Source organism: Azospirillum sp. Sh1, assembly GCF_008365135.1.
Lineage (GTDB): Bacteria > Pseudomonadota > Alphaproteobacteria > Azospirillales > Azospirillaceae > Azospirillum > Azospirillum oryzae.
Window position 1 is genome coordinate 1 of record NZ_VTTK01000045.1, and the last position, 52,222, is coordinate 52,222.

Genomic DNA, 52,222 nt, shown 5'->3' on the forward strand with positions numbered 1-52,222 from the left:
AGCGCAATTCGTCACGCCCGACCCGTCTATCGCTTCCCTCTCATGTTAGCGCCTATGGGAGGGTTGGGGAGGGGGCATCAGGCAACCACCCTCCACCGAATCTTAACCCCCACCGCGCTACACTCCGCGTTGCCCCCGCCCGGCCTGCAGGAGGCCGACCATGGTCACGCACCGCACTCTCTATGGCGCGCCAAAGCCTCCCGACCCACTGCGCGAAGCGCTGGTGCCGCACCATGCCCCACAGCCGGAGCCCGCGCACCCGACCCGCCTGCTGATCGTCGTCGTCATCGCCCTGCTGACCCTGGCGGGGCTGGCCTATGGCGGCGGCATCGCGGTGGACCGCATCCTCGAACAGCGGCGGATCGAGGCGCGGATGGGGCCGAAACCGCATCTGGCGCAGCTGCCGGCGATGGAGGTGCCGCTGGGCGGGTCGCGGGCGGTGGAGATGCAGGTCTCGCTGGTGCTGGCGCCGAAGGTGACCGCCGACCGCGTGCTGCGTTACCAGGACCGCATCGCCGACCGCCTGTTCCAGACCATCGGCCAAACCGACAGCGAAATCCTGACCGGCCCCGGTTCGGCAACCTTCCTGAAGGCGCGCATCAGGGACGCCGTCAACCGCGAGGCGGGGACCGGGCTGATCCGCGACATCTACATCGAACGCATGGTCGTCAAGTGACGCACGCGGGGCTCGTTCGGCGATCCCCCTTGTCTTGTGCGGCGCAATAGCATATGTAGGGCGTCTTGATCGCTGGAGGCTCGCGCGTCTCTTGAGCGAGACGCGCTGTGATTGCGCAACGGCAGCTCCTTCGGGGGCAAACGTCCCAGGGTTCTAGGGACGCTCTGGCCGCTGCATCGGATAGACGCCTCTCCCTCTATCGACCTCCTCCCGGCGAGTCCGCCGGTATGTCCCACGCCCGCCATCGGGGCGCGCGGGGCCGTGCCGTGTTGCTTTGAGAAGGTTGTTACGACTTGACGTTTTCCGAACTCGGCCTGCACCCGCTCGTCCTGAAGGCCCTCGAGGCGTTCGAATACACCGTTCCCACCCCGGTCCAGCTCGCGGCCATTCCGCCGGCTCTCCAGGGCCGCGACATCCTCGCCACCGCCGAGACCGGCACCGGCAAGACCGCCGCCTTCATGCTGCCGGCGCTGACCCGCACCGCCGAGCTGCCGCTGAACGGCGCCGCCACCCCGCGCGTGCTGGTTCTGGCCCCGACCCGCGAGCTGGCCAAGCAGGTCACCGACGCCGCCCGCAAATACGCGAAGTTCATGAAGCTGAACATCGTGGACGTGGTCGGCGGCATGCCCTACCGCGAGCAGCTGCGCCTGCTGTCGCGCCCGGTCGACGTTCTCGTCGCCACCCCGGGCCGCCTGCTGGACCATGTCGCCCGCCGCCGCATCGCGCTGGACGAGGTCGAGGTGCTGATCCTCGACGAGGCCGACCGCATGCTGGACATGGGGTTCCTCGACGATGTCGAGACCATCGCCAAGTGCTGCCCGCCGACGCGCCAGACCCTGCTGTTCACGGCCACGCTGGACCGCCGCATGGCGCAGCTGGCCGGCAACCTGCTGCGCAACCCGGAGCGCGTGGCAGTCGAGAGCCAGGCGACCGCGATCAACGTGGAACAGCGTCTGCACCATGCCGACGATCTGGACCACAAGCGCCGCCTGCTGCAGCATTTCGCCGCCCAGGAAGAAGTCGGCAAGGCGATCATCTTCGCCGCCACCAAGCGTGATGCCGACACGCTGGCCGAGGAGCTGAGCGCCGCCGGCCATGCCGCCGCCGCCCTGCACGGCGACATGGACCAGACCAAGCGCAACCGCACGCTCCAGCGTCTGCGCACCGGTCAGGTCCGCCTGCTGGTCGCCACCGACGTCGCCGCCCGCGGCATCGACGTGCGCGACATCACCCACGTCATCAACTTCGACCTGCCGCGCTCGGCGGAGGACTATGTCCACCGCATCGGCCGCACCGGCCGCGCCGGCGCCTCGGGCGTTGCGATCTCCTTCGCCGCCCGCGCCGACCGCGAGACGCTGGTCCGCATCGAGCGCTACACGAAGGCGACGCTCGAGGTGCATGTGGTGCCCGGCCTTGAGCCGACGCGCCCCTTCACCACCGGTGGCGCCGGCCGTCCGCCGGCCCGCAACGGCCGTCCGGGTGGCGGCGCCGGCAAGCCGTGGCACCGCAACGGCGAGTCCAAGGGTCCGCGCGGCCCGCGTCCGGACTATGCCCGCAACGACAACCACCGCGGCGACGCCCGTCCGGACCATGGCCATGCCCGTCGTGAAGCCCACGGCAACGGCAAGCCGGCGGCCCGTGCGAAGAGCTGGTAAGTCCTGTTCTTGAAGTGACCGAGGGGGCGTCGCCGGCTGGCGGCGCCCCTTTCGTTTATCCGCCCCGCTTCCACACCGTCGTTTCGATGTAGCGGCTTGCCAGGAACCGGTAGGTCTGCTTCTGCAACGCCTCCACCTTCGGCGAGCGTTCCATCGTGACCTCGTCCCAGCCCTGCAACAGCTCCTCCCATTCCAGCAGCTTGGCGCGCAGGTCGTCGCGGATCTTGCGGATGAACTGGATGGTGGGGTGGAAGTTGCGCAGCGCGCCGACGATGTCGCCGGTCTGGGCGTCGGCCTGATCGAAGATCATGTCGTATTCGCGCAGCGGCTTGCGGATCAGCCCCTGCATGCGGTTCAACTCGCTGCAGAAGGTCCGGTCGGTGCGATAGATGGTGACCAGCTTCGCCATCGCCTGATCGATGCGGCGGATGTGCCTGAAGCGGTCGCGCAGCGCCTCGATGTAGGACAGTTCCTGCGCCAGATCGTCGATGCGGTCGGTCAGATACTGTTCGGCGTTGTTGGTCAGCTTCAGCCGCTCGGCGATCTTGGCGAAGGCGGCCTTCATCTTCTCGTGTGTCTGCGGATCATCCAACAGCTGTTCCAGCTGCGACTGGTCGGAAACGATGATCTCGTTTCCGGTGAAGGAGGAGACGATCTGCATGGTCAGCCGCCCTTTGGCGGTGATGCGGTGCCTGTCCTCCACCGACCAGGAGGCGCGGCCGTCCAGCAGTTCGCCCGGAATTTCCTCGCCCGGCCGGATCTGCTTCACGAAGGCCAGCCCCTGTTCGATGATCTCCAGCAGGCGGGCGTCGTGGGTGCCGTCCTCGATCTGGAAGGACTCCATCAGGGTGGGGAAGGCCAGCGCCGCCTTCAGGTCGCCCAGCAGGATGTTCAGCACCGGCTCCTTGCTGTTCGGCTCCTGGCAGAAGAAGGCGCCGGGCAGGCTGAAGACCTTGTGCTGGAAATCGAAATGCGTGTCCCGCATCGGCTGGACCAGAACATTCTCCTGCGCGGCCTTTTCGGCGACGCCGGAGTCCGGGCCGGAGTCCTTCTCCGGGACGGCTTCCGAGGAAGGGGTGGTCTCGTCGCTGCTGGAGGTATCGGTCATGGGCGGGGAGGGGACTCAAAGGCCGGAGGAGGGGGCTGTCGATTGCTTGCGCAGCCTACAGCAGATCGCGCAGACGGAACCACATCATTGCGAGGACCAGCGCCGGCGTGCGGAATCGCCGCCCGCCGGGGAACGGCGTGTGGGGGATGCGGGCGAACACGTCGAACCGCCCGGCTGTGCCGCTCACCGTCTCCGCCATCAGCCGTCCGGCCATCCCGGCCAGCGCCACGCCATGGCCGGAGTAGCCGTGGGCATACAGCGTCGTCGGCGACAGCCGGCCCAGATGCGGCATGCGGTTCATGGTGATGGCGACCCGCCCGCCCCAGAAATACTCGACACGGGCGTCCTTCAGGTCCGGATAGATCGCCAGCATCTTCAGCCGCATCGCCTGCTTCAGCCCCGGTGCGTCCACCCCCGAATAGCTGACGCCGCCGCCGAACAGCAGCCGGTGGTCGGCGGAGCGGCGGAAGTAGTCCAGCGAGAACTTCATGTCCGACACCGCGATGTTGGTCGGCAGCAGGGCGCGCGCCCGTTCCTCTCCCAGCGGTTCGGTGGCGATCATGTAGGTGGCGACCGGCATGATGGTGCGGTCCAGCGCCGGGGCCAGCCCGCCGAGATAGGCGTTGCCGGCCAGGATCAGGTGTTTCGCCGTCACCCGGCCGCGCTCGGTGCGGACCCAGGGCGCGGCGCCGCTGTCCATGGCGAGGGCGCGGCTGTTCTCGAAGATGCGCACCCCGGCGGCATCGGCGGCGCGGGCGAGGCCCAGCGCGTAGTTCAGCGGATGCAGATGGCCGCTGCCCTCGTCCAGCAACCCGCCGATATAGGCGTCGCTGCCGACATGGGCGCGGATGCCGGCGCGGTCCAGGCGCCGCACCCGGTCATAGCCGTAGCCGTCGCGCATTTCCTGCTCCAGCGCCGCCACGTCCTGCATGTGGCGCGGCTTCAGCGCGGCATAGGCGAAGCCCCAGGTCAGGTCGCAGGCAATGGCGTGGCGCTCCACCCGCTCCGCCAGCTGGGCCTTGGCCTCCTCGCCGAACTCCCACAGGCGGCGGGCATCCTCCTTGCCGATCCAACCCTCGATGGCCGCCATCGGCTTGTTGTAGCCGGTGATGATCTGCCCGCCGTTGCGGCCCGACGCCCCCCAGCCGCAGCGCTCGGCCTCCAGCAGGACGACGTCGAAGCCGCGTTCCGCCAGCTCCAGCGCCGCGGTCAGGCCGGTGTAGCCGCCGCCGACGATGCAGACGTCGCAGGCGACCTCGCCCTCCAGAACGGGATGGTCGACGCGGGGTGCGGCTGAGGCCGCGTACCAGCTGTTCAGGTATGTGGCTTTCGGCATGGCGGCAGTTAAGGCCCAGCCGATGGGGGAGGTCAACGGAAAGGCGGCAGTTTCACCAAAGCATCATGCGGAACCCACTGGCGCGGTCCGCCGGAACGGCGTCATAGTGTCGCTGTCGTTCACAGCACGGAGGGGGCTGCCCATCGCCCGGAGCGGTCCGCCATACCCATGGGTTTTATGGAAGACTTCATCAAGAAGAACCGCATTACCGAAGTCGAATGCCTTGTACCCGACATGTCGGGCATCGCGCGGGGCAAGATCGTCCCCGCCGAGAAGTTCCTCCGCATCCTGCGCGACCGCGGCCTGCGCCTGCCCGAGGCGATCTTCGTCCAGACCGTGACCGGTGAATTCCCCGATGACGAGGACATCACCTCGGACGAGAATTCCGACATCTACATGATCCCGGACGAACGCACGATCCGCTTCGTCCCCTGGTACAACGAGCCGACGGCCCAGGTCATCACCGACTGCGTCTATGCCGACGGCAAGCCGGTCGACGTCTCGCCCCGTCATGTCCTGAAGCGCGTGCTGTCGCTGTACGAGGAGCGCGGCTGGAAGCCGCTGGTGGCGCCGGAACTGGAATTCTTCCTGGTCCAGGTCAACAAGGATCCCGATTATCCGCTGGTGCCGCCGGTCGGGCGCAACGGCCGGATGGAAAGCGGGCGGCAGGCCTTCGGCATCGATGCCGTCAACGAATTCGATCCGATCTTCGAGGCGGTCTATGATTTCTGCGAGAAGCAGGACATCGACATCGACACGCTGACCCACGAGGCCGGCGCCGCCCAGATCGAGATCAACTTCAACCACGGCGACGCCCTGGAACTGGCCGACCAGGCCTTCCTGTTCAAGCGCACGGCGCGCGAGGCGGCGATGCGCCATAACATCTACGCCACCTTCATGGCTAAGCCGATGCAGGGCGAACCGGGAAGCGCCATGCACATCCACCAGTCGGTGGTGGACACCGACAGCGGCCGCAACCTGTTCGCCAACCCCGACGGCACCGACAGCGCCCTGTTCATGTCGCACATCGCCGGGCTGCAGAAATACCTGCCCTATGCGATGCCGCTGCTGGCGCCCAACGTCAACAGCTACCGCCGGCTGGTCCCCAACTCCGACGCGCCGATCAACGTGCATTGGGGCCGCGACAACCGCACCACCGGCCTGCGCGTCCCCGTCTCCCAGCCCGACGCCCGCCGGGTGGAGAACCGGGTGGCCGGCGCCGACGCCAACCCCTATCTCGCCATCGCGGCGTCGCTGGCCTGCGGCTATATCGGCATGATCCAGGGGCTGGAGCCGAACGACCCGATCAAGGGCTCCGCCTACCGCCTCGCCTTCACCCTGCCGCGCCACCAGTCGGAGGCGCTGACCAAGTTCAATGCCTGCAAGCCGCTGAAGGAAATCCTCGGCGAACGCTTCATCGACGCCGTCGCCTGCGTGAAGGAGGCGGAGTACGAGGCCTACAACCGTGTCATCAGCTCGTGGGAACGGGAAAACCTGCTGCTGAACGTCTGAAGCCTTGGGTTGACGAACAAGGGGGCGGCCCGCGGAGACATCCGTCGGCCGCCCCTTTTACGTATTTGGTTCCCTGTTCCTGTGCGGGGGCCGGCAGTCCGGCGCTTGCCCGGCGCTTAGCGGATCGCGTTGGCCGACACCCCGTTCGTGCGCCGGTCCGCCACGGAATTTCGCAAGTTCGGCCAGGAAATCCGGCCGTGTGGCGTTAATCGCCGCCCGTCCTACTCCGACCGGCCCGCAGCCCCACCCCGATCGATCGCCGGCCGTCGTTCCATGCCACGACCGCGCCGACCGGCCGTGTCGGCACAGCCGGAAATTTCAAAGCCGGCGTTAATCCGCCTATGGCCGCCGCAACACGAAATCGAAGACTTTCAAAGCAAAGCCGCAGTGTATTTTCGGCGGTATCAGAGGAGGAGGGAGGAGATGCGGGTGCCGCATGGCGTCTCGGCGTCGCTGCAATTTGTTATCTCCTTTGAAAATAGTCAACACACGTAACCGTTTTTCGCGGAGACGGCGACCCCTGCCGCCGCGCTGTGCCCTCGATTGCCTTCTTGGATAATCCAGGCGAGCGGCCGAACCGGCGCAGGGACACTGTCTCGACACAATCGATGGGCAACCGATGGATGGCCAAGCATGAGCATGCAACCAGCGATCCCGTCCCTTCGGACCGGCCTCCACAGCGTTGGCTGGGTCCAGCGCAGCATCATCCTCGCGTCGTTGTTCATCGTGCTGACGACGGGGCTGCTCGGGCTGGCGCTGCACCGCGGCGGCCATGCCAGCAACCTGACCGACATCCAGAACCTGTTCGTGCTGGAAAACCAGGACCTGATTCCGGTCGACAGCTGGGATCCGATGATCGCGGCGCTCAACTGGCTGCACGAGCGGCCCGGCGAGAACGTCTATGAAGGGGTGTTCTTCCAGCAGCACATCAAGTTCCAGTATCCGGTGACCTCGCTGTTGCCGCTGGAGGCGATGAAGGCGCTGGGAGTGCTGAACCTCGTGGCCTTCGAGCGGGTCAATCTGCTGTTCGTTCTGGCGACCGCGGCCGGCATGGCGATCCTGGTGCTGGAGATGGCCGCCCGTTTGCGCGTGCCGGGTGCCCGTGACGACCGCATGACCCAGGTGCTGCTCGGCGGCTTCGGTTTCGTCGCGACCCTGTGCTTCTACCCGGTGCTGAAGGCCTTTTCGCTGGGGCAGGTGCAGGTCTGGCTGAACGCCGCCTTCGTCTTCGCCTGCATCGCCCTGTTGCGGGACCGGCGCGCCCTGTGCGGCGCCCTGCTCGGCGCATCGACGCTGATGAAGCCGCAGATGTCGCTGTTCCTCGTCTGGGCGGTCCTGCGCGCCGACTGGCGGATGGCGGCGGGCTGGGCGGCCGTTGTGGTGCCGGGCGTGGCGCTGGCGACCCTGTTCTACGGCTTCGCGCCGATGGTCGATTATCTCGACGTGCTGCTGTTCATCGGCCGCCATGGCGAGAGCTATCACGTCAACCAGACCGTCAACGGGCTGGTCAACCGCCTGCTGCACAACGGCAACAACCTCGACTGGTCGGCGGAGGCCTTCGCCCCCTACCATCCGGCGGTCCACATCGCCACGCAGATCTCCGGCCTTGCCTTCGTCGGCCTCGGCCTGCTGTGGCGCCGGCGCGACCGGGGGGCCGAGCGGATCCTGCCCTTCGTCGTTGCCGGCATCTGCTTCACCGTCGGCTCGCCGGTCGCCTGGGTGCATCATTACGGCATCCTGCTGCCGGCCTTCGCGCTGGCCTTCCTGCTTCTGCTGGAGCCCGGCCTGCGGCGTCCGGCAGGGGCGGCGGCGCTGCTGGCCGCGGCCTATTTCCTGGCCGGCAACCTGCTGTTCTGGCCGGTAAACGCGCTGGCCGACACCGCGCTGAACGTCCTGCAATCCTACCTGTTCTTCGCCACCCTGATGCTGCTGGGGCTGACAATCGTGCTGGCCGGCCGGCACGACCGCGCCACTCTGGTCTGGGGCGGGGCGGAAGGCGGCGACCGCGGGGACCGCAATCCGCATGCGGGCGATATTGCGGGTGCTCCCGGCCTGACCGCGACCACCGTCGCACTTCCCCGCGCCGCCGCGGCCGAAACATCGGTCCCGCCGCCCGCCGCGGAGGATCCGCCGCTGTTCGTCGATCTCGACGGCACGCTGCTGAAGACCGACCTTCTCTACGAATCGCTGTTCGGCCTGATCAAGGCCCAGCCCTGGGCGGCGCTGCTCGTGCCGGTCTGGCTGGCCGGCGGCAAGGCGCGGCTGAAGGCGGAACTGGCCCGGCGCGTCGACATCGACCCGGCCGGCCTCGTCTACAACCCCGCCGTCCTGGAACGGCTGGAGGCCGAGCGCAAGCATGGGCGCCGGCTGGTGCTGGCCACCGCCGCCCACCACCGATATGCCGACGCCATCGCCCGTCATCTCGGCCTGTTCGATCAGGTGCTCGCCAGCAACAACGGCGTCAACCTGAAGAGCGAGCGCAAGTACGAGGCGATCCGCGCGCAGGTGCCGTCCGGCGTGTTCGATTACATGGGCAACGACGAGGCCGATTATGCGATCTGGCGCGGCGCCCGCCGCGGCATCGCGGTGGATGCGCCGGCCGCCGTGCTGCGCCATGCCGCCTCCCTCTGCCCGCTGGAGACCATCACGACCCCGCGCCGTCCGCGCCTGCTTTTGATCTTCAAGGCGCTGCGCCTGCACCAGTGGCTGAAGAACCTGCTGGTCTTCGTGCCGCTGCTGGCCGGCCAGAAGCTGGGCGAGGTCGGCCCGACCCTGCAGGCTGCGACCGCCTTCCTCGCCTTCGGGCTGTGCGCGTCGAGCATCTATGTGCTGAACGACCTGCTCGACCTGCCGGCCGATCGGCGCCACCCGCGCAAGCGCCGCCGTCCCTTCGCCGCCGGCGACCTGCCGCTCGACCTCGGCCTGTCGCTGATCCCCGGCCTGCTGCTGGCGAGCCTCGTCCTGTCGCTGGTGGCGCTGCCGCCGCTGTTCCTGGCGGCCCTGGCGACCTACGCCGCGTCGTCGCTGTTCTACAACCTGTTCGCCAAGAACCGGGTGATCTGGGACGTGATGCTGCTGGCCGGGCTCTATTCGCTGCGCGTGCTGGGCGGCGCCACCGCGACGGCCATCGTCCCGTCCTTCTGGCTGCTGGCCTTCTCCATGTTCCTGTTCCTCAGCCTGGCGATGGTGAAGCGCTATTCGGAGATGGACAGCATGATGAAGCTCGGGCTGGAGCAGGCGGAGGGGCGCGGCTATGTGACCGCCGACATGCCGGTCCTGCAATCCATCGGCGTGTCGGCCGGCTTCCTCTCGGTGCTGGTGATGGCGCTCTACATCAACAGCCCGGAGGTGGGGCGCGTCTATGACCAGCCGCAGGCGCTGTGGATCATCTGCCCGCTGCTGCTCTTCTGGATCGGGCGGGTGTGGCTGCAGACCCACCGCGGACTGATGCACGACGATCCGGTGGTGTTCGCCGCCCGCGACAAATGGAGTCTCGCCATCGGAGCGGTCTGCGGCGTCGCCCTCCTCTTCGGCCGGACCTGAGCCGCCGGCCCCATTCTCCTTCCGCCCTTATCCGGGAGTCCCCATGCCCATCGCCGTCGTCGGATTGATCCTGCTGAGCGTCACCCTGTCCGCCATCGCCCAGATCTCGCTGAAGATCGGCATGTCCAGCCCGGCGGTGTCGACCGCCCTGGCGCGGGGGGAGGCCGGGCAGATCGCCCTGTCGGTCGTCGCCACGCCGCATATCCTGACCGGGCTCGCCTGCTATGGGCTGGGCATGGTGGTGTGGCTGGCGGTGCTGGCGAAGGTCGAGGTCACCATGGCCTATCCCTTCGTCGGCCTGGGCTTCCTGGTCACGCTGGCGCTCGGCGTCCTGCTGCTGGGCGAGACCATGAGCCTGACCCGCGTCATCGGCACCCTGCTGGTGGTGCTGGGCGTCGTGCTGACCGCGCAGAGCTGAAGCCCCCCACAAGACCCGCACCCAAGGACCCGCCCTCCACCGGTTGGGAATGACGAAGGCGCCGCGGCAGCAGTCGCGGCGCTTTCTTTTTGCTTTGCACAAATACCGCGGCCACGCGGCTGTCGGCGTCTTGATGAATACCCTGTTATGGCAACAATTCCCGTCACCGAATCTTTCAAATTGAAAATCAAATGTCACGATTCCGGTATTGACCGGAATCGCCTGATGGATATAACTGACAGCATATTCGCGAGCGAAAATACAAGCGTATTCGATTTTTACGACAGGAGGCCCGGGCGCCGGCCGGCAGGCCGTTGCCTGGGAAGAGGGAACTCTTCGCCGGTTGCGACACTCAACGCACGGGATTTTCGCCCCATGCGGTCGCAGCCGGCCTCCCTCCTGCCGCTCTATCGTCGATCATGGGCAAGGCCGCGAACTGACCAATTCTTGAAGATCGGTATTGCCGAGGCCGGAATTGGCCCTCTGGCACCGCCTTGCGCCGAAGCAGGGACGCCGCCCGAATGGTGCGGCGTCCCTTTTTCTTTGCGTCCGGTGTGAATGATCTCCCGCGCACCAGCGCCGGACGGAGCACCGGTCGCATGCGGTGACAAACAATAATCAGTTACAAAAGCATTCTTTCAAAAACAAAATTAAAAATAACATATTAACAATTGACCTCTACCAGAGCGTGGATATAGCTTTCTGAAAACAAGGTACGATATTCACACATTAGTATGAAAATTTGCAGCCACTAGCATTTGTGTTTTCAAATGCCGCTCTTCGGTCTCGCATATATTTGCCGATTTTCAGCTGTCGTCCATTCACTCAGGAATTTCGCCAGTTTCAAACATCGGCATCAAGCTGCGCATGCAAAGCGCATTTCTCCAATCATGTCTTGAAGGAGATCATCGGATGTCCACCGCTCCCATTCGCATGCTCTACGGCGGCGCCATGACCGAGGCGATCGCCAGCGGCGACCTGTCCAAGATGAAGGAGGCCGCCACCGCCGCCGAGCGGCATCTCTCCGAACATGGCGACGTCGGCACGTTGCTCCAGGCACTGAAGATCGAGATCGCGAGAGCCGAAGCGAAAAGCTGATCGGGCACGCAGTCGTTTTTCCAATTTTCCCGCGGAGCAGTCTCCACATGTCCGAAGCACCCATGCGCTCCATCAAGCCTTACGGCGTGGCGATCTCCGACGCCATCGTCAGCGGCGATCTGGCGAAGATGAAGGAGGTGGCCGCCGCCGCCGAGCAGCATCTCGCCGAACACGGCGACGTCGCCGGCGTCCTCAACCTGCTGAAGGTCGAGATCGCCAAGGCCGAAGCCGGTACCTGATCCGGTCGGGCCTGCCCCGCCCCCTGATTCCCGATCGACCGCTTCCCGATCGACCGTTTCCAACATTTCCGCCATTCAAAGTTGAGGAACCGACAGATGACCGACTCGACCCTTGCCCCTTTCCGTCCGATGTACATGGCCACCATGACCGAAGCCATCGCCGGCGGCGATTTGGCGACGATGAAGCAGGTCGCGGCCGAGGCCGAGCAGCATCTCGCCACCTACGGCGACATTCCGGGGCTGCTGCAGCTCCTGAAGGTCGAGATCGCCAAGGCCGAGAGGAACGGCTGATCGGCTTCGGCCGGCGTGCTGCGGCCGGGGTGCGGCGTCCATGCCGCCCGCACCCCGGCGGTGCCGCGCCGCCGATATAGGGAGCCGCCGATATTCAGAGCCAATGCCATTGCGAGGAAGATTCCGGAACCATGGACCAGCCGCTTCCCAGCCCCGACCTTTCGGCCCGCTCCCCGGATCAGCCCCCGGATCAGCTCCCGGATCATCGCCTGGATCAGCCGGCATCCGTTCCGGCGCGCTATTGCGACGAAGACGATTTCCGCAAGCTGGTGCCGGTCCTGGTGGTCTGGGAAACCACGCTCGCCTGCAACCTGAAATGCCAGCATTGCGGATCGCGCGCTGGCCGGCCCCGGCCGGACGAGCTGAGCACCGAGGAGGCGCTGGACCTCGTCGACCGTCTGGCCGCGCTCGGCACCCGCGAGATTTCGCTGATCGGCGGCGAGGCCTATCTGCGAAAGGACTGGGTGGAGATCATCCGGCGCTGCCGCAGCCACGGCATCAGGACCGCCGTGCAGACCGGCGGCCGCAATCTGACCGACCGCCGGCTGGATGAGGCGGTGGAGGCCGGTCTCCAGGCCATCGGCGTCTCGATCGACGGGCTGCCCGACCTGCACGACCGGGTGCGCGGCGTTCCCGGCTCCTACGATCAGGCGATGAGCGCCCTGCGCCGCGCCAAGGAGCGCGGGCTGGCGGTGTCGGTCAACACCCAGATCGGCCCCGAAACCCCCGACCATCTGCCGGAGCTGATGAACCGGATCATCGAGGCCGGGGCCACCCACTGGCAGATCCAGTTCACCGTCGCCATGGGCAACGCCGTCGACAATCCGGACCTGCTGCTGCAGCCGCACCGCCTTCTCGACGTCATGCCGCTGCTGGCCCGCCTCTATCGCGAGGGGCTGGACCGCGGGCTGCTGATGGTGGTCGGCAACAATGTCGGCTATTACGGCCCCTACGAGCATATCTGGCGCGGCCTGGGCGACGACCGGATGCATTGGTCCGGCTGCGCCGCCGGACAGATCGGCATCGGCATCGAAGCGGACGGCACCCTGAAGGGCTGCCCGTCGCTGGCGACCTCCCTCTATGCCGCCGGCAACGTCCGCGAGATGAGCGTGGAGGACATCTGGCGCCATGCCGACCGGATGCAGTTCGGCCGTCTGCGGTCGGTGGACGAGCTGTGGGGCTATTGCCGCACCTGCTATTATGCCGACATCTGCCGCGCCGGCTGTACCTGGACCTCCGAGTCTCTGCTGGGCAAGCGGGGCAACAATCCCTACTGCCATTACCGGGTGCTCGACCTCGCCAGGCATGGCCTGCGCGAGCGGGTGGTGAAGATCAAGGATGCGCCGAACGAGGCCTTCGCCATCGGCGAATTCGCCCTGATCCAGGAGCCGATCCCCGGCGCCGACTCCCCCGGCCTGCCGGAGCGCGACCCGGCAAAGGTGCATCGCCACGCCTATGAACGCTCCCCCGAAGGCGGCGTGGTGCCGCCCAGCCTGACGCTCTGCCGCGGCTGCAACCAGTATATCTGGCCGCACGAGACCGACTGCCCCCATTGCGGTGCCGACGTCGCGGCGGCGGCGGTGCAGCACGAGATCGACAGCGCGCGTCGCCGCGCCCTGATCCGCGAGACCCAGCGCCTGCTGGACGAAGCCCGGGCGCGGAAAGAAACCGCGGCGACCCTCCCCGGATAGCCGGTTGATCGGGCAAGGCTTCGGACAGATGGCCGCCGCCCGGAAAGCGGTTCCCGACCTCGACCCAAACCGTTGACAACATGCCCGGCCGTGGGTGCAATAGCGCCCGCGAGCCGGGTATGCCGTTGGGATGTGGCGGCGCCCGCAACACTCACGAACAGGTCGGGGCAAATCATGAAAAAACTCGCTCTCAGCCTCATCGGCGCGGTCGCGGCGATTGCCATCGCCGGCCCGGCGATGGCCCAGGCCAAGAAGCCGGTCAACATCTACATCTGGAACGATTATCTGGGTGAAACGACCCTCGCCGACTTCACCAAGGCCACGGGCGCTGAGACGAAGGTCGACCTGTACGACAGCCTGGAACTGCTGGAGCAGAAGGTGCTCGTCGGCAAGTCCGGCTATGACGTGATCGTGCCGACCGCGGAGCCCACCCTGTCCCGCCTGATCCAGGCGAAGGTTGTGGGTCCGCTCGACAAGTCGAAGATCCCCAACTACAAGAACCTCGACCCGAAGGTCCTGAAGCTGCTGGAGAACTCCGACCCCGGCAACAAGTACGCCGTGCCCTATCTCGGCGGGACCGTCGGCATCGCCATCATCCCGGAAAAGATCAAGGCCGTCGCCCCCGACGTCGCGCTCGACAGCTGGGACCTGATCTTCAAGCCGGAAGTGGCGAAGAAGGTTGCGGCCTGCGGCATCACCGTGATGGATTCGGCCATCGACGTGATCCCGTCGGTTCTGAACTACCTCGGCCTCGATCCGAACTCCGAGAAGAAGGAGGATCTGGAGAAGGTCGAAAAGACGCTGATGGCGGTCCGTCCCTACATCAAGCGCTTCGTCACCGGCGAGAACATCAACATCCTGGCCGGCGGCGACGCCTGCGTCGTGATGGCCTACAACGGCGACGCCATCCAGGGCGCCGCCCGCGCCGCCGAGGCCAAGAGCGCCAAGGTCGAATACATCACGCCGAAGGAAGGCGTGCAGGTCTGGTGGGACACGCTGGCGATCCCGGCCGACGCGCCGAACAAGGAGGGCGCGTACGAGTTCATCAACTTCGTGCTCGACCCGGCCAACATGGCCAACATCTCCAACAAGGTCAGCTACGCCAACGCGGTGCCGGCCTCGCTGCCGATGGTGGCCGACGACATCAAGTCGAACCCGGGCATCTTCCTGCCGGCCGACAGCAAGCTGAAGCTGTTCTCGCTGAAGCAGATCAAGCAGACCACCGACCGCGCCCGCACCCGTGTGTGGACCAAGGTCAAGACCGGCAAGTAAGCCGATCCCCGCAAGGCGCCGATCTGTGGCGCTGGCCCGCCCCGGCCGATCCCCAGCGATGGGGAGCAGCCGGGGCGTCGTCATGAAAGAGGAACCCGGATGGCCGGTCAGCCGATTCGCAAACCCACCCGTCTGGAACCGTGGCAGGACGCGGGCCAGACGCCGTATGTCCGAATCGAAAAGGTGACGAAGACCTTCGGCGACTTCGTCGCGGTGGACGAGGTCAGCCTGTCGATCTACCGCAACGAGTTCTTCGCCCTGCTCGGCGGGTCGGGCTCCGGCAAGACGACGCTGCTGCGCATGCTGGCGGGGTTCGAGCAGCCGACCGAAGGCAAGATCTTCATCGACGGTGTCGATATGGCCGGCATCCCGCCCTATGAGCGGCCGGTCAACATGATGTTCCAGTCCTACGCCCTGTTCCCGCACATGACGGTGGAGCAGAACGTCGCCTTCGGCCTGAAACAGGACGGGGTGGCGAAGGCGGAGATCCGCGACCGGGTGTCGGAGATGCTGGGGATGGTCCAGCTGTCGGCCTTCGGCAAGCGCCGTCCGCACCAGCTGTCGGGCGGCCAGCGCCAGCGCGTGGCGCTCGCCCGCTCGCTGGTCAAGCGGCCGAAGCTGCTGCTGCTGGACGAACCGCTGGGCGCGCTCGACAAGAAGCTGCGCGAACGCACGCAGTTCGAACTGGTCAACATTCAGGAAAAGCTGGGCGTCACCTTCATCGTCGTCACCCACGACCAGGAAGAGGCGATGACCATGTCCTCGCGCATCGCCGTGATGAACCATGGCGTCATCGCGCAGGTCGGCACGCCCACCGAGATCTACGAATACCCCCACACCCGCTTCGTCGCGGAGTTCATCGGCTCGATCAACATGTTCGACGGCCGCGTGGTTTCGACCGAGGGCGATCAGGTCATCGTCGCGTCGGAGGACGCCGGCTGCGAACTGCTGATCGCCCACGCCACCCCGGCGCCGGCCGGCTCCCCCGTCTCGGTCGCCATCCGGCCGGAGAAGATCGCCCTGTCCAAGGATCCGGTCGCGGACGGAGATGGCCGCAACCGGACCACCGGCATCGTGCGCGAGATCGCCTATCTCGGCGACGTTTCGATCTATCTGGTGCAGCTGCCGACCGGCAAGACGGTGCGGGTCACCGCCCCCAACGTCACCCGCCGCACCGAAATGCCGATCACCTGGGAGGACGAGGTGACCCTGACCTGGCGTCCCTTCGCCGGCGTGGTGCTGACCCAATGAGAACGGTCGTCTCCGTCCTCGTTTCTGGCCTCAGCCGGATCGGGCTGTGGGGCCGCGGCGTGGTCGTCGCGGTTCCTTATCTGTGGCTGATGCTGTTCTTCCTGGTGCCCTTCCTGATCGTCTTCGGCATCAGCTTCTCCGAATCGATCATCGCCCAGCCGCCCTATTCCTCGCTGGTGGAGTGGCTGACCGACGAGGACGCCGGCACCTCCAAGCTGCAGATCCTGCTGAACATCAGCAATTACTTCCGGCTGGGCGGGGACGACCTCTACATCCTCGCCTACCTGAACTCGCTGAAGATCGCGGCGGTCACCACGCTGCTGTGCCTGGCGATCGGCTATCCGATGGCCTACGCCATCGCCAAGGCCGATCCGGCGCGGCGCGGGCCGCTGATGATGCTGGTGATCCTGCCCTTCTGGACCAGCTTCCTGATCCGCATCTATGCCTGGATCGGCATCCTCAAAAGCAACGGCGTCATCAGCAACCTGCTGGAATGGGCGGGCATCACCAGCGGCCCCGTGGAGATCCTCTATTCCGATTGGGCGGTCTATATCGGCATGACCTACTGCTACCTGCCCTTCATGGTGCTGCCGCTCTATTCCACCCTGGAGAAGATGGACCCCAGCCTGCTGGAGGCGGCGGCCGATCTCGGCTCGCGTCCCTTCAAGTCCTTCCTGTCGATCACGCTGCCGCTGTCGCTGCCGGGCATCATCGCCGGGTCGCTGCTGGTCTTCATCCCGGCGGTGGGCGAGTTCGTGACGCCGGAATTGCTGGGCGGTCCCGACACGCTGATGATCGGCCGCGTGCTGTGGAACGAGTTCTTCGCCAACCGCGACTGGCCGGTGGCGTCGGCCGTCGCCATCGCCCTGCTTCTGGTCCTGGTGGTGCCGATCATGATCTTCCAGCATGTGCAGGGCAAACAGGCGGAGGCCGGGCGATGAAACGGTTCGGGTTCCTGTCCTGGGCACTGCTGTTCGGCTATGCCTTCCTCTATGTCCCCATCGCGCTGCTGATCGTCTTCAGTTTCAACGAGTCGCGGCTGGTGACGGTGTGGAGCGGCTTTTCGACCAAATGGTATGGCGAGCTGATCCACAATGACGCGCTGCTTTCCGCCGCCGGCCTGTCCTTCCAGGTGGCGGCGGTGTCGGCAACGCTGGCGGTGCTGCTGGGCACCTGCGCCGGTCTGGCGCTGACCCGTTTCGGCCGGTTCCGCGGCCGGACGCTGTTCGGCGGCATGATCACTGCGCCGCTGGTCATGCCGGAGGTCATCACCGGCCTGTCGCTGCTGCTGCTGTTCGTGGCGATGGAGCAATGGGTGGGCTGGCCCGACGGACGCGGCGTCACCACCATCACCATCGCCCACACCACCTTCACCATGTCCTATGTCGCGGTGGTCATCCAGTCGCGGCTGGCCGGCATGGACGGCAGCCTGGAGGAGGCGGCGATGGATCTTGGCGCCCGCCCGGCCAAGGTCTTCTTCGTCATCACCCTGCCGCTGATCGCCCCGGCGCTGGTAGCCGGCTGGCTGTTGGCCTTCACCCTGTCGCTGGACGACGTGGTGGTGGCGAGCTTCGTCTCTGGTCCCGGATCGACGACGCTGCCGATGGTGATCTTCTCCAGCGTGAAGTTCGGCATCAGCCCGCAGATCAACGCCCTGGCGACCCTGATGGTGCTGGTGGTGGCGACCGGCATCTTCGTCGCCAGCATCGTCATGGCCCGCCAGGAACGCCAGCGCAAACGCGACGAGCAGATGGCGATCCAGAACGGCTGACCGAAGTCTGGAGGCCGGCCGGACGTCATGGTCCGGCCGGTCCGCAGATCATGTCGGCACCCCATCCGGCCGCGCAGAGGAGAATTCTGCCGCCATGGATGGCAATTGCCCGTTTCTTTTGCTATGTTGAAGCCATCTGCAACAGCGAAAGAGGCCGTGCCATGCGCGCGCTCCTGTGGTTCCCCTTGTTGAGGCTTGGATTCTTCAGTCCCGTTTCCAGCGCTTATTCGAACACCCGTACGGTCACCGCCCGCCGCGCCCTGCGCCCGCCGTCCGGCGCCTGATCGGCCGCCGACGGCCTTCATGCCGGCCCCCCTCCCGGCATGCCGACGCGATGTCGCGTCCGTTCAAAAGTTCCTCTGCCATAAGGCCAAGTGCCCGCTGCCGTGGACGCGATTGCCAAACGCGCGCTCCCGTGGTTAGGGTGGACCGGGACGGAAAATGTCCCAGTCTTGCGGTTTTGGGACTCGCGGTTTTTAGTCACACGGCCGCCGCGACGGGCAGGGACTTTTAAAAAAGGGTAGGGGGATCGACGCATGACGACACCGAACGCCCCGATGCCGACAGGCCAAGGCTTCCACATGCCCGGCGAATGGGCTCGCCACAGCGGATGCTGGATGGCGTGGCCGTGCCGGCCGGAAACCTGGCCGGAGGGTGCCTTCGACGCCGCGTGCGACGCCTACGCCGAGGTCGCGCAGGCCATCGCCCGCTTCGAGCCGGTGACGATGGTGTGCGACCCGGCGGATGTGGCGGAAGCCTCGCTCGCCTGCGGCCCCGGTATCCAGATTTTGCCGCTGCCGATCAGCGATTCCTGGATTCGCGACACCGGCCCCAGCTTCGTCGTCGATGGCAAGGGTGGGCTGGCCGGCGTCCATTGGGGCTTCAACGCCTGGGGCGGCAATTACGAGGGTTGCGAGAAGGACCGTGAGGTCGGCCGCCTGATCCTCGACCACCTCAAGCTCCCCTGCTTTTCCGCGCCCCTGGTGATGGAGGGCGGCTCCTTCCACGTGGATGGGGAGGGGACGCTGATCACCACCGAACAGTGCCTGCTCAACCCCAACCGCAATCCCGGCCTGTCGCGGGAGGAGATCGAGCGGCAGCTGAAGGACCATCTCGGCGTCGAAACGGTGATCTGGCTGGGGCAGGGCTATCAGGACGACGAGACCGACGGCCACATCGACGAGATCGCGCTGTTCGTGCGCCCCGGCGTGGTGATGGCGATCACCACCGACGATCCGGGCGATCCCAACTTCAAGATCTTCCAGGACAATCTCGACCGGTTGAAGCGCGCCCGCGACGCGAAGGGCCGCGAACTGGAGGTCATCCCGATCCAGCAGCCGGCCCGCCGCGATGTGAACGGCGTGCGCCTGACCTTGTCCTACACCAACCTCTACATCGCCAACGGCGGCATCGTCATGCCGGCCTTCGAGGATCCGGCCGACGACGAGGCCTTCCGCGTCGTCCGCAAGGCCTTCCCCGACCGCGAGGTGGTGCAGATCGCGGCCTTGGACATCGTGCGCGGCGGCGGCGGCATCCACTGCATCACGCAACAGCAGCCGCTTCCCTGAAACCGGCCCCCTGATCCGGCGGCTCAGGCCGCCATGGCGGGGGACGGCCGCAACGCGCGGCGCGCCAGTTCGAACGGGATCAGCCCGACGGCAACCAGCGCCAGCAGCGCGCAGCCGAACTCGACGGTGACGAGGTCGCTGCCGGTGCGGTCGCGGATCAGGCCGGCCAGCATCTGGATGAGCGTCATCAGGATATAGAAGACGGTCATGAACCAGCCCAGCGACCATGCCGTGTCGCCCGGGGCGGAGTGGCGGGCCGGCAGGGCCAGGATGCCGCCGGCCGGCAGGCCAAGGAACAGGCCGGCGATGATGCAGCTCAACATGGGCGGCGCTCCCAGGCTGAAGGCCGTCCCCGCCGCTGCGGCACCCAGCGATCCGACCGCCACCGGCATCAGCGGCCGGCCGCAACGGTCGGTCAGCAGGCCGCCCAGCGGCATGGTGGCCATGGTCACCCAGACGGTCAGGCTGACGGTGCGCGACGCCTCGGTCACCGATATGCCGGTGGAAGCCAGCAGGGCCGGTGCATAGGTCAGGAAAATCACCTGCCCGACATTGTAGGCGGTCCAGATGATGCCGGCCAGGGTGGGAAGGATGCTCTGCCGCCGGGCGATCAGGCGCAGGCTGGGCATGCTCCGCCGCCCTGTGGCGGTGGGCGTGGCGGTGGCGGTGCCGGGGGGCGAGCGATAGGCCAGCGCCACCAGAACCGCCACCGTCAGGCAGACCATAGTCGTCAGATGGCAGGCCCAGCGCCAGGAGGCCGCCTCCGCGATCGCCGGGAACACCGCCAGCGCGACGGCGAGGCCGAACTGCCAGCTGATGAACACGATGGACAGCGCCGTCGACAGGTCGCGGTCACGGAACCATTCGGCCACCATTGCCGACACCAGCACGCTGAGCACCGCGTTGCCGGCCCCGCCGACCAGACGCCCGGCCAGGGCAGTGCCATAATCGTGACTGACCGAGAACAGCGCGCTGCCGCCGGCCAGCAGAAGCAGGCTGAAGACCGCCAGCCGCCTCAGCCCGAACCGGCTGCTCAGCATGCCCGCCGGCAAGGCCAGCACGATGCCCGGCAGCATGAACAGGCCCATCAACTGGCCCATGGCGGCATAGTCGCTGTCCAGATCCACCCGCGCGAACGGCATCACGGCGCCGAGGATCTGGAACTCCAGCGCCATACAGGTGCGGGCGACGAACAGGATGGCAAGAATGAACCAGCGCATGGTCGTCGCGTCCCCCGTCCCCCGTCCACCGTGATTGCCCGCGTCCCCGTGCCGAAGATGCCACCGAAACGCGCCTTGTCCAGCGCCCTTATCGGATCGGTGTGTTCCCGTGCGGAAATGCCTGCGCCTCCTTCAAGCGCGGCGGCAGGGAACGTGGCGGCACGGCCGGTGTTCCTGTCGGGCATTCTCCCATCCGGAAAGCCCGACGATCATGGCCGAGGACACCGCCCGCCGGCTGCAGGCACGCCCCATCGCGGTGACGAAGGCCGCTCCCCCCGTTTCCACCCAGACCATCCTGCTGATCATCACGCTGATCGTGGTGACGCTGTATCTGGCGGCGGACATCCTGATGCCGATTGCCCTGGCGGTGCTGCTCGGCTTCGTGCTGACGCCAATCGTCAGCCGGCTGGAGCGCTGGCGCCTCGGCCGCGTGCCGTCGGTGCTGGCGGTGGTGGTCCTGCTGCTTCTCGCCATCATCGGCTTCGGCGCGGTGGTGGGCAGCCAGCTCGGCGATCTGGCCGACAATCTGCCGACCTATCAGCGCAACATCCACACCAGGATCGAATCCCTGCGCAGCGCCACCACGTCGACCGGTGACCGCGGTGTCATCAAGCAGGCGGCCGAGGCCTTCCGCGATCTCAAACAGGAGCTGGAGAATGCCACCGGCAGCGCGACGCCGGAGCAGCAGGGCACCACCGCCGCGCCGTCGCCGCAGGGCGGCCCCGCCACCCCGCCGCGCCGCGAACCCGTGCCCGTGCGCATCGACCAGTCCGACACCGGCGTGTTCGACCTCGTGCGCCGGTTTCTCGGTCCGGCGATGACACCCATCGCCACAGCCGGCATGGTGCTGGTCTTCACCATCTTCATGCTGCTGAAGCGGGAGGATCTGCGCGACCGCCTGATCCGTCTGGTCGGGTCCGGCGACCTCAGCCGCACGACGGAGGCGATGAACGACGCCGGCGAACGGGTCAGCCGCTATCTGCTGATGCAGGTGGTGGTAAACGTCACCTACGGCCTGCCGATCGGCGTCGGGCTGTGGCTGCTGGGCGTGCCGAACCCGCTGCTGTGGGGATTGATGGCCACGGTGTTGCGCTTCATTCCCTTCCTGGGGCCGGTGATCGCGTCGGCCTTTCCGATTCTGCTGTCTTTCGCGGTCGACACTGGCTGGACCCTGCCGCTTCTGTGCATTGCCCTGTTCGTGGCGGTGGAGCTGTTCTCCAACAATGTGGTGGAGCCCTGGCTCTACGGCACGGCGACCGGCCTGTCGTCCCTCGCCATCATCGTTGCGGCGGTGGTGTGGACGACGCTGTGGGGGCCGGTCGGGCTGCTGCTGGCGACGCCGCTGACCGTCTGTCTGGTGGTGCTGGGGCGCCATGTGCCGCAGCTGCATTTCCTGGAAGTGATGCTGGGCGACCGCCCTGTCCTGCCGGACGAGGCGAAGGTGTACCAGCGCCTGCTCGCCCGCGATCCCACCGAAGCGACGGAGCTTGCCGAGGAGCGGCTCGCCGCATGCAGCCCGGTCGAACTGGCCGACGGCCTGCTGCTTCCCGTCCTGTCGCTGGCCGAGCAGGACCGCCAGCGCGGCACCCTGAACCCGGAGGGCCGGCAGGCGGTGGCCGAGGGCATGGCGAGCCTGCTGGACGAGTTGAGCGACACTGGGGCCCCGGCCGGCGACGCCCCCCATGTGCTCTGTGTCGGCGTCCGCAACAATCTGGACGAGGCGGCGGCCGGGCTTCTGGCCTATCTGCTGACCGGCCGCGGCATCCAGACCGATGTCGTGCCGTGCGAGAAGGTGTCATCGCGCACCATCGCCAGCCTGGGCACCGCCGGGGTGGATGCGGTGGTGCTGTCCTCCCTCAACCCGTCCGCCCTCGGTCACAGCCGGCGGCTGGTGCGCCGCCTGCGCCTGCATTTCGGTCCGCGCGTGCCGATCCTGCTCTGCCTGTGGAGCGCCCATCCGGAAGCCGAGGTGCCGGAGCGCGCCAGTGCCGAGACCGACGCCAGTCTGGTCGCCACCGGCATGGCCGGCGCCCTGGCGCAACTGGAGGAACTGAACATCGGTATGGTTGCGGTGGCCCCCGCTCCCGAGCCGACGTCTCCGCCGCTTTAGGCCGCCGCGGCCCACCGGTTGCGCCCGGCGCGCTTGGCGATGTACAGCGCATCGTCGGCCGCCTGGATGCAGGTATCGGCCGTCCGCCCCTCGCGGTAGGCGGCGACGCCCAGGCTCAGAGTCACGATGATGGCGTGATCCTGATGCGCGATGCGATGGCGGGCGATGATCTCCCGCAGCTTTTCCGCCACCGCTTCGGCCTGGTCCTGATCGGTGTCGGGCAACAGGATCAGGAACTCCTCGCCGCCCCAGCGGGCGCACAGATCGTGCCCGCGCAGGTTCCGCCGAAGGAGGCCGGCGGTTTCCACCAGAACATGGTCGCCGGCGGCATGGCCGAAGGCGTCGTTCACTTCCTTGAAATGGTCGATGTCCAGCATGATGAGCGCGAAGCCGCCACCGCTGCGGCCGACACGGCACAGCTCCGCCTCCAGCCGTTCGATCATCTGACGGCGGTTGGGCAGATCGGTCAGCGGATCGGTCTGCGAGGCGGCGTGCAGCGCCCGCGCCATCTGGCGGGTGTCGGTCTGCATGCGGTCGCTGATCTTGGCGATCTTGGTCAACTGCCGCATCAGCTTCAAATGGTCGTCGGCGAGCGCGCGGAATTCCCCCATCAGCGGATGGGCGGCGTAATCCGGGTTCTCCGCAAGGCGGGCGAGCCAGTCCTGGATCTTCTGCTCCTGCAGCATCATGCCCACCGTTCCCCGCCGCAAGGCCCAGCGCCTGGGCAAACCCGTCACCTGCGCACCCTCAAGCCCGGTGCCAAGCCCGGTGCCGGCGGATTTGGTGTCGCCGGTCATGACGCCTCCTCTGCCACCGGGACCGTGGTGGTCACACGAATCTCGGCCCGCGATACCGGCAGCCGGACGGTGAAGGCCGATCCCCGCCCCAGCTCGCTCGTCACCGAGATGCCGCCGCCGTGGGTGTCCACGATGCAGCGGGCAAGGTGGAGCCCAAGCCCGGCACCGGTCGTCCCGGCGGCGTTGGACGCGCGGAAATACTTGTCGAACAGCCGCGCCGCGTCGGCCGCATTGACGCCGATTCCCTCGTCCGTGATCCGCACCGTGACCTGCCCCTCGCCGGCCGAGAGGTCGACACGGACCGTCCCCCCGTTCGGCGAATATTTGACAGCGTTCTCCAGCAGGTTCGAAAACACAATGGCCAAAAGGTCGCGGTCGCCGGGGATCGGGAGCGGACGGTCGGCGCCATGCAGTTCGACCCGGTGACCGCAGGCCGAAGCACCCACCTCGCCCGCCAGGGCGGTCAGCATCGCCGCAAGGTCGACGGCCATCGGCCGCGCCGCGGCGGTGCCCAGCCGGTCGTTGGTCAGGCAGCGTTCGATCAGGTGCAGCATCCGCTGGACCGCGTTGCGGATCTTTCCCACCCGCGGCATCGCCGAAACCGGCAGCTTCGGCTCAAGCTCCAGCATCTGCGAGGCGCTGTCGATGATCGCCAGCGGCGTGCGGAATTCGTGGCTGACCATCAGCACGAACTGGCGCTGCTGGAGCGCCATCTCCTTGGTCTCGGTCTGGAGGCGGTCGCTGATCTTGGCGATCTTGCGGAACTGGCGCAAAAGCTTGCCGTGCCGTTCCGCCAGCGCTTGGAATTCCGCCAGCAGCGGGTTGTCGGCATTGGCCGGATCCTCGGCCAGCCGCTGAACCCACTGACGAAGCTCCTGTTCCTGCGACCGCATCGTCATCCCGAATGCTCAGTGCGCGATCAGTGCGCCAGAATTTCGAAAGGCAGCGACACGTCCTCGGCAAATTCCTCGGCCATGTCGAGCGCACGGTCATTGTCGCGGTCGTAATGCCAGCGCACCGACACCGTCTGCCCGTTCTGATGGGCGCCGTCCAGCATCTCCAGAACGTCGATCATGCATTTGATGCTGCTGGTGTTGAGATAGCTCAGCCCGATGTCCAGCACCACCGCCGGGGCGGGGGCCTTCAGATACTCCTCCAGCCAGCCGAACACCGGTGCATAGAAGTCGAAGGAATTCTCCGGATAGGATTCCCCTTCGATGCGCAACAGCCCGGCCGCCGGATCGAAATCGATCAGGGGCGAGCAGGAGGTTGCCTCGATCCGTAAACTGTCCATTATGCGTGTTCCGTGATTTCTTATAGCTGGACTTCAAGGCTGAAGAAGAAATAGGCGTCGTCCACGGCGCGCAGCGAGTATTCCAGCGGCCGGGTGGCCTTGCGCGCCATGTCGATCAGCCCCAGTCCGGCGCCGCTGGCGCCCGGCTCGCGCGGCTTGCGCGACTGTTCCTTGTAGACCGCCTTGAGGCCGGCCTTGTCCAGCCCGCGCAGCTTCTCCAGCATCGCCGACAGACCGGGAACGTCGTCCGCCTCCACCAGATTGCCGGAGCTGACGACGTAATGGTCGCCGTCCTTGCCGATCACCACGATGCCGCTGTTGGCCGGGATCGGCCGGCCCAGCGCTTCGCGCGACGCCGTGTAATTGCGGACGTTCTGCGCCTGCTCCACATAGACGGAGAAGACGTCCATGATGGCCGACTTCTCGATCCGCTCATTTTCCAGATGGTTGCGGACCGCCTTGCCCAGCTCCTCGATGACGCTGTGGCTGAAGGGGCCGCTGAAGCAGATCAGCAGCTTCTGCCGCGACAGCAGTTCCTGCAGGTTGAAGAGTTCGTTGCCTTTCATCGTACCTTGACGACCTGCCTTACGGGTGGACGGGTTGGGATGAGGATGCGTCGGCAGCCGAAACCGTCGCGATTGCCGGTGAAACGGTGAAGCCGACCAGAGTGATGTCGTCGCGCTGGGGCCGCTCGCCCTGATGCTCGGCCAGGGCCTGCACGAAGGCGGTCCTGCGCTCGGCCATCGGGATCGCGTCGTGCTCCAGCAGCATGGTGCTGAAGCGGCGGTTGCCGAAGCCGAAGCCGCGGGCGCCGCCGGCCTGATCGAGGAAACCGTCGGTGGTCAGGTAGAAGCTGCGGCCCGGCGCCAGCTCCACCCGGTGGGTGGCGAAGCGGTGGCCGATATCGGAGCGGCGATAGCCCAGGCTCTGCGGATCGCCCTTCACCTCGCCGACCTTGTCAGAGCCGGGATCGACGATGTGCAGGCCGATCCGGCCGCCGGCGAACAGCAGGTCGCCCTGGTCCGGCCGCACCAGGCACAGCCCGATGTCCAGCCCGTTGTCGAAGCGCGGGTTGTCGCGCCCGCGGGCCAGCGCCGCGCGCACCATGCGGTTCAGCCCGCCCAGGATCGCCGCCGGATCGCTGTCCGGCGTTTCCGACAGCACATGGTCGAGGATGGCCGACACCGTCATCGTCATGAAGGCGCCCGGCACGCCATGGCCGGAACAGTCGGCGACGCCGATCAGGAAGCGGCCGTCCTCCAACTCGCGGAAGATGTGGAAATCGCCGCCCACCACATCGCGCGGCCGCCACAGCACGCAGACGCCGTCCAGATGCCGCGCCATCTCGCGCTCGTCGGGCAGGATGGCCGATTGCAGGAGGCTGGCATACTGGATGCTGTCCATCACCTGCCGATTGACGACGGCCAGCTGGTCGTTGGACTGGCGCAGCTCCTCCGTCCGTTCGGCGACGCGCTGTTCCAGCCGCTCGGTATAGTCGTGGACGGTTTCCGCCATATGGTTGAAGGCGACGGTCAACTGGCCGATCTCGTCGGAACGGCTGTTCCGCAGGCGCACGCGGTAGTCGCCGGCCGCGATGGCCCCTGCCGACCGGGTCAGCCGGGCGAGCGGCGCCAGCACCAGCCGGTTCAGCAGAACGCTGATCATGCCGATGACGGCGAGCAGCGAGAAGAAGACAAGGCCGGCCATAGGCGCCAGCGCCGTCAGGGTGGCGCTTTCCGCCTCCTCCAGCGAATAGGTCATGCGCAGCAGGCCGACCATCGTGCGCTCGCCGGTGCTGCCGGACATCACGATCTGCCGTTCGACGGTCGCCAGTTCCGCCCGCCCGGCCGGCCGGTCCAGTTCCACCAGCGGTTCGCCATGACCGCCGCGCCCGCCGGTCGCCGCCCACACCTTGACGCCGCGCACCGCCGGGTCCTCGGCCATCAGGCCACGGATCATCGCCTCCACCGCGCGGGTGTCGAACTCCCACACGGCCTGCCCCATGGCCGAGGCCTGCAGCGTGCCGACCAGGGTCGCGCGGTGGGTCAGGGCGTCGCGCTGCTGCCGGCCGACCAGCACGGATGACACGCCCATGGCGATCAGCCCGACCAGCAGCGTGCAGCCGACGATCATCAGAATGACGCGTGTGAGCAGAGACGATCCGCCGGCGCGGGCGACCTCGTCACCCGATCCACGGGGGCCGGCGCCGCGAAGCGTATAGGATTCGGTGTCGTCCCATCCCGTGACGCTCATCCACATCCTCCTGACCCGGCCGATCGGGGCCTTTGCATCCATGGCGGGTTTCATGCCACCCCCGGCCCGGAGGTTCGGGGGTGCGGTAGTCCCATTTCCATCAGTAAATCCACCCCCGCGTGCAACATGCCGACAGTCATCAAGCCCGCCGGCGGGCGTCATGCGAGTGGCCGATGAGCCTATCCATAGCACGACCGAATTACTCAGTCCTGAAATAACATTTGGCAAAGGGGTGTTCATTGTCGGAGTGGCCGGAAAAATCGGAACGACCGGCAACGGCCGGCGACCAATCCCAACCAAATGCGACGAACTGTGACATACCCCCCTTGCAAGTCGCCGAAGCCTTTGCCGGACGCGGGAATTTCCGTGGACGGCCGCGCCGTCGTCCATGCTACTTTCCGGGACGGACAGCCTCCGGGCTGGCCGCGGCGGTTGCGGCGGACTAGATCTCAGGCTGGCAAGGACGGGGTGCGAAGGATGGCGTTCGGTGTTCGTGCATTCGCTGCCTCCATGGACGTCGCGGCCCGCCTCGCCCTGATCATCGGCGTCGTCTCCGCGGCGCTGCCGGCTGCGGCCCGCCCGGTGACGATCCTGGCGCCGGAACTGCCGCCGATGATGACCGCTGACGGCACCGGGCGCGAGGCGTCCATCATCAAGGAAACCCTGGCCGCCTGCGGGCACGAGGCGCATTTCAAGGTGCTTCCCTTCGGCCGCCACTGGAACGATTATCGCGACGGTGTGCAGGCGGGCGGGCAGGTGGATGCCGTCACCACCGTTCCGGCGGGAATGGAGATGCCGGGGTCCCGCTCCGTCCCCTATATCTTCTACCAGAACGGCGCCTCGGTCCTGAAAGGCAGCGGCCTGACGGTGCGGTCGCTGGCCGATCTGGCGGGCAAGCGGGTCATCACCTTTTCCGGCGCGCCGGACGTGCTGCCCGGCCTGCGCGCCGCGATCCCCAGCTTCGGCGATTTCCGCGAGCGCGCCGACCAGATGGTGCATTCCAACCTGCTGTTCGCCGGCCGGGTGGACGCGGTGCTGGCCGACGGCCTGATCTTCGCCGAATACAACCGCCAGCTTCAGGAAAAGGCGAAATCCGCCGGCGGGTTGCCGTTCGATCCGGCCCAGCCGGTGCAGTTCACCGCCATCTTCCCGCCGACGTCCTACAGCATGGTTTTCCGCGACGAGTCGCTGCGCGCCGACTTCGACCGCTGCTTTGCGGAGTTGAAGGCGAAGGGCCGCGTCGACGCCATCGACCGCGAATGGGTGGCGCGCTATGCCGCGACGGTCGGCGACCGTTACCTGTCCAATCGGTAGGGCAGCGGAACCGATATTGCGCGGCCTCGTTTATTCCATTCGTCCGATAGGGTTTGCGTAACCCGTCCAGGCGTTTAAGATAACCTCATACGAATGTGAATTGGGGGCGTGAGGCGTCGTGGCCCGGATCATTGTGGTCGAGGACGAAGCCGACCTTCGTGACGATCTTGTCGAATATCTCGACCGTTGCGGCTTCGAGGTGCGGGGGGCGTCGCGCGGTGCGGAACTGGACCGGCTGCTGGAGGCAGGGCCGGCCGACGTGATCGTGCTCGACATCAACCTGCCGGACGAGGATGGCTTTTCCGTCGCCCGCCGGATCCGCGCCGGCTCGCCGGCCGCCATCATCATGCTGACGGCACGCTCCAGCCTGATCGACCGCGTCATCGGTTTGGAACTTGGCGCCGACGTCTATCTGGTCAAGCCGGTCGATTTCCGTGAGGTGGAGGCGCAGGTCAAGGCGCTGATGCGCCGGATGCAGAAGGGCGCCGATTCGCCGCCCGCCGCGGACCATGTCCCGGCGCCGCCCGCCGCTCCCGTCGGCGCACCGTCGGCGGACCTGCGCAAGGCGTGGCTGTTCGACGACATCGAATGGCGCATCCAGCCGCCGACCGGCGCCGCCGTGCCGCTGACCGCGACGGAGTACAAGTTCCTCTCGTTGCTGGTCACCGCGCCCGGCGAAGCGGTTAGCCGCCAGGACATCTCCCTTGCGCTGACCGGCCGTGACTGGGACCCCTACAGCCGCTCCATCGACTCGCTGGTCCGCCGCCTGCGCATCAAGGTGGAGGAGCGCAGCGGCTGCGCCTTGCCGGTCCAGGCGGTGCACGGCGTGGGCTATGCCTTCGTCGGCCCGGTGGTGACCAGCGCGGTGGAGGACAGCGCCGGCTGAGGGGGCTTTACCCCGGTCTCGGCACTCGACTCACGGCCCTCCTTCGGCGATGGTAGCGCCCGCAAGGAAGGGACGAGAGACCGCCATGACTGATGCCACCGCCTCCGAGAACACCGCGACCGAAGCCAAGGCCACCTCCGGCGGCGACGGCAGCGGCCTGTATCTGGTCGACGGGTCGGGCTTCATCTTCCGCGCCTTCCACGCGCTGCCGATGCTGACGCGGCCGGACGGCACGCCGGTCAACGCTGTGCTGGGCTTCTCCAACATGCTGCTGAAGCTGCTGGCCGACGCCAAGGCGGAAGCGGTGGCGGTGGTCTTCGACAGCAAGCGGCTGAATTTCCGCAACGAATTCTATCCCGACTACAAGGCCCACCGCCCGGAACCGCCGGAGGAGCTGAAGCCGCAGTTCGCCCTGATCCGCGAGGCGACGGAGGCCTTCTGCCTGCCCTGTCTGGAGCTGGAGGGCTTCGAGGCCGACGACCTGATCGCCACCTACGCCCGTCTGGCGCAGGAGGCCGGCCGTCAGGTCACCATCGTGTCGTCGGACAAGGACCTGATGCAGCTGGTCCGCCCCGGCGTCGGCATGTTCGACCCGATGAAGAACAAGACCATCGGCCCCGACGAGGTGTTCGAGAAGTTCGGCGTCCCGCCGGACAAGGTGGTGGACGTCCAGGCGCTGGCCGGCGACAGCGTCGACAATGTTCCCGGCGTGCCCGGCATCGGCGTGAAGACCGCCGCCCAGCTGATCACCGAATATGGCGACCTGGAAGCCCTGCTGGCCAATGCGGAGAAGATCAAGCAGCCGGCCCGCCGCCAGAAGCTGATCGAGTTCGCCGATCTGGCCCGCGTCTCCCGCCGTCTGGTCCTGCTGGACGATCAGGTGCCGCCGCCCAAGCCGCTGGACGAGCTGCGGGTGCGCGAGCCCGACCACCAGCGTCTGATCGACTTCCTGAAGGCCCAGGGATTCCGCAGCATCGTCTCCCGCGTCGAGATGGAGATGCAGAAGGACGGCCGCATCGCCGACGGGGCCGGCGGCACGCCCGCGTCCGCCCATTCGGCAGCCACCTCCGCGGCAACCTCTCCGGCGCCGGCCGAAGGGGCGGCCGGAGAGGACCGCCCGGCCCGCAAGACGGTGCTGCATGTGCCGGAGGTGCGCTATGAACTGGTGCAGGACGCCGACGCGCTGCGCCGCTGGGTCGAGCGGGCGCGCGAGACCGGCGTGCTGGCGGTCGACACCGAGACCGACAGCCTGACCCCGGCCACCGCCACGCTGGTCGGCGTGTCGCTGTCCACCGAGCCGGGCATCGCCTGCTACATCCCGCTCGCCCATGGCGCCTCGACCGCCGCTGCCGGCCAGCTGGACTTCGACGCCCCGCCGCCGCCCAAGCAGATCCCGACGGCCGAGGCGATGGCGATCCTGAAGGACGTGCTGGAGGACCCGTCGGTCCTCAAAGTCGGCCACAACTTCAAGTTCGACCACCAGCTGTTCGCCCGCAACGGCATCAAGGTCTCGCCGGTGGACGACAGCATGCTGATCTCCTACGTGCTGGAGGGCGGTTCGCACGGCCACGGCATGGACGAGCTGGCGGAGCTGCACCTCGCCTACACGCCGATCCCCTTCAAGGAGGTCTGCGGCACCGGCAAGAACCAGATCACCTTCGACCGCGTGCCGCTGGACAAGGCGCTGGCCTATGCCGCCGAGGATGCCGACATCACGCTGCGCCTGTGGACTCTGCTGAAGCCGCGTCTGGTCGACGACCGCATGGTCACCGTCTATGAGACGCTGGACCGTCCGCTGGTCCCGGTGGTGGCGGACATGGAGCGGGCCGGGGTGCACATCGACAAGAAGGCGCTGTCCGACCTGTCGCAGAGCCTGTCCGTCCGCCTCGCCGAGATCGAGAAGGACGTCCACCTGCTCGCCGGCCAGACCTTCAACATCGGCTCGCCCAAGCAGCTGGGCGAGATCCTGTTCGACACGATGAAGCTCGGCACCGGCAAGAAGGGCAAGACCGGCGCCTATTCCACCGACAGCAGCGTGCTGGAGGAACTGGCGGAGCAGGGGCACACCATCGCCCAGCGCGTGCTCGACTGGCGCCAGCTCGCCAAGCTGAAAAGCACCTATACCGACGCGCTGCAGGAGAAGATCTCGCCCATCACCGGCCGCGTCCACACCGCCTTCGCGCTGGCGGCGACCAACACCGGCCGCCTGTCCTCCACCGACCCCAACCTGCAGAACATCCCGGTGCGGACGGAGGAGGGCAAGAAGATCCGCCGCGCCTTCGTCGCCTCACCCGGCCACAAGCTGCTGAGCGTCGATTACTCGCAGATCGAGCTGCGTCTGGTGGCGGAGATGGCGAACATCCAGGCGTTGAAGGACGCCTTCCGCGACGGGCTGGACATTCACGCCGCCACCGCCGCCCAGGTCTTCGGCATCCCGCTGGAGCAGATGACGCCGGACATCCGCCGCAAGGCCAAGGCGATCAACTTCGGCATCATCTATGGCATCTCCGGCTTCGGCCTCGGCCGCCAGCTCGGCATCGCGCCCGGCGAGGCCAACGCCTTCATCAAGACCTATCTGGAGCGCTTCCACGAGCTGAAGGTGTGGATGGAGTCGACCAAGGCCTTCGCCCGCCAGCACGGCTATGTGGTGACTCTGTTCGGCCGCCGCTGCTACATGCCCGGCATCCAGGAAAAGAACGCCGCCCGCCGCGCCTTCGCCGAGCGTCAGGCGATCAACGCCCCGATCCAGGGGACCGCCGCCGACATCATGAAGCGCGCGATGAACCGCATGCCGGGCGCCCTGGCCGCCGCGGGCAGCAACGCACGGATGCTGCTGCAGGTGCACGACGAACTGCTGTTCGAGGTGCCGGAAGCGGAGGCGGAGGACGCCGCGCGGATCGTGCGCGAGGTGATGGAGGGGGCGGCGACGCTGGGCGTGCCGCTGGTGGCGGAAGCGGGGATTGGGGACAATTGGGAAGAGGCGCACTGAGCAGATTTTTTTAATTTAACTCAAGATCGCCGTCCCCAATGGGGTGGATCGAGGCAGCGCCTCGATCCACCTCTTTGACTGATCAATTCTTAGTTGCTTGATTACAGTATGGGTGAGTTAATGCACAATTTTCTGATGTTCCTCGGCCTCCATCTCGCTTTCTAATAACGTGGTCATAAGAAATTGATTTCCCTGGATCTAAGTAGCCATTACATATCGAGCACTTCATTGATGTAGAGAGTGCGCCTCGGATAAACGCCTCACTTTTTGTATCGTCAGAGAAGTCTACAGATCTGTCCGTAGAAGAGCCAACAACTATTTTTCCGGCTAGTCCCGAGAGTGATACTAGTTCAGCTTCTGTAATTGGCTGCTCAAGCAAAAGAGATTTTACCACACCCTTAAGCATATTGTTGTAGCTCTTAGCTCGTTTGTTGCTGACTTGTTTTTGCATAATTGTGGCAATAAGTTCTTTGTGCTTTATCAGTATGCCTTCGAGATCAGATCTTACCTTAGAAAATTTGACGAAATATTCGGAATCATTATTGTCAAGTTTCTCTGCAAAAAGAGCAAGCGTCCCCATAAACATTGGACCAGAATGCCGGCCGGTTGGACCGTAAAAATAAACAGCTGGATGGAGTCCAAGGCTCCCATTATCGTTGCCAGTTAACCTCTTAATGAGGCGAAGTACTTCTTTAAGTGTATCAACGGTTTCTTCTCCGTCCTTATCATCCGGTAAAGTTTCAATTTTTACTTTCTCGTAGTCAACTCCGCATATTGCGATCTGCACAACCTCTATTAGCACCTGCAATGCATCGCGCACCCCCTTTGGTCCACCCAAAGGTAGATCAAGTGTCTTTACGGGGCTTTTTATTTCAGGATCAAACAGAAGAGTGTGGATCTCTTTTGCTGTGTTCTCGATGCGTTCAGCTGTTTCAATTGGGAACAAAGACCAATATCTATGTCCTTTCCCTGCTCGGATGATAGCTCTTGCTGCAATGGGGATAGGCTTTCGTCTATTTTTTAATAGTAACTCTTCAATGCGATCCAGCGGGGTGCCGTTAGTATTTATTTTGAAAAATGAACTTTCAGCTTTATCTGCATCTCCCTTAACCCATTGAATCGGAAGTCCTCGGGAGACAATTGCATTTAATTTTTTTCGCTCTGTTGGATCTATTACCTGAGCATTACGAGATTCAAAATGTTTCCAGCTGCCAATTCTTCTGTTTACCAGCTGCCGTGTTCTATCGGCAATACTCCTTTGTTCTTGTGAAATTTGATAGCCAAAATACTCCTGCGAGAGTGGCCCATCGCCATAATCATCTTCAACCCATGCCCTCAATGCGCTTAAGCGGTGGCCCCCATCAATCACGAAAAGGTAAGTGGGGGACTGCCATAAAATTACAGACGGTATTAGATCTCCGCTAACAAAGCATTCTAATAAAGATACCACCTGCTCTGGTCCCCAATGATTAGTTTCTCGTTGAAAATCCGGTTTACGAAGATTGGGGCCAATGAGGCCTCCTTTGGTAAAATCTCTTAAAGATATTGTGGAAACGTTTTCAAATCCCTCAGGTTCTGCATCAGACATAGCAAAATCTTCACGCTTTATCATAGCATCAAGATTGACAAGTTTGGAGCGTACTGCCATTATGAATCTCTCTTAAAAAGAGTAGGATGCGGATGGTTAAGTCGATTTTGTACTAAATTTTTGATCGACGCGCAATAATGTAGTGCTTCAGCCAATTTGTTCTCTCACAAAGGCAGCGTTGGTAAGTTGGGCTGAGCTTGCCCTGATTCCCGCCTGCTTTTGTAGTTGGACCACTCCCCTCAGCTAACCTCCATACCCTCATCCGCCACGATCCGCACCGGCACTCCCTTCGCGGCCGGCGTCTTCGACGCCTCGTCGTGATACCACAGCGGGATCAGCGGGTTCATCTCCGGGTAATACGCCCCGACGCAGCCGCGCGGCAGGTGGAAGGGTGTCACCGTCAACCCGCCCACCCGGCGGTCGACATCGTCGCCGGCATCGCTCGCCAGCGCCACCACCTGACCCTCGCGCAACCCTGCGGCGGCGATGTCCAGCGGGTTCATCAGCAGCACGTCGCGGGTACCCTCGATCCCGCGCAGGCGGTCGGAATAGCCGTAGATCGTCGTGTTGAACTGGTCGTTCGACCGCATCGTCATCAGCCGCCAGCGGCCCGGCGCATCCTCGAAACCGATGGCGCGCAGGCGGCCCGGCGGGGTGAAGTGGGCCTTGCCGGACTCGGTCTTCCAGATCCGCTCGCGCGCCGGGTTACCGCGGTAGAAGCCGCCGGGGGTGAAGACCCGCTCGTTGAAGCGGTGGAACTGGTCGGGATAGGTCTTCTCGATCAGCGCGCGGATGCGGCGGTAATCGGCCACCCACGCGTCCCACGTCACCTTCGGGTTGGGCGGCAGGGTCGCCTTGGCCATACCGGCGACGATGGCGACCTCCGACTTCAGATGCGGGCTGGCCGGTGTGTTGTTGCCGAGCGAGCCGTGGATGCAGCTCAGGCTGTCCTCCATCGTCACCGCCTGCGCGCCGCTCTCCTGCACGTCCTCCTCCGACCGGCCGAGGCAGGGCAGCAGATAGGCGACCTCGCCATTGATCAGGTGGCTGCGGTTCAGCTTGGTGGCGATCTGCACGGTCAGGCGCATGCGGGTCCAGGCCGCCTCCATCCGCTCGCGCTCGGGGATGGCGCGGACGAAGTTGCCGCCGAGGCCGATGAAGGCCTTCACCTCGCCCGACAGGATCTTCTCGCAGGCCTTGACGGTGGTCAGCCCCTCCTTGCGCGGCGGTTCGAAGCCGAACTGGTCGGCCAGCCGGTCGAGCGGCACCAGTTCCGGCTTTTCCGAGATGCCGACGGTGCGCTGGCCCTGGACGTTGGAATGGCCGCGCACCGGGGAAATGCCGGCGCCGTCGCGGCCGATGTTGCCCTTCAGCAGCCACAGATTGACCAGCGCCGCCAGCGTCTCCGACCCGTGCACCTGCTGGGTCAGGCCCATGCCGTACATGGCGATGGAGCGGTCGGCCTCGACATAGATGTCGGCGGCCTGCTTCAGGTCGGCGCGGGTCAGGCCGGATTCCTCCTCGATCTCCTCCCAGCCGATGGCGGTCACCTGCGCCTTCATCTCCTCGAAGCCAACGGTGTGCTGGGCGATGAAGTCCTGGTCGAGGACATGCTTGCCCGTCCTCTGCCGCTCCTCCTCCGCCGCCAGCACATGCTTGATCAGGCCGGTGATCGCCGCGATGTCGCCGCCGGCCTTCACCTGGAAATACAGCGTGGAGATTTGCGTTTCCTTGCCGGTCAGCATCTCCAGCGGGCTTTGCGGGTTGCGGAAGCTCTCCAGCCCCTTTTCCCGCACCGGGTTGAAGGTGACGATCTTCGCCCCGCGCTTCACCGCCTCCTGCAACGGATGGAGCAGGCGGGGGCTGTTCGACCCGGTGTTCTGGCCGAAGAAGAAGATGGCGTTGCAGCTGTCGAAATCGTCCAGCACGCAGGTGCCGACCGGCGAGCCGATGACCTTCTTCAGCCCGACCGAGGTCGTCTCGTGGCACATGTTGGAGCTGTCGGGCAGATTGTTGTGCCCATAGAGCCGCGCGAACAGCGCATAGAGATATGACGTCTCCAGGCTGGCGCGGCCCGACGAATAGAACACCGCCTGTTCCGGATCGATGGCGCGCAGCTCCGCCCCGATGGCGGCGAAGGCCTCGTCCCAGCCGCAGGGCACATAGCGGTCGCTTGCCCGGTCATAGCGCATGGGGTGGGTCAGCCGCCCCTGCTGTTCCAGGTCGTAATCCTTCCAGCCCTTCAACTCGGTGACCGTGTGCTCTGCGAAGAAGTCGGGCGTGCAGCGCCGGCTGGTCAGTTCCCAGATCGTCGCCTTGGCGCCATTCTCGCAGAACTCGAAGGTGTGCGGCTTGGCCGGCTTGGCCCAGGCGCAGGACACGCACATGAAGCCGCCGGGCTTGTTCTGCCGGCGCAGCGTGTCGAGCACGGCGGGGGTCGGCCGCTCCTCCCCCATGATGCGGGCCATCGACCCGACCGATCCCCAGCCGCCGGCCGGACCGTCGTAATGCGGGGTGTCGTCGTCGTCCGACAGTCCGTCGATGCTCATGGGATGCGTCTCTTGCTGCTTGCGGGGCATGTCTTGCAGGGGGGCTGCCTGCGTCCGTCTCCAGTCCAACCCTTCGGAGGCGATCCGGTTCCGGCCCATTTCTCCATCGCCTTGCCCGGTGCCTCCTTCATGCTTCGGGGCTGAAGACAACCGGTTTCGGAAGGATCGCTTTCGGCAAGACTGTTCCGGCCGCACCATGGCTTGTCGCTGCAGCGCGAACGGCATCCAAATACCCGACCAGATGTCCGAAGTCATATAACCGAAACGACTTCGCATCCTGACAGTTAACGGGATATATTAGAAGCTGGTGTTCTGAGTCGACATCATGAACCCCGGACCGCCGGTCTTGAAGTGGACTGCATTGCCATGTCGAATGTACAGGGGTTGCGGGATTCCAAAGCCTGGCCGCTGGTGATCCAACTGATCTGGGACCGGCTGGATCAGGCGGTCATCATTACCGACCGGGCTCTTGCCGCGCCCGGCCCGACCATCCGCTATGTCAACCGGGCCTTCACCCGCCTCACCGGCTATCGCGCGGATGAGGTGATCGGCCGGTCGCCCCGCATGCTGCAGTGCGGGCGCACCGACAAGCCGGCGTCCGCCGCCATCATGCGCGACCTGCGGGACGGCCGGTTCGCCCGCGGTACCCTGGTCAACCGGCGCAAGGACGGCAGCGAATATCTGTGCTCCATGGTCATCGCCCCGCTGATCGGACCCAGCGGCGAGACCGAGCATTTCATCTGCGTCGCCGACGAGTTGAAGAAGGATCGGTCGTCATCGGCCTTCCAGCGCCTTTACGACGAACTTGAGCGGGCGCAGACGCTGATCGAAGATCTGGAAGGCTGGCAGACGGAGGCGGACTCCGTGTTCGCACGCCAGCGCTGCGAGTTGAACGCCTTGACCGTGCGGCACGACGCAACCCTTCTGCAACTGGATCAGGTGCAGGAACGTCTGGCACTGCGCGAGAGCGCATTGGATCGGTTCAGCAAGGCTTCCAACGAGTCGAGTACCGAACTGCGAGCCTCCCGGGAAGAGCTGCGCGTCATAGGCGAAGAACTGCGCCTCTCGCTGAAGCAGGTCGAGGAAGCCAACGCCCATCTCGCCGAATCCAACGAGGAACTGCAACGTCTCCGTGCGGCCGATGCCGCCAAGCTCCGGCTTCTCGGCTCGGCCAGCCATGACCTGCGCCAGCCGGTGATGTCGATGGGGCTGTTCCTGGACGTGCTGCGTCATCGGCTCGGCGATGCCGAACGGCCGATCCTGGGCGGGCTTCTGGCGGCGCATCTGTCGATCCGTACCCTGCTGGACGGCATGCTGGACACCGCACGGCTCGATGCCGGGGCGCTTGAACCGGCCATCGAGCCGGTGCCGATGCCGGTCATGTTCGAAAGCATCTCAGGCGAGTTCGCCATACAGGCGGAGATGCGGGGGATCCGCTTCCGTGTCGTCCCCTGTCATGCCGAGGTGCTCAGCGATGCGCAGCTTCTGGAGCGTATCCTGCGCAACCTTCTCGCGAATGCGCTGAAATACACCGCTTCGGGAACCATCCTGCTGGGCTGCCGCCGCTGCCGCGACGCGCAGGGGCGGCTCTGTCTGCGCATCGAGGTGTGGGACAGCGGCCCCGGCATCGAGGAGGCCAACCAGGCCGCCATCTTCGAAGAATTCCGGCAACTCGACACCACCAGTCGCGACCAGCGGCGCGGGGTCGGGCTCGGCCTCGCGATCGTCTCGCGGCTGGCCCGGCAACTCGGCCATCGGATCGGGCTGCGGTCCTGTCCGGGGCGGGGGTCGGTCTTCTCGGTCATGGTGCCGCTTGTGCAGCAGTCCGGTGATCGTAGGAAGCGGAGGCAAGGCATCCGCGGAAGGCGGCGCAGCACCGCTGGAAACCGTAGCCGATGAAGGTCGTACCACCTTCGGTTTGATTACTCCTCAGCCCCTTGCGCCTTGAGGACAGCCGGATGGGGTGGTTCATCCGCGCTGTCATTTGGCCCTACTCTCGCTAAGGAGACCCACCAATCCGGTGGGAGATGACACCTGAATCCAGCTGAGAAGAGGAACAAACGTGGATCATCATGGGCAGCACGCTCAAGGCTCTCTGGAGCAGGACATGGTGTCTGACCGCCGGACCCCCTCCGACGATCCCCTCAAATTCCTGATTGTCGACGATCATGCGCTTGTCCGTTACGGCCTGTCGCTGGCCCTGCGGCAACGGTATGAGCATGTCGCGGTCGTGGAAGCGGGATCGCTGGCCGAGGCCGTGCGCAAGGTGCGCTCCGAACCGGACCTCACCGCCATCCTCTACGACCTCCAGATGGGCGACAGCGACGAGCACAGCGGCCTGACCGACATGCTGAAGGCGGCCGGAGACGTGCCGCTGATCGTCGTCTCCGGAACGACCGACGGCAACGTCATCGCGTCCTGCATCCGTGCCGGCGCGCGCGGCTTCGTCCACAAGGGCTGTGAGGGCGGGGTGCTCGACCAGGCGCTGCCCATCGTGCTGGAGGGCGGAATCTTCGCCCCGGCGCCGCCGAAGCCGCCCGACGGCCGGCCGGTCCGCATCGCCCTGGCCTCCGCCGCCGCTCCGCTCCGCAGCGAAAGCGAAGCGGTCAGCGGCCTGACCGAGCGTCAGCGCGAAGTGTTGCGCCTTCTGCTGGAAGGCCGGTCGAACAAGGAGATCGCCCGCTCGCTGGGCGTGCTGGAGGGCACCATCAAGGTGCATCTGCGCACGGTGATGCAGCGGCTGGGCGTACGCAACCGCACCCAGCTGGCGCTGGCCACCATGAAGGCGGGGATCGCGCTGTCGTCCTGAGTGGGTTTGCCGGTCGGTATTGCCGGCCGGGCCTATTGCGGCGTCGGACCGATGCCGCGCTGCTGGGCGGCGTCCAGCAGGCTGACCAGTTCGCCCGACACCCACCAGCGGCAGCGGCGGCGTTCCTCGGTCGCGACGGTGACGACGCGCTCGATCAGCCTGCTTTCCGCGGTGTTCAGTTCGCGGCCGTCGCGCAGCGCCCGCTCGGCGATGGCCAGCAGCGTCTTGTCGATGGCGGTCACCTCGATGGGATAGCCGGTTTCTTCCGCCAGTTCGCACAGCTCGGCCATGGCCGACAGCGCATCCTCCCGGCCATAGGCGCCGATCTGCCGGAACAGGCCGGCCAGATGCTCGCCGATCGCCGTCAGCCAGGGGTTGGTGGAAGCGGCGATGCCGCGGCGGCGAAGCCGGTGGTTGAAGCCGTTGATGAAGCGCACCGGGTCGATCAGCGGCCGGGCCGAGCTGCTGGCGTTCAGCGTCAGCAGGCGGTGGCTCAGCACCGGCACCACCTCTCCCTCCACCAGCCCGGTCACCCGGCCGACGGCAGCGGACACCGCCGCCCAGTTGCGCCCCCCGCGCTCGACGCCGAAGCCCTGAAGCGCGTCGTACCAGCGGAAGGCGCGCTCCTGCAGCCGGTCCACCGTCTCGCCGGCGGTCAGCTGCGGCGGGGCGGAGCGGCCGAGATGCAGGTCCTCCAGCTTCTGGCGCAGGCATTGCCAGGCGAACTGCACATGCCCGACCGCCGCCTCGACCAGAGCCGGGTTGGGCGACAGGCCGTGGAGCGCCAGCGCCTGATCGGGATCGCGCGATCCGTTCAGCAGGGCCAGGGCGTAGTGCATCGCACCGTCCGCCCCACCACCCGTGGCGGCGCCGCGCTCCGCCATCTCCGACACCATGTGCAGGATGCCGATGGTGTCGCGTGGACGGACGGCGCCCTTCCACAGCGGCGCATGCTCCAGCATGGCGTCCAGCATCGCCAGATCGCCGAACGACAGTGGCGCCACGCCGGCCAGTCCGCGCTTGCGCAGCAGGGTGATCCGCTCTGCGTTGGCGGTCGCCAGCAGCGGTCCGGCCACGCCACGCCGGCGCAGGATTTCCAGCGAATGGATGCGAAGCTCCTCCGCCCACTCCGCGGCGGCGGGGGAGGCGAGGACGGCGTCGAGCGGATGTTCGCTGGCGCGGTCGGCGATGTCGGCCTGGACCCGCCCGGCAAGGTCACGCAGATGCGGCAGCAGGGCGAACCACCAGGCGCTGGCGTCGACCACATGCATGCAGCCGGGCGGCCGGCTTTCCGCCAGCATCAGCGCATCGGTGCGCAGCATCACCGGGTCGAACCAGCCGGTCCAGATGCGCCGGGCATGTTCGGTGCGCGGGCCGTTCAGCATGGCGACGATCAGGCGGCCGACCTCCACCGTCATCTGGTCGTCTTCCAGATGGCCTGCCTGCACCAGTTCGAACAGCTTGGACTTCTGCGCCCGGTCCAGCGGGGCCAGGATCGCCTTGACCTTGTCGAGGCTGACGGCTGCCGGATCCGGTTCCACCGCGTGGAGCGGCACGGTCTGAAGGGAGGCGCTGCGGTTGGGGCGGCCGGCCATGGCGTTCACGGGCGCTGCTGAGTCGCGGCAATTTTAGGTACTGGCACCAATGATTGCTACTGGTATGTCGTGACATATTCTGTCGAGCTGTGTCGGAGCTGTTCCACGCTTGCGGTTTGCCGCTTTTCGCCACCGGCAGCAGGCACATGAAACGAGATGTATCAAATGCAGCCTAAATTTATTTCATTTAAGCGCTAAATCGCACCTTCACACCCGACGATCGTAGACCCATTATTCGGGTAGGCCACGCGTCCAGCATCAAGGCGCCCCGATGATTCCCCAGAAGCTTGCCGACACGAACCCCAGGTTGTTTCCCGTCATGACCCAAGTCGACACCCGGAAGGCCGAACAGGTGGTGGACGACTTCGTCGCCCGTCTCGCCGCGGCGGGCCTGCCCGATGGAGAGCGCGCCGAGGTCTACGAGGCGGCGCTGAAGCGCCTGATGGGCCACCTGATCGAGCAGGAAGGCTGGCTGGCCGAGGAATTCACCGCCGCCGCCCGGTCGCTCGGCGCCTACTGACCGCTCGCGCTATCCATCGGCCGCCCGTCCTAGCCAGGACCGGCGGCCTTTTTGCGTTTGTGGGGGGAGGGTGGCCAATCTCCCTCTCCCCCCGGGGAGAGGGTCGGGGTGAGGGGGGATGCACCGCGTGACTATTCCAAAAATCCTCGCCGCGCCTCCCCCTCACCCTAACCCTCTCCCCGGGGGGGAGAGGGGACTTCTCACCGTTCGTTGAAGCTGTCGGACAGGGCGAAGTAGATCGGTTTCAGCAGATATTCCAGCAGCGACCGCTCGCCGGTGGGCATCTCCACCTGGGTGGTCATGCCGGGCAGAACCGGGTGCTGGACGTCGTCGCGGCCGACATGGTTGCGGCTGAGCGCCACGACCGCCTTGTAGTAGGGGCGCTTCTGCTCGTCCAGGAAGGTGGAGGCGGAGATGCGCTGCAGCGTGCCGGTGATGGCGCCGTAGCGGGCGAAGTCGTAGGTCAGCACCTTCACCGTCGCCTCCTGCCCGACCTGGAGATGGCCGACGTCGCGCGGGGTGACGTGCGCCTCCACCGTCATCTCGTGGTCGACCGGGACGATCTGCATCAGCACGCCGCCTTCCGGCACCACGGCGCCGATGGTGTTGACCCGCAGATCCTGCACCAGCCCGCGCACCGGCGACGGCACGGTCAGCCGCTCGGCGCGATCGTCCAGCTTGGCGCGGGCCTCGCGCAGTTGGGCGATCTCGGCGGTGACGGTGCCCATCTCGGTCACGGCGTCCTGCGACAGCTTGGCCGACTGGTCGAGGATGCGGTTGCCGGCCTCGGTGATCGCCTGCTGGGTGGCGATGATCTGGCCCTCGATCCGCCGCTGCTCGCCCATCAGGCGCGACTGCTCGCGCTGGGTTTCCAGCGATTGCAGCTTCGACGACAGGCCCATGGATTCCAGCCTGTTGCGGATGTCGACCGATCCGGTGATGAAGGTGATCTGGTCCTTGATGTTGGCCAGCTGCCCTTCGTACAGCGCCAGTTCGGCCTCGCGCTGCGACACCTGGGCCTGCAGCACGGCGATGGCGGTGTCGCGGGCCTTGCGCTGGGTGTCGTAGATCAGGCGCTGGTCGGCGATCTGCGCCTCGGCCTGGGGTGTGTCGGGGCCGGAGACGCGGGCGAAATCGGGCTCCCGCCCGGCGGCGAAGGCGCGCAGCCGCTCCGCCCGCAGCTCCAGCGTCAGCAGGCGGGCGTTCATCTGCTCGCGCTCGGCCTGGACCTGCTTGGGATCGAAGACGATCAGCGGCTGGCCGGCCTCGACCAGATCGCCCTCCTTGACCAGGATGGCCGACACGATGCCGCCTTCCAGATGCTGGACGACCTGGGAGTTGCCGGACGGCACCACCTGCCCGGCGGTGACGACGGCCTCCTTGACTGGCATCAGCGTGGCCCAGGTCAGCAATGCTGCCAGCAGCAGGACCAGCACGAGGATGGTCGCACGGACCAGCGACAGCGTCGCATCGTCGGCGCTGAGCGATTTGCCGGTGGGGCGGGCGAGGTCTGAAGCGGCCATCTGCGGATCACATCGAAAGCGAAAGAGGAAGGGGAAATCGAAGAGGAAGGATCGAAACGGGTCAGCGTTGCGGCGTGGCGGCGACGCCGGGCGGGCGTTGCAGCCCGATCCCGCCCAGCAGCGCCCCGGCGATGCCGTTGGCTACGCTGCTGCCACCCCCCGGACCAACCGGTCGGGGACCGGGCAGGCCGCCGGCCGGGTTGGCGGGTGCGATCATGCCGGCATCCATGGTCAGTACCGTGTCGGCCAGCGTCAGATGGCTCGGCCGGTGGGTGACCAGGAAGATGGTGCTGTGGCCGCGCAGCGCGGCCAGCGCCGCGTGCAGGGCCTTGTCCCCCTCGAAATCCAGCCGGCTGGCCGGCTCGTCCAGCAGCAGGATGCGCGGACGGCGGATATAGGCGCGGGCCAGGCAGATCTTCTGCGTCAGGCTGGGTGACAGGCGCAGCGACTGGTTGTCGCCGATGCGGGTGTCCAGCCCCCGCGGCAGCGCCTCCACCTCGTCCAGCGCGCCGGCCAGCGACAGCGCCCAGCGCAGCTCCGCCTCGTCGGCGGTCTGGTCGGCGAAGCGCAGGTTCTGGGCGATGGTGCCGTAGAACAGCGAGCTGGCCTGCGGCACATAGCCGATGGACTTGCGCAGGTCGACCGGGTCCATCTGGCGGATGTCGACGCCGTCGATCCGCACGTTGCCGGCCTGCGGCGCATAGAGCCCCAGCATCACCTTCAGCAGCGACGACTTGCCGGCGCCGTCCGAACCGACGATGGCGACGATCTGCCCCGGCTTGACGGTGAAGGTCACGCCGACCAGCGCCGGATCGGCGTCGTTGCGATAGCGCAGCGAGACGCGGGAGAAGGAGACCTCGCCCTTCAGCTTGCGCGGCTGCAGGGTGGCGCAGCGCGGCTCGCGTTCCGGCCGGATGTTCATCAGGCCGTTGATCTGGCGGGCGTTGGCGCGCAGCTGCTCGATGCGCGGCAGCATGGAGACGGCGGTCTGCAGCGGCACCATCACCCGCCACAGCAGCATCATCGACGCCATCAGCGCGCCCGGCGTCATGGCGCCGGCGAAGACCTGCAAGGCGCCGACGCCGACGGTGGCGAGCCCGGCGATCGGCACCACCAGCCCGGCCAGCGCCGCATGAGTAGCCGACAGGTTGGCGGCGGTGTGGCCCGACCGGGCGGTGCGGGCCGACAGCCGGTCATAGCGGTCGCGCCAGTGGGCCAGCCCGCCGATGGCGCGCAGGGCCGGCATCTTGGCGACCATCTCGACGAAGAATTCCTGCCGTTCGGTGTCGGCCCGCGCGGTGGTGCCGGTGCGGGCGCGCACCAGCGGGTGGACGGCGGCGCCGATGGCGGCGGTCACCAGCACGGCGGCCAGCGGCACCAGCGCCAGCGGCCCGCCCAGCATGGCCATCACTCCCAGATAGAACAGGGCGAAGGGCACGTCGAACAAGGCCGCGACCTGCCCCTGGCTGATGAAGTCGCGGATCGACTCCAGATCCTTCACCCGGGCGATCTGCGTGCCGATGGCGGCGCGCTCGCTCAACCCCACCGGCAGCATCAGGATGCGCTCGATGGTGGCGTTGCTGATGCTGCGGGCGATGCGCGACCCGGCATGGGCCAGCGCCCGGCCGCGGATCTGGCGCAGGGCGAAATCGCCGGCGATCACCAGGAACGCGCCGACGGCGATGGTCGCCAGCGTGTCGAAGGATCCGGTGCCGATGACCTTGTCGTAGATCGCCATGGTGAAGAGCGGCGCGGCGACGGACAGCAGGTTGATGACCGCGCTCAGCCCCAGCACGGCCCACAGCAGCGGCAGATAGGCATGGATGACCGTGCCGACCCAGTTCTGGTTGCCGGCGCCGGCCGCCGCCTCCAGCGGGGTGAAGACATAGGCGGTGCCCTTGCCGAAATTCAGCAACACCGTCTCGCGCGACCGGCCGCTGAAGGCGGTGACGCCGTCGGCGTCGGCGGACAGCAGGGTGTAGATGCCGCCGTCGCGGGCACGGAACAGGCAGGGCAGCAGCGACGGCTCCGGCCGGCCGAGATCGAAGCGCAGGCTGCGCCCGTCGAAATGCAGGCGCTGGAGAACGTCGCACAGCTCCTCCACCGTCTGCACCTCGGAGAAGTGGGGCAGTGCCTCCGCCAGCGTCTGCGGCGCGCCGCGCCAGCCCAGCGCGTCCAGCAGCGGGACCATGCAGGCGCCGACCGCCGAGGCTTCGGCCAGCCGGCGGCGCAGGATGTCGCCATCGTCACGGGCGGCGCGGATCGGCTCCGCGGCGGTCCTGGCCTCCGCCTCGGCCGCCGGGGCGGAGGCGGTGACCAGGGCTGGCTGCACGCCGACGCTTCCGGCATCCGGGTTGCGGGTGACGGCATGGCCGTCGACGATCTGCACCACCCGGTCGGCCAGCGACAGCAGCGACGGACGGCTGGTGACCAGCAGGATGGTGACGCTGCCGCGCAGCTCGTCCAGCGCGCGGCGGAACGCCTTGTCGGACTCGACGTCGAGGGAGGAGTTCGGCTCGTCCAGCAGCAGCACGGCCGGTTCGCGCACCAGCGCGCGGGCAAGGCAGATCAACTGGCGGGCGCCGCGTGGCAGCGCCTCCTGCGAGGCGTCGCCGACGATGGTCTCATAGCCCTGCGGCAGGCTGGCGATGCGGCGGTCGAGGCCCAGCCGGCGGCAGACCTCCATCGCCAGATCGGCCCGGCCGGGGTCGAACAGGGTCAGGTTCTGCAGGATGGTGCCTTTGAACAGCTCCGGATGCTCGCCGACATAGACGACGCCGCCGATGCCGATCATGGCATCGGCCTCGGTCAAGGCGCGCACGCCGACCCGCACCTCGCCCGAACTCGGCCGCAGCACGCCCAGGATCAGGCGCAGCAGCGTGGTCTTGCCCGAACTGTTGGTCGCCACCACGCCCAGGAACTCGCCCGGCCCGACGCTCAGCGACAGGCCGCTCAGGATCTCCGGCCCGCGATCGTAGGCGAAGCGGACCTTGTCCATCTCGATGGAGCCGGGGGCCAGCGGCATGGTGACCGCGCCCTCGGACGTGCCGCCCGCGCCGGTCTTACCCGGCTGCGCCGCGGCACCGTCAACTCCGACCTCCAGCAGGACATGGCCGATGCGGCGCAGGGCCAGCGACACCGACTGGTAGCGGACCCAGCGGTCGAACAAGGCCTGCACCGGCTGCACGCAGCGTCCGGCCAGCATCGAACAGGCGGTGAGCACGCCGGTGGTCATCGCCCCGTCGATCACCGAAACGCTGCCCAGGATCACCACCAGCATCATCGTCGCCTGCGCCAGCGTGGCGGCGACGACCGAGGCCGTGCCGCTGAGCCGCGCGACGGTGAAATCCTCCTCGCTGCAGCCCTGCTGCAGGCGTTCGTGGCGGCGCAGCAGACCGGCCTCGGCCCCCAGCCCCTTCACGGTATGGACGCCGGCCAGCACCTCGCTGATGAAGTTCAGGCGCCGTTCCTCCAGCGTGTGGCGGCTTTCCAGCGCCCGGCGCATCCGCCGGCCCAGCATGGCGCCGACGATCAGGAACAGCGCCAGCACCGCCACCGGGATCACCGCCAGCCAGCCGGCCAGCAGGGCGATCAGCCCCAGGTAGAGAACGGCGAAGGGAATGTCGATGGCCGACTGCAGCGCCTGGCCCGAATAGAATTCCCGCACCATCTTGATGGCGCGGTAGACCTCGAAATGGGTGCCGATCCCCTGTTGGGAAAAGGCGTTCAGCGGCATGTGCATCAGCCGGTCGATCAGCGACGCGCTCGACCGATGCTCGATCCTGGCGCCCATCCAGGTGGTCAGCGCCGAGCGCGCGACGCGCAGGATCGCCTCCATCACCGCCGCCGCCCCGCAGCCGAGGCCGAGCAGAAGCATGGTGCCGTACGACTCGTTCGGCAGGATGCGGTCGTAGACGTGCAGCAGCGTGACCGGCAGCGCCAGCGCGAAGATGTTCAGCGCGAAGGACGCCAGGACCAGCATCGCCCGGTCGCGGCGCGGCCCCAGCATGCCGGACAGCAGGCGTCGGGCCGCCTTTTCGGCCGCCCGGTCGCTGCCGGAGGACGCATTTGCCGCGGCGGTACGCGGTGCGGTGCGGATGGTGGACGGGGCTGCGGACTGCAAGACGACCAACCTGTTCACGGAGTTAACCGGGCGCTAATCAACACCACAATTGCTAGTGATAGGTAAATCCGCGAATAGCAACAAAAGGCAACCGAGTGACAAAATGTGTTAGGCGCACCCCTTTCGAACCTGCGTGAAAGGGGAAAGAAACCATGTGTTTTCAATGGTCTCCACCAGCTTCGCACCGCTGCGGCAGAACCCGCGCGAGGGTCGTCCCACCACGCAAGCTGTTGAAACTCATCACAGGATGTCTCTTATCACAAGCAAGTCAGGGCGCTAGAACCTAGGGTCGTGACGAGTGGCGTGGTGCGACTTCGCATCCCTCTTATGGAGCGGTCCGATGGCTGAGGAAGCGGTTCAAGGCAATGTCCCGGCGGTCGACGATCGTCAGATCCTGGACGATCTGACCCTCCTGCAGCAGGTTGACGGCACCCGGCTGGGTGGCGTCATCCACGAGGCGAGCGCCGTCCAACTGCAGCGGCCCGACGACACGCTGGGCTATGTCCAGACCGACTACCGCGGCGCCGAGGATCTGATGGTCGGCGGCGCGGTGCAGACCGGCACCGTCGTCGGCGAATCCGTGGCGGTCGCCTCCGACCGGGCGGTGAACGCACTGCTTCTGAACGGCGATGTCCTGCGCACCGAAGGCACCCGCGGCTCCGGCCCGGCCGGCCCCGAAGGATCGGGCCTGTCGGCGGGGGAGAGCCGCGAGGCCACCGGCAGCGCGGTGGAGCGGGCGGAACTGCTGTCAAACGCGCGCACGACGACCACCTATACCGAACTCGCCGTCGCGCTGCCGGAAATCCCCGTGCCCGAGACGCCCGATCAGGTGATCGACGACGGAACCGTACCCAACGCCGACCCCGTCACCTTTCTGGACGCCGCGACCGCCGCGCCCGACCTTACCGCCGCTGCCACCACCACCACCACCACGCCGGCGCCGGTGTCGGACACGCCCAGCCTCACGGTGAACGGCGTGTCGGGCGACGAGGACACGGCCATCGCCCTGAACATCGCCGCCGCCCTGACCGACACCGGCGGGACGGAGGTGCTGGCCGTCACCCTGTCCGGCATTCCGGACGGGGCGGTGCTGCGCGACGGGTCCGGCGCGGTGCTGACGGTGGTGAACGGCAGCATCGTGCTGACCTCCTCGCAGATTCCCGGCCTGACGCTGACCCCGCCGCCCAACAGTGGCGACAGCTTCTCCCTGACCGTGACCGCCACCAGCACCGACGGCAGCGCCACCCCCAACAGCGTCACCACCACGCTGCCGGTCACCGTCAATCCGGTCTCCGACACGCCGACGCTCGGCGTCGCGGCGGTGACGGGGGCGGAGGATACGCCGATCCCGCTGACGATCAGCCCGGCCCTGACCGACACCGACGGATCGGAGACGCTGAGCGTTACCATCGGCGGCATCCCGGACGGGGCGGTACTGACCAACGCGGCCGGCGAGGCGCTGACCATCTCCGGCGGCTCGATCACCCTGACGCCGGCCCAGCTGGCCGGTCTGGCGATCACGCCGCCGCTGAACAGCGACGCGGACTTCACCCTGACGGTCACCGCGACCAGCCGGGACGGCACCGCCGCTCCGGCCAGCACCAGCATGCCGCTGGTGGTCACGGTGACCCCGGTGACCGACACGCCGACGCTGACGGTCAGCGCCGCTTCCGGCATCGAAGACACCGCCATTCCGCTGACGATCAATCCGGCCCTGACCGACCTCGACGGGTCGGAAACGTTGAGCATCACGATCAGCGGCGTTCCAGGCGGCGCGACGCTCAGCGCCGGCACCCACAATAGCGACGGTACCTGGACGCTGACCCCGGCCCAGCTCGCCGGCTTGACCATCACGCCGCCTCAGAACAGCGACGTGGACTTCACCCTGACCGTCACCGCCACGGCAAAGGACGGCACGGCCGACCCGGTATCGGTGACACAGACCCTTGCAGTGGCCGTCGCGCCGGTGTCGGACACGCCGATGCTCACCGTCCAGACGGCGGCAGGCGACGAGGACACGGCGATTGCCCTGACGATCAATCCGGCCCTGACGGACACGGATGGATCGGAAACCCTGAGCATCACCATCTCCGGGATTCCGGACGGGGCGGTGCTGACCAACACAGCCGGCGAGGCGCTGTCCATCTCCGGCGGCTCGATCACCCTGACGCCGGTCCAGTTGGCCGGTCTGAAGATCACCCCGCCGCAGAACAGCGACGAGGACTTCACCCTAACCGTCACCGCTACGGCCAAGGACGGCGATGCCGGTACGGCAAGCACCAGCGCGCCCCTGCTTGTCACCGTCAACCCGGTGTCGGACACGCCGACGCTCACCGTCAGCAATGTCCAGGGCAACGAAGACACCGCCATCCCGCTGACGATCAGCCCGGCTCTGACCGACACCGACGGGTCGGAGGCGCTGACGATCTCCATCGCCGGAGTTCCGGCCGGGGCGACGCTCAGCGCCGGCACCCACAATGCCGACGGCACTTGGACTCTGACTCCGGCCCAGCTGTCCGGCCTGACGATCACGCCGCCGTCGAACAGCGACGTGGATTTCACCCTCACCGTCACTGCCATCGCCAAGGACGGCGTCGCCACCGAGGCAACCAAGAGCGAGATCCTGCACGTCACCGTCGATCCGGTGACCGACACCCCGACGCTGAGCGTTACCGCCGCGCAGGGTAACGAAGACACTGCCATTGCGCTGGCGATCAGCCCGGCGCTGACCGACACTGACGGCTCGGAAGCGCTGAGCATCACCATCAGCGGCATCCCTGCCGGTGCGATCCTCGGCAATACGGCGGGCGATGTGCTGACGGTCACCGGCGGCTCGATCACGCTGACCAAGGATCAGCTTGCCGGCCTGACCGTCACGCCGCCGTCGAACAGCGACGTGGACTTCACCCTGACCGTCACCGCCACGGCCAAGGACGGCACTGCCGATGCGGTATCGGTGACCCAGACGCTGCCGGTGACCGTCAATCCAGTGTCGGACACCCCGACGCTGAGCGTCACTGCCGCGCGTGGCAACGAAGACTCCGCCATCGCGCTGACGATCAGTCCGGCGCTGACCGATCTAGACGGCTCGGAAGCCCTGAGCATCGTCATTGCCGGCGTTCCGATCGGGGCGACGCTCAGCGCCGGCACCCACAATGCCGATGGCACCTGGACGCTCACCCCGGCCCAGCTGACCGGCCTAACCATCACGCCGCCGTCGAACAGCGACGTTGACTTCGACCTGACGGTGACCGCCATCGCCAAGGATGGCGTTGCCGTCGCAGCGACCAAGAGCGAGATCCTGCATGTCACCGTCGATCCGGTGACCGACACCCCGACGCTCTCCGTCACCGCCGCGCGTGGAAACGAAGACACCGCCATTGCACTGACGATCAACCCGGCCCTGACCGACACCGACGGGTCGGAGGCGCTGAGCATCGTCATCGCCGGCGTTCCTACCGGCGCGACGCTCAGCGCCGGCACCCACAACGCCGACGGCACCTGGACTCTGACTCCGGCCCAGCTGACCGGCCTGACGATCACGCCGCCGTCGAACAGCGACGTGGACTTCGACCTGACGGTGACCGCCATCGCCAAGGACGGTGTCGCCACCGAAGCGACCAAGAGCGAGACCTTGCACGTCACCGTCGATCCGGTGACCGATACGCCGACGCTGAGCGTCACCGCCGCGCGTGGAAACGAAGACACCGCCATTGCGCTGACCATCAGCCCGGCCCTGACCGACACCGACGGTTCGGAAGCCTTGAGCATCGTCATCGCCGGCGTTCCTACCGGCGCGACGCTCAGCGCGGGCACCCACAATGCCGACGGCACCTGGACTCTGACTCCGGCCCAGCTCGCCGGCCTGAAGATCACGCCGCCGTCGAACAGCGACGTGGATTTCACCCTCACCGTCACCGCCATCGCCAAGGACGGCGTCGCCGCCGAAGCGACCAAGAGCGAGACTTTGCACGTCATCGTCGATCCGGTGACCGACATGCCGACGCTCTCCGTCACCGCCGCGCAGGGTAACGAAGACACCGCCATCGCGCTGGCGATCAGCCCGGCGCTGACCGATCTGGACGGCTCCGAGGCGCTGAGCATCACCATCAGCGGCATTCCCGCCGGTGCCATGCTCGCCAACACGCTGAACGGCACGCTGACGGTCACCGGCGGCTCGGTCACCCTGACCAAGGAGCAGCTTGCCGGCCTGACCGTCACGCCGCCGTCGAACAGCGACGTGGACTTCGACCTGACGGTGACCGCCATCGCCAAGGACGGTGTCGCCACCGAAGCGACCAAGAGCGAGACCCTGCACGTCACCGTCGATCCGGTGACCGATACGCCGACGCTGAGCGTCACCAGCGCGCGTGGCAATGAAGACACCGCCATCGCGCTGACGATCAGCCCGGCCCTGACCGACACCGACGGCTCGGAAGCCTTGAGCATCGTCATCGCCGGCGTTCCCGCCGGAGCAACCCTCAGCGCCGGTACGCACAATGCCGATGGCACCTGGACTCTGACGCCAGCCCAACTGTCCGGCCTGACGATCACGCCGCCGTCGAACAGCGACGTCGATTTCGACCTGACGGTAACCGCCATCGCCAAGGACGGCGTCGCCGTCGCAGTGACCAAGAGCGAGACCTTGCGCGTCACCGTCGATCCGGTGACCGATACGCCGACGCTGAGCGTCACCAGCGCGCGTGGCAATGAAGACACCGCCATCGCGCTGACGATCAACCCGGCGCTGACCGATACCGACGGTTCGGAAGCCTTGAGCATCGTCATCGCCGGCTTTCCTACCGGCGCGACGCTCAGCGCCGGCACCCACAACGGCGACGGCACCTGGACGCTGACCCCGGCCCAACTGTCCGGCCTGACCATCACGCCGCCGTCGAACAGCGACGCCGATTTCGACCTGACGGTGACCGCCGTCGCCAAGGACGGCGTCGCCGTCGCAGCGACCAAGAGCGAGACTTTGCACGTCACCGTCGATCCGGTGACCGATACCCCGACGCTCTCCGTCACCAGCGCGCGTGGCAATGAAGACACCGCCATCGCGCTGACGATCAACCCGGCGCTGACCGATACCGACGGTTCGGAAGCCTTGAGCATCGTCATCGCCGGCGTTCCTACCGGCGCGACGCTCAGCGCCGGTACGCACAACGCCGACGGCACCTGGACGCTGACTCCAGCCCAGCTCGCCGGCCTGACGATCACGCC

The 52,222-nt window shown here is 66.6% G+C and carries 34 protein-coding genes and 1 pseudogene; 22 read left to right on the forward strand and 13 right to left on the reverse strand.

Features of this window, described 5'->3' with window-relative positions:
• The first annotated feature begins 160 nt into the window (after positions 1-160).
• Together FZ029_RS28880 and FZ029_RS28885 are read left to right on the forward strand one after the other, a co-directional pair.
• Entirely contained in the window at positions 161-676 is a 516-nt protein-coding gene (locus tag FZ029_RS28880; RefSeq protein WP_149273257.1) for a flagellar basal body-associated FliL family protein, read from the forward strand.
• A gap of 293 nt (positions 677-969) precedes the next feature.
• On the forward strand, positions 970-2,331 hold the full coding sequence (locus FZ029_RS28885; RefSeq protein ID WP_149273259.1) for a DEAD/DEAH box helicase: 1,362 nt from the start codon (positions 970-972) through the stop codon (positions 2,329-2,331).
• A 55-nt stretch (positions 2,332-2,386) separates the two neighbouring features.
• On the opposite strand, the gene FZ029_RS28890 is transcribed toward FZ029_RS28885, so the two are convergent.
• Together FZ029_RS28890 and FZ029_RS28895 are read right to left on the reverse strand one after the other, a co-directional pair.
• Complete coding sequence (locus FZ029_RS28890; protein WP_149273260.1) at positions 2,387-3,439, reverse strand: hypothetical protein; 1,053 nt, start codon at positions 3,437-3,439, stop codon at positions 2,387-2,389.
• 55 nt (positions 3,440-3,494) lie between these two features.
• Positions 3,495-4,775: an FAD-binding oxidoreductase gene (locus FZ029_RS28895; RefSeq protein WP_149273261.1), complete on the reverse strand. Its 1,281-nt coding sequence runs from the start codon at positions 4,773-4,775 to the stop codon at positions 3,495-3,497.
• Between the two features lie 168 nt (positions 4,776-4,943).
• Here FZ029_RS28895 and FZ029_RS28900 point away from each other — a divergent pair, with 168 nt between their 5' ends.
• The 12 genes from FZ029_RS28900 to FZ029_RS28960 all read left to right on the forward strand — a co-directional run bounded on the left by FZ029_RS28900 (position 4,944) and on the right by FZ029_RS28960 (position 19,429).
• A complete protein-coding gene (locus FZ029_RS28900) occupies positions 4,944-6,287 on the forward strand; it encodes a glutamine synthetase family protein (RefSeq protein WP_149199113.1) in 1,344 nt (447 codons plus the stop codon).
• A 633-nt stretch (positions 6,288-6,920) separates the two neighbouring features.
• Positions 6,921-9,830, forward strand: a complete 2,910-nt coding sequence (locus FZ029_RS28905; protein ID WP_149273262.1) for a UbiA family prenyltransferase — start codon at positions 6,921-6,923, stop codon at positions 9,828-9,830.
• Between the two features lie 43 nt (positions 9,831-9,873).
• Positions 9,874-10,248: an EamA family transporter gene (locus FZ029_RS28910; RefSeq protein WP_085085754.1), complete on the forward strand. Its 375-nt coding sequence runs from the start codon at positions 9,874-9,876 to the stop codon at positions 10,246-10,248.
• Positions 10,249-11,160: 912 nt separating this feature from the next.
• Entirely contained in the window at positions 11,161-11,346 is a 186-nt protein-coding gene (locus FZ029_RS28915; RefSeq protein WP_149273263.1) for a DUF1843 domain-containing protein, read from the forward strand.
• A gap of 47 nt (positions 11,347-11,393) precedes the next feature.
• Entirely contained in the window at positions 11,394-11,585 is a 192-nt protein-coding gene (locus tag FZ029_RS28920) for a DUF1843 domain-containing protein (protein ID WP_149199110.1), read from the forward strand.
• Positions 11,586-11,681: 96 nt separating this feature from the next.
• The gene (locus tag FZ029_RS28925) at positions 11,682-11,876 is read left to right on the forward strand and encodes a DUF1843 domain-containing protein (protein ID WP_149199109.1); all 195 of its coding nucleotides are present in this window, start codon (positions 11,682-11,684) and stop codon (positions 11,874-11,876) included.
• Between the two features lie 131 nt (positions 11,877-12,007).
• A complete protein-coding gene (locus FZ029_RS28930) occupies positions 12,008-13,567 on the forward strand; it encodes a GDL motif peptide-associated radical SAM/SPASM maturase (RefSeq protein WP_211104253.1) in 1,560 nt (519 codons plus the stop codon).
• 174 nt (positions 13,568-13,741) lie between these two features.
• Positions 13,742-14,839 carry an extracellular solute-binding protein gene (locus tag FZ029_RS28935; RefSeq protein ID WP_149273264.1) on the forward strand — a complete coding sequence of 366 codons (1,098 nt, stop codon included), beginning with the start codon at positions 13,742-13,744 and terminating at the stop codon, positions 14,837-14,839.
• A gap of 99 nt (positions 14,840-14,938) precedes the next feature.
• On the forward strand, positions 14,939-16,090 hold the full coding sequence (potA, locus tag FZ029_RS28940; protein WP_149273265.1) for a polyamine ABC transporter ATP-binding protein: 1,152 nt from the start codon (positions 14,939-14,941) through the stop codon (positions 16,088-16,090).
• Positions 16,087-17,031: an ABC transporter permease subunit gene (locus tag FZ029_RS28945; RefSeq protein WP_149273266.1), complete on the forward strand. Its 945-nt coding sequence runs from the start codon at positions 16,087-16,089 to the stop codon at positions 17,029-17,031. The genes potA and FZ029_RS28945 overlap by 4 nt, the downstream gene beginning before the upstream one ends.
• A complete protein-coding gene (locus FZ029_RS28950) occupies positions 17,028-17,861 on the forward strand; it encodes an ABC transporter permease subunit (protein ID WP_149273267.1) in 834 nt (277 codons plus the stop codon). The genes FZ029_RS28945 and FZ029_RS28950 overlap by 4 nt, the downstream gene beginning before the upstream one ends.
• A 536-nt stretch (positions 17,862-18,397) precedes the next feature.
• Positions 18,398-19,429: an agmatine deiminase family protein gene (locus FZ029_RS28960; protein WP_149273269.1), complete on the forward strand. Its 1,032-nt coding sequence runs from the start codon at positions 18,398-18,400 to the stop codon at positions 19,427-19,429.
• A gap of 23 nt (positions 19,430-19,452) precedes the next feature.
• On the opposite strand, the gene FZ029_RS28965 is transcribed toward FZ029_RS28960, so the two are convergent.
• Complete coding sequence (locus FZ029_RS28965) at positions 19,453-20,649, reverse strand: MFS transporter (RefSeq protein WP_149273271.1); 1,197 nt, start codon at positions 20,647-20,649, stop codon at positions 19,453-19,455.
• 211 nt (positions 20,650-20,860) lie between these two features.
• Between FZ029_RS28965 and FZ029_RS28970 the strand changes: the two genes are divergently transcribed.
• On the forward strand, positions 20,861-22,759 hold the full coding sequence (locus FZ029_RS28970) for an AI-2E family transporter (protein WP_149273273.1): 1,899 nt from the start codon (positions 20,861-20,863) through the stop codon (positions 22,757-22,759).
• Here FZ029_RS28970 and FZ029_RS28975 read toward each other — a convergent pair.
• The 5 genes from FZ029_RS28975 to FZ029_RS28995 are packed head-to-tail and all read right to left on the reverse strand — an operon-like array spanning position 22,756 to position 27,103.
• Positions 22,756-23,556, reverse strand: coding sequence for a GGDEF domain-containing protein (locus FZ029_RS28975; protein WP_149273274.1), 801 nt, complete (start codon positions 23,554-23,556; stop codon positions 22,756-22,758). The two genes, FZ029_RS28970 and FZ029_RS28975, sit on opposite strands and share 4 nt — an antisense overlap.
• Entirely contained in the window at positions 23,553-24,455 is a 903-nt protein-coding gene (locus tag FZ029_RS28980) for a HAMP domain-containing sensor histidine kinase (RefSeq protein WP_149273276.1), read from the reverse strand. Before FZ029_RS28980 ends, FZ029_RS28975 begins: the two co-directional genes overlap by 4 nt.
• A 20-nt stretch (positions 24,456-24,475) precedes the next feature.
• The gene (gene siaC / locus FZ029_RS28985) at positions 24,476-24,850 is read right to left on the reverse strand and encodes a biofilm regulation phosphoprotein SiaC (RefSeq protein ID WP_149199097.1); all 375 of its coding nucleotides are present in this window, start codon (positions 24,848-24,850) and stop codon (positions 24,476-24,478) included.
• A gap of 20 nt (positions 24,851-24,870) precedes the next feature.
• Positions 24,871-25,416 (reverse strand): SiaB family protein kinase, encoded by a 546-nt coding sequence (locus tag FZ029_RS28990; protein WP_149273278.1) that lies wholly within the window; start codon positions 25,414-25,416, stop codon positions 24,871-24,873.
• A gap of 19 nt (positions 25,417-25,435) precedes the next feature.
• Complete coding sequence (locus FZ029_RS28995) at positions 25,436-27,103, reverse strand: SpoIIE family protein phosphatase (protein ID WP_149273280.1); 1,668 nt, start codon at positions 27,101-27,103, stop codon at positions 25,436-25,438.
• 510 nt (positions 27,104-27,613) lie between these two features.
• Here FZ029_RS28995 and FZ029_RS29000 point away from each other — a divergent pair.
• The 3 genes from FZ029_RS29000 to polA all read left to right on the forward strand — a co-directional run bounded on the left by FZ029_RS29000 (position 27,614) and on the right by polA (position 32,292).
• Positions 27,614-28,417, forward strand: coding sequence for a transporter substrate-binding domain-containing protein (locus FZ029_RS29000; protein WP_149273295.1), 804 nt, complete (start codon positions 27,614-27,616; stop codon positions 28,415-28,417).
• Between the two features lie 118 nt (positions 28,418-28,535).
• A complete protein-coding gene (locus FZ029_RS29005) occupies positions 28,536-29,303 on the forward strand; it encodes a response regulator transcription factor (RefSeq protein WP_188052106.1) in 768 nt (255 codons plus the stop codon).
• 85 nt (positions 29,304-29,388) lie between these two features.
• On the forward strand, positions 29,389-32,292 hold the full coding sequence (polA, locus tag FZ029_RS29010) for a DNA polymerase I (RefSeq protein WP_149273281.1): 2,904 nt from the start codon (positions 29,389-29,391) through the stop codon (positions 32,290-32,292).
• An 82-nt stretch (positions 32,293-32,374) separates the two neighbouring features.
• Here the strand turns inward: polA and FZ029_RS29015 are convergent, their stop codons facing one another.
• Positions 32,375-33,940 carry a DUF262 domain-containing protein gene (locus FZ029_RS29015; protein ID WP_149273283.1) on the reverse strand — a complete coding sequence of 522 codons (1,566 nt, stop codon included), beginning with the start codon at positions 33,938-33,940 and terminating at the stop codon, positions 32,375-32,377.
• Positions 33,941-34,119: 179 nt separating this feature from the next.
• Complete coding sequence (locus FZ029_RS29020; protein WP_149273285.1) at positions 34,120-36,429, reverse strand: FdhF/YdeP family oxidoreductase; 2,310 nt, start codon at positions 36,427-36,429, stop codon at positions 34,120-34,122.
• Positions 36,430-36,795: 366 nt separating this feature from the next.
• On the opposite strand from FZ029_RS29020, the gene FZ029_RS29025 reads away from it, so the two are divergent.
• Both FZ029_RS29025 and FZ029_RS29030 read left to right on the forward strand, forming a co-directional pair.
• A complete protein-coding gene (locus tag FZ029_RS29025) occupies positions 36,796-38,328 on the forward strand; it encodes an ATP-binding protein (protein WP_149273287.1) in 1,533 nt (510 codons plus the stop codon).
• Positions 38,329-38,536: 208 nt separating this feature from the next.
• Positions 38,537-39,238, forward strand: a complete 702-nt coding sequence (locus tag FZ029_RS29030; protein ID WP_149273289.1) for a response regulator transcription factor — start codon at positions 38,537-38,539, stop codon at positions 39,236-39,238.
• Between the two features lie 32 nt (positions 39,239-39,270).
• On the opposite strand, the gene FZ029_RS29035 is transcribed toward FZ029_RS29030, so the two are convergent.
• A complete protein-coding gene (locus FZ029_RS29035; RefSeq protein ID WP_149273299.1) occupies positions 39,271-40,833 on the reverse strand; it encodes a hypothetical protein in 1,563 nt (520 codons plus the stop codon).
• A 319-nt stretch (positions 40,834-41,152) separates the two neighbouring features.
• On the opposite strand from FZ029_RS29035, the gene FZ029_RS29040 reads away from it, so the two are divergent.
• Complete coding sequence (locus FZ029_RS29040; protein ID WP_149199088.1) at positions 41,153-41,353, forward strand: hypothetical protein; 201 nt, start codon at positions 41,153-41,155, stop codon at positions 41,351-41,353.
• A 200-nt stretch (positions 41,354-41,553) separates the two neighbouring features.
• Here the strand turns inward: FZ029_RS29040 and FZ029_RS29045 are convergent, their stop codons facing one another.
• Together FZ029_RS29045 and FZ029_RS29050 are read right to left on the reverse strand one after the other, a co-directional pair.
• Entirely contained in the window at positions 41,554-42,876 is a 1,323-nt protein-coding gene (locus tag FZ029_RS29045; RefSeq protein ID WP_149273291.1) for an HlyD family type I secretion periplasmic adaptor subunit, read from the reverse strand.
• A gap of 61 nt (positions 42,877-42,937) precedes the next feature.
• Positions 42,938-46,999, reverse strand: a complete 4,062-nt coding sequence (locus FZ029_RS29050; RefSeq protein WP_247892550.1) for an ATP-binding cassette domain-containing protein — start codon at positions 46,997-46,999, stop codon at positions 42,938-42,940.
• Between the two features lie 340 nt (positions 47,000-47,339).
• On the opposite strand from FZ029_RS29050, the pseudogene FZ029_RS29055 reads away from it, so the two are divergent.
• A pseudogene (locus tag FZ029_RS29055) lies at positions 47,340-52,222 on the forward strand (calcium-binding protein); the annotation flags it as partial.

Excerpts from the sequence above, each read along its gene's own strand:
- FZ029_RS28880 (WP_149273257.1), top strand. The coding sequence starts at position 161 with ATGGTCACGCACCGCACTCTCTATGGCGCGCCAAAGCCTCCCGACCCA.
- FZ029_RS28910 (WP_085085754.1), top strand. The coding sequence starts at position 9,874 with ATGCCCATCGCCGTCGTCGGATTGATCCTGCTGAGCGTCACCCTGTCC.
- polA (WP_149273281.1), top strand. The coding sequence starts at position 29,389 with ATGACTGATGCCACCGCCTCCGAGAACACCGCGACCGAAGCCAAGGCC.
- FZ029_RS28960 (WP_149273269.1), top strand. The coding sequence starts at position 18,398 with ATGACGACACCGAACGCCCCGATGCCGACAGGCCAAGGCTTCCACATG.
- FZ029_RS29040 (WP_149199088.1), top strand. The coding sequence starts at position 41,153 with ATGACCCAAGTCGACACCCGGAAGGCCGAACAGGTGGTGGACGACTTC.
- FZ029_RS28915 (WP_149273263.1), top strand. The coding sequence starts at position 11,161 with ATGTCCACCGCTCCCATTCGCATGCTCTACGGCGGCGCCATGACCGAG.
- FZ029_RS28900 (WP_149199113.1), top strand. The coding sequence starts at position 4,944 with ATGGGTTTTATGGAAGACTTCATCAAGAAGAACCGCATTACCGAAGTC.
- FZ029_RS29045 (WP_149273291.1), bottom strand. The coding sequence starts at position 42,876 with ATGGCCGCTTCAGACCTCGCCCGCCCCACCGGCAAATCGCTCAGCGCC.
- FZ029_RS29030 (WP_149273289.1), top strand. The coding sequence starts at position 38,537 with ATGGTGTCTGACCGCCGGACCCCCTCCGACGATCCCCTCAAATTCCTG.
- FZ029_RS28925 (WP_149199109.1), top strand. The coding sequence starts at position 11,682 with ATGACCGACTCGACCCTTGCCCCTTTCCGTCCGATGTACATGGCCACC.
- FZ029_RS28945 (WP_149273266.1), top strand. The coding sequence starts at position 16,087 with ATGAGAACGGTCGTCTCCGTCCTCGTTTCTGGCCTCAGCCGGATCGGG.
- FZ029_RS28970 (WP_149273273.1), top strand. The coding sequence starts at position 20,861 with ATGGCCGAGGACACCGCCCGCCGGCTGCAGGCACGCCCCATCGCGGTG.
- FZ029_RS28890 (WP_149273260.1), bottom strand. The coding sequence starts at position 3,439 with ATGACCGATACCTCCAGCAGCGACGAGACCACCCCTTCCTCGGAAGCC.
- FZ029_RS28905 (WP_149273262.1), top strand. The coding sequence starts at position 6,921 with ATGAGCATGCAACCAGCGATCCCGTCCCTTCGGACCGGCCTCCACAGC.
- FZ029_RS28990 (WP_149273278.1), bottom strand. The coding sequence starts at position 25,416 with ATGAAAGGCAACGAACTCTTCAACCTGCAGGAACTGCTGTCGCGGCAG.
- FZ029_RS29000 (WP_149273295.1), top strand. The coding sequence starts at position 27,614 with ATGGACGTCGCGGCCCGCCTCGCCCTGATCATCGGCGTCGTCTCCGCG.
- FZ029_RS29015 (WP_149273283.1), bottom strand. The coding sequence starts at position 33,940 with ATGGCAGTACGCTCCAAACTTGTCAATCTTGATGCTATGATAAAGCGT.
- FZ029_RS28935 (WP_149273264.1), top strand. The coding sequence starts at position 13,742 with ATGAAAAAACTCGCTCTCAGCCTCATCGGCGCGGTCGCGGCGATTGCC.
- FZ029_RS28975 (WP_149273274.1), bottom strand. The coding sequence starts at position 23,556 with ATGACCGGCGACACCAAATCCGCCGGCACCGGGCTTGGCACCGGGCTT.
- FZ029_RS29025 (WP_149273287.1), top strand. The coding sequence starts at position 36,796 with ATGTCGAATGTACAGGGGTTGCGGGATTCCAAAGCCTGGCCGCTGGTG.
- FZ029_RS28895 (WP_149273261.1), bottom strand. The coding sequence starts at position 4,775 with ATGCCGAAAGCCACATACCTGAACAGCTGGTACGCGGCCTCAGCCGCA.
- FZ029_RS28950 (WP_149273267.1), top strand. The coding sequence starts at position 17,028 with ATGAAACGGTTCGGGTTCCTGTCCTGGGCACTGCTGTTCGGCTATGCC.
- siaC (WP_149199097.1), bottom strand. The coding sequence starts at position 24,850 with ATGGACAGTTTACGGATCGAGGCAACCTCCTGCTCGCCCCTGATCGAT.
- FZ029_RS28980 (WP_149273276.1), bottom strand. The coding sequence starts at position 24,455 with ATGACGATGCGGTCGCAGGAACAGGAGCTTCGTCAGTGGGTTCAGCGG.
- FZ029_RS29020 (WP_149273285.1), bottom strand. The coding sequence starts at position 36,429 with ATGAGCATCGACGGACTGTCGGACGACGACGACACCCCGCATTACGAC.
- FZ029_RS28995 (WP_149273280.1), bottom strand. The coding sequence starts at position 27,103 with ATGAGCGTCACGGGATGGGACGACACCGAATCCTATACGCTTCGCGGC.
- FZ029_RS29035 (WP_149273299.1), bottom strand. The coding sequence starts at position 40,833 with ATGGCCGGCCGCCCCAACCGCAGCGCCTCCCTTCAGACCGTGCCGCTC.
- FZ029_RS28930 (WP_211104253.1), top strand. The coding sequence starts at position 12,008 with ATGGACCAGCCGCTTCCCAGCCCCGACCTTTCGGCCCGCTCCCCGGAT.
- potA (WP_149273265.1), top strand. The coding sequence starts at position 14,939 with ATGGCCGGTCAGCCGATTCGCAAACCCACCCGTCTGGAACCGTGGCAG.
- FZ029_RS28920 (WP_149199110.1), top strand. The coding sequence starts at position 11,394 with ATGTCCGAAGCACCCATGCGCTCCATCAAGCCTTACGGCGTGGCGATC.
- FZ029_RS28965 (WP_149273271.1), bottom strand. The coding sequence starts at position 20,649 with ATGCGCTGGTTCATTCTTGCCATCCTGTTCGTCGCCCGCACCTGTATG.